The sequence below is a fragment of the Pseudomonas sp. UMAB-08 genome (assembly GCF_900095225.1).
Classification (GTDB): domain Bacteria; phylum Pseudomonadota; class Gammaproteobacteria; order Pseudomonadales; family Pseudomonadaceae; genus Aquipseudomonas.
This window is the reverse complement of sequence record NZ_LT607414.1, coordinates 492289-549959: the sequence shown is the minus strand read 5'-3', so window position 1 is coordinate 549959 and position 57671 is coordinate 492289. Positions and strand designations below refer to the sequence as shown.

Annotated in this window: 48 protein-coding genes, 1 tRNA gene and 1 pseudogene (1 of these 50 running past the window's edge); 25 read left to right on the top strand and 25 right to left on the bottom strand. The window is 57.6% G+C overall.

Annotated elements, in window-relative coordinates:
* On the top strand, positions 1–2184 hold the 3' portion of the coding sequence (treS, locus tag K0F75_RS02390; protein WP_219060153.1) for a maltose alpha-D-glucosyltransferase. The gene continues 1140 nt to the left of window position 1, outside the view; only the last 2184 of its 3324 coding nucleotides appear in the window; its start codon lies beyond the left edge, outside the window; the stop codon is at positions 2182–2184.
* Positions 2184–4412, top strand: coding sequence for a 1,4-alpha-glucan branching protein GlgB (glgB, locus tag K0F75_RS02385; RefSeq protein WP_219060152.1), 2229 nt, complete (start codon positions 2184–2186; stop codon positions 4410–4412). Before treS ends, glgB begins: the two co-directional genes overlap by 1 nt.
* A 36-nt stretch (positions 4413–4448) precedes the next feature.
* Here glgB and K0F75_RS02380 read toward each other — a convergent pair whose 3' ends face one another.
* From K0F75_RS02380 to K0F75_RS02370, 3 genes are all read right to left on the bottom strand, one after another.
* Positions 4449–6992 (bottom strand): autotransporter outer membrane beta-barrel domain-containing protein, encoded by a 2544-nt coding sequence (locus K0F75_RS02380; RefSeq protein ID WP_219060151.1) that lies wholly within the window; start codon positions 6990–6992, stop codon positions 4449–4451.
* A gap of 229 nt (positions 6993–7221) precedes the next feature.
* The gene (locus K0F75_RS02375) at positions 7222–8424 is read right to left on the bottom strand and encodes an MFS transporter (RefSeq protein WP_219060150.1); all 1203 of its coding nucleotides are present in this window, start codon (positions 8422–8424) and stop codon (positions 7222–7224) included.
* Positions 8425–8587: 163 nt separating this feature from the next.
* Positions 8588–10177 carry an ABC-F family ATPase gene (locus tag K0F75_RS02370; RefSeq protein ID WP_219060149.1) on the bottom strand — a complete coding sequence of 530 codons (1590 nt, stop codon included), beginning with the start codon at positions 10175–10177 and terminating at the stop codon, positions 8588–8590.
* A gap of 581 nt (positions 10178–10758) precedes the next feature.
* On the opposite strand from K0F75_RS02370, the gene K0F75_RS02365 reads away from it, so the two are divergent.
* The 8 genes from K0F75_RS02365 (at position 10759) to K0F75_RS02330 (ending at position 17322) form a co-directional block, all read left to right on the top strand.
* The gene (locus K0F75_RS02365) at positions 10759–11610 is read left to right on the top strand and encodes a transporter substrate-binding domain-containing protein (RefSeq protein WP_219060148.1); all 852 of its coding nucleotides are present in this window, start codon (positions 10759–10761) and stop codon (positions 11608–11610) included.
* Positions 11611–11673: 63 nt separating this feature from the next.
* Entirely contained in the window at positions 11674–12336 is a 663-nt protein-coding gene (locus K0F75_RS02360; protein WP_219060147.1) for an amino acid ABC transporter permease, read from the top strand.
* 9 nt (positions 12337–12345) lie between these two features.
* Positions 12346–13008 (top strand): amino acid ABC transporter permease, encoded by a 663-nt coding sequence (locus K0F75_RS02355; protein WP_219060146.1) that lies wholly within the window; start codon positions 12346–12348, stop codon positions 13006–13008.
* A complete protein-coding gene (locus K0F75_RS02350) occupies positions 13005–13796 on the top strand; it encodes an amino acid ABC transporter ATP-binding protein (protein ID WP_219060145.1) in 792 nt (263 codons plus the stop codon). The genes K0F75_RS02355 and K0F75_RS02350 overlap by 4 nt, the downstream gene beginning before the upstream one ends.
* A gap of 79 nt (positions 13797–13875) precedes the next feature.
* Complete coding sequence (locus tag K0F75_RS02345; protein ID WP_219060144.1) at positions 13876–14268, top strand: RidA family protein; 393 nt, start codon at positions 13876–13878, stop codon at positions 14266–14268.
* Positions 14269–14347: 79 nt separating this feature from the next.
* Positions 14348–15112 (top strand): IclR family transcriptional regulator, encoded by a 765-nt coding sequence (locus K0F75_RS02340; protein WP_219060143.1) that lies wholly within the window; start codon positions 14348–14350, stop codon positions 15110–15112.
* A 34-nt stretch (positions 15113–15146) separates the two neighbouring features.
* Positions 15147–16352, top strand: a complete 1206-nt coding sequence (locus tag K0F75_RS02335) for an amino acid deaminase (protein WP_219060142.1) — start codon at positions 15147–15149, stop codon at positions 16350–16352.
* A gap of 22 nt (positions 16353–16374) precedes the next feature.
* Positions 16375–17322, top strand: a complete 948-nt coding sequence (locus K0F75_RS02330) for a sugar kinase (protein WP_219060141.1) — start codon at positions 16375–16377, stop codon at positions 17320–17322.
* A 93-nt stretch (positions 17323–17415) separates the two neighbouring features.
* Here the strand turns inward: K0F75_RS02330 and K0F75_RS02325 are convergent, their stop codons facing one another.
* A complete protein-coding gene (locus K0F75_RS02325) occupies positions 17416–17691 on the bottom strand; it encodes a peptidylprolyl isomerase (protein WP_219060140.1) in 276 nt (91 codons plus the stop codon).
* Positions 17692–17898: 207 nt separating this feature from the next.
* On the opposite strand from K0F75_RS02325, the gene K0F75_RS02320 reads away from it, so the two are divergent.
* Positions 17899–19077, top strand: coding sequence for a PilT/PilU family type 4a pilus ATPase (locus K0F75_RS02320; RefSeq protein ID WP_219060139.1), 1179 nt, complete (start codon positions 17899–17901; stop codon positions 19075–19077).
* A 12-nt stretch (positions 19078–19089) separates the two neighbouring features.
* Here K0F75_RS02320 and K0F75_RS02315 read toward each other — a convergent pair whose 3' ends face one another.
* The 11 genes from K0F75_RS02315 to K0F75_RS02265 all read right to left on the bottom strand — a co-directional run bounded on the left by K0F75_RS02315 (position 19090) and on the right by K0F75_RS02265 (position 33441).
* Positions 19090–21045: an acetoacetate--CoA ligase gene (locus K0F75_RS02315; protein WP_219060138.1), complete on the bottom strand. Its 1956-nt coding sequence runs from the start codon at positions 21043–21045 to the stop codon at positions 19090–19092.
* 12 nt (positions 21046–21057) lie between these two features.
* A complete protein-coding gene (locus K0F75_RS02310; protein WP_219060137.1) occupies positions 21058–21828 on the bottom strand; it encodes a 3-hydroxybutyrate dehydrogenase in 771 nt (256 codons plus the stop codon).
* A 10-nt stretch (positions 21829–21838) separates the two neighbouring features.
* The gene (locus K0F75_RS02305) at positions 21839–23230 is read right to left on the bottom strand and encodes a GntP family permease (RefSeq protein WP_219060136.1); all 1392 of its coding nucleotides are present in this window, start codon (positions 23228–23230) and stop codon (positions 21839–21841) included.
* A 266-nt stretch (positions 23231–23496) separates the two neighbouring features.
* Positions 23497–24909 (bottom strand): sigma-54-dependent Fis family transcriptional regulator, encoded by a 1413-nt coding sequence (locus tag K0F75_RS02300; RefSeq protein WP_219060135.1) that lies wholly within the window; start codon positions 24907–24909, stop codon positions 23497–23499.
* Between the two features lie 2 nt (positions 24910–24911).
* Positions 24912–26540, bottom strand: coding sequence for an ABC transporter ATP-binding protein (locus K0F75_RS02295; protein WP_219060134.1), 1629 nt, complete (start codon positions 26538–26540; stop codon positions 24912–24914).
* A complete protein-coding gene (locus K0F75_RS02290) occupies positions 26518–27540 on the bottom strand; it encodes an ABC transporter permease (RefSeq protein ID WP_219060133.1) in 1023 nt (340 codons plus the stop codon). The genes K0F75_RS02295 and K0F75_RS02290 overlap by 23 nt, the downstream gene beginning before the upstream one ends.
* Positions 27540–28613, bottom strand: a complete 1074-nt coding sequence (locus K0F75_RS02285) for a microcin C ABC transporter permease YejB (protein WP_219060132.1) — start codon at positions 28611–28613, stop codon at positions 27540–27542. Before K0F75_RS02285 ends, K0F75_RS02290 begins: the two co-directional genes overlap by 1 nt.
* Positions 28614–30482 (bottom strand): extracellular solute-binding protein, encoded by a 1869-nt coding sequence (locus tag K0F75_RS02280; RefSeq protein WP_219060131.1) that lies wholly within the window; start codon positions 30480–30482, stop codon positions 28614–28616.
* 289 nt (positions 30483–30771) lie between these two features.
* On the bottom strand, positions 30772–31053 hold the full coding sequence (locus tag K0F75_RS02275; protein WP_219060130.1) for a peptidylprolyl isomerase: 282 nt from the start codon (positions 31051–31053) through the stop codon (positions 30772–30774).
* Positions 31054–31159: 106 nt separating this feature from the next.
* Entirely contained in the window at positions 31160–32041 is an 882-nt protein-coding gene (locus K0F75_RS02270; protein ID WP_219060129.1) for a triacylglycerol lipase, read from the bottom strand.
* 299 nt (positions 32042–32340) lie between these two features.
* Positions 32341–33441 (bottom strand): 3-deoxy-7-phosphoheptulonate synthase, encoded by a 1101-nt coding sequence (locus tag K0F75_RS02265; RefSeq protein WP_219060128.1) that lies wholly within the window; start codon positions 33439–33441, stop codon positions 32341–32343.
* A gap of 697 nt (positions 33442–34138) precedes the next feature.
* Here K0F75_RS02265 and K0F75_RS02260 point away from each other — a divergent pair.
* Complete coding sequence (locus K0F75_RS02260) at positions 34139–34591, top strand: GNAT family N-acetyltransferase (RefSeq protein WP_219060127.1); 453 nt, start codon at positions 34139–34141, stop codon at positions 34589–34591.
* Between the two features lie 77 nt (positions 34592–34668).
* Here the strand turns inward: K0F75_RS02260 and K0F75_RS02255 are convergent, their stop codons facing one another.
* Positions 34669–34902, bottom strand: a complete 234-nt coding sequence (locus tag K0F75_RS02255) for a DNA-binding protein (RefSeq protein ID WP_219060126.1) — start codon at positions 34900–34902, stop codon at positions 34669–34671.
* A gap of 81 nt (positions 34903–34983) precedes the next feature.
* On the opposite strand from K0F75_RS02255, the gene K0F75_RS02250 reads away from it, so the two are divergent.
* From K0F75_RS02250 to K0F75_RS02220, 7 genes and pseudogenes are all read left to right on the top strand, one after another.
* Complete coding sequence (locus tag K0F75_RS02250) at positions 34984–35349, top strand: helix-turn-helix domain-containing protein (RefSeq protein ID WP_219060125.1); 366 nt, start codon at positions 34984–34986, stop codon at positions 35347–35349.
* A 180-nt stretch (positions 35350–35529) separates the two neighbouring features.
* Entirely contained in the window at positions 35530–36174 is a 645-nt protein-coding gene (gene uvrY, locus K0F75_RS02245) for a UvrY/SirA/GacA family response regulator transcription factor (protein WP_219060124.1), read from the top strand.
* A 1-nt stretch (position 36175) separates the two neighbouring features.
* Positions 36176–37999 (top strand): excinuclease ABC subunit UvrC, encoded by a 1824-nt coding sequence (uvrC, locus tag K0F75_RS02240; RefSeq protein WP_219060366.1) that lies wholly within the window; start codon positions 36176–36178, stop codon positions 37997–37999.
* A gap of 32 nt (positions 38000–38031) precedes the next feature.
* Entirely contained in the window at positions 38032–38592 is a 561-nt protein-coding gene (gene pgsA / locus K0F75_RS02235) for a CDP-diacylglycerol--glycerol-3-phosphate 3-phosphatidyltransferase (protein ID WP_219060123.1), read from the top strand.
* Between the two features lie 63 nt (positions 38593–38655).
* Positions 38656–38731, top strand: a tRNA-Gly gene (locus K0F75_RS02230).
* A gap of 235 nt (positions 38732–38966) precedes the next feature.
* Positions 38967–40802, top strand: a complete 1836-nt coding sequence (locus K0F75_RS02225; RefSeq protein WP_219060122.1) for an integrase arm-type DNA-binding domain-containing protein — start codon at positions 38967–38969, stop codon at positions 40800–40802.
* A gap of 846 nt (positions 40803–41648) precedes the next feature.
* A pseudogene (locus tag K0F75_RS02220) lies at positions 41649–42035 on the top strand (electron transfer flavoprotein subunit alpha/FixB family protein); the annotation flags it as partial.
* Positions 42036–42115: 80 nt separating this feature from the next.
* Here K0F75_RS02220 and K0F75_RS02215 read toward each other — a convergent pair.
* A complete protein-coding gene (locus tag K0F75_RS02215; RefSeq protein WP_219060121.1) occupies positions 42116–43984 on the bottom strand; it encodes a sigma-54-dependent Fis family transcriptional regulator in 1869 nt (622 codons plus the stop codon).
* A 313-nt stretch (positions 43985–44297) separates the two neighbouring features.
* Here K0F75_RS02215 and K0F75_RS02210 point away from each other — a divergent pair, with 313 nt between their 5' ends.
* The 5 genes from K0F75_RS02210 (at position 44298) to K0F75_RS02190 (ending at position 50847) form a co-directional block, all read left to right on the top strand.
* On the top strand, positions 44298–45098 hold the full coding sequence (locus K0F75_RS02210; protein ID WP_219060120.1) for an SDR family NAD(P)-dependent oxidoreductase: 801 nt from the start codon (positions 44298–44300) through the stop codon (positions 45096–45098).
* 161 nt (positions 45099–45259) lie between these two features.
* Entirely contained in the window at positions 45260–46930 is a 1671-nt protein-coding gene (locus K0F75_RS02205; protein WP_219060119.1) for an NAD(P)/FAD-dependent oxidoreductase, read from the top strand.
* 104 nt (positions 46931–47034) lie between these two features.
* A complete protein-coding gene (gabD, locus tag K0F75_RS02200; protein ID WP_219060118.1) occupies positions 47035–48483 on the top strand; it encodes an NADP-dependent succinate-semialdehyde dehydrogenase in 1449 nt (482 codons plus the stop codon).
* A gap of 121 nt (positions 48484–48604) precedes the next feature.
* On the top strand, positions 48605–49936 hold the full coding sequence (locus K0F75_RS02195; protein ID WP_219060117.1) for a carbohydrate porin: 1332 nt from the start codon (positions 48605–48607) through the stop codon (positions 49934–49936).
* Between the two features lie 128 nt (positions 49937–50064).
* Positions 50065–50847 (top strand): (S)-acetoin forming diacetyl reductase, encoded by a 783-nt coding sequence (locus K0F75_RS02190; RefSeq protein WP_219060116.1) that lies wholly within the window; start codon positions 50065–50067, stop codon positions 50845–50847.
* A gap of 201 nt (positions 50848–51048) precedes the next feature.
* On the opposite strand, the gene K0F75_RS02185 is transcribed toward K0F75_RS02190, so the two are convergent.
* Genes K0F75_RS02185 through K0F75_RS02170 form a run of 4 tightly spaced genes read right to left on the bottom strand, consistent with a single transcriptional unit; the run spans position 51049 to position 53623 of the window.
* Positions 51049–51450: a DoxX family protein gene (locus K0F75_RS02185; protein ID WP_219060115.1), complete on the bottom strand. Its 402-nt coding sequence runs from the start codon at positions 51448–51450 to the stop codon at positions 51049–51051.
* A gap of 17 nt (positions 51451–51467) precedes the next feature.
* Positions 51468–52139: an alpha/beta hydrolase gene (locus tag K0F75_RS02180; protein ID WP_219060114.1), complete on the bottom strand. Its 672-nt coding sequence runs from the start codon at positions 52137–52139 to the stop codon at positions 51468–51470.
* Positions 52132–52974, bottom strand: coding sequence for a class III extradiol ring-cleavage dioxygenase (locus K0F75_RS02175; RefSeq protein WP_219060113.1), 843 nt, complete (start codon positions 52972–52974; stop codon positions 52132–52134). The genes K0F75_RS02180 and K0F75_RS02175 overlap by 8 nt, the downstream gene beginning before the upstream one ends.
* Before the next feature lie 19 nt (positions 52975–52993).
* Positions 52994–53623, bottom strand: a complete 630-nt coding sequence (locus K0F75_RS02170) for an NADPH-dependent F420 reductase (RefSeq protein ID WP_219060112.1) — start codon at positions 53621–53623, stop codon at positions 52994–52996.
* Between the two features lie 109 nt (positions 53624–53732).
* On the opposite strand from K0F75_RS02170, the gene K0F75_RS02165 reads away from it, so the two are divergent.
* A complete protein-coding gene (locus tag K0F75_RS02165; RefSeq protein ID WP_219060111.1) occupies positions 53733–54632 on the top strand; it encodes a LysR family transcriptional regulator in 900 nt (299 codons plus the stop codon).
* Between the two features lie 227 nt (positions 54633–54859).
* Here the strand turns inward: K0F75_RS02165 and K0F75_RS02160 are convergent, their stop codons facing one another.
* The 4 genes from K0F75_RS02160 to K0F75_RS02145 form a co-directional block, all read right to left on the bottom strand.
* Positions 54860–56266, bottom strand: a complete 1407-nt coding sequence (locus tag K0F75_RS02160; RefSeq protein ID WP_257604236.1) for an MFS transporter — start codon at positions 56264–56266, stop codon at positions 54860–54862.
* A gap of 53 nt (positions 56267–56319) precedes the next feature.
* The gene (locus K0F75_RS02155) at positions 56320–56934 is read right to left on the bottom strand and encodes a nitroreductase family protein (RefSeq protein WP_219060110.1); all 615 of its coding nucleotides are present in this window, start codon (positions 56932–56934) and stop codon (positions 56320–56322) included.
* A 72-nt stretch (positions 56935–57006) separates the two neighbouring features.
* Positions 57007–57360 carry a putative quinol monooxygenase gene (locus K0F75_RS02150; protein WP_219060364.1) on the bottom strand — a complete coding sequence of 118 codons (354 nt, stop codon included), beginning with the start codon at positions 57358–57360 and terminating at the stop codon, positions 57007–57009.
* 85 nt (positions 57361–57445) lie between these two features.
* Entirely contained in the window at positions 57446–57643 is a 198-nt protein-coding gene (locus K0F75_RS02145; protein ID WP_219060109.1) for a 4-oxalocrotonate tautomerase family protein, read from the bottom strand.
* Positions 57644–57671 lie beyond the last annotated feature (28 nt).

Sequence of the window (57671 nt, the reverse complement as noted above, 5' to 3'; positions counted from 1 at the left end):
ATGCCCGGCACGCCGACGTTGTACTACGGTGATGAAATCGGCATGGGCGATAACATTTATCTGGGCGACCGTGATGGCGTGCGCACGCCGATGCAATGGTCCATCGACCGCAACGGCGGCTTTTCCCGTGCGGACCCGGCAAGCCTGGTGCTGCCGCCGATCATGGACCCGCTGTACGGGTATCAATCGGTCAATGTCGAGACCCAGAACAACGACCCGCATTCGCTGCTGAACTGGAATCGACGGATGTTGACAGTGCGTAAGCAGCAGAAAGCATTCGGCCGTGGCACCTTGAAAATGCTTTCGCCCACCAACCGTCGAATTCTGGCCTACACCCGCGAGTACACGGGGCCGGACGGCAAGACTGAAATTATTCTGTGTGTGGCCAACGTCTCCAGCGCGGCTCAGGCGGCGGAACTTGAACTGTCGCCGTTTGCCGGCATGGTTCCGGTTGAGATGCTCGGTGGCAGCGCATTCCCACCCGTCGGCCAGCTTCCGTACCTGCTGACGTTGCCACCCTATGGCTTTTATTGGTTCCTGCTGGCGGCGGAAAACCAAATGCCGAGCTGGCACGTGGAACCGGCGATAAGCATGCCGGACTTCCCGACCCTGGTGTTGAAAAAACGCCTCGAAGAGCTACTGGACGAGCCGTTGCGCAGCACCATGGAGAAGACGTCGTTGATGCTCTATCTGCCTAAGCGCCGTTGGTTTGCGGGTAAGGACAAGCCTATCGATCAGGTGAGTATTGTTTACGCAGTACGCTTTGGCGACGCGCAGCATCCGGTGCTGTTGAGTGAAATTGAAGTCATCGCGGGCGATCATCAAGGTCGCTACCAACTGCCCTTCGGTCTATTGGCCGAAGATGACATCAGCAGCGCGTTGCCTCAGCAGTTAGCGTTGGCTCGCGTACGGCGCGGCCGTCAAGTCGGCCTGATCACGGACGCCTTTACGCTGGAGACCTTCATTCGCGCAGTCATTCAGGGCATGCAGGCCAAGACGGTACTGCCGTGCAGTGAAGGCGAGTTGCGCTTTGAGTACACCCCGGCAATGGCCGGCTTGGGTTTGAACAACGAATCCGAAGTACGTTACCTCTCGGCTGAGCAGTCCAACAGTTCCGTGGTGGTCGGTGGCAGCCTTGTCCTGAAAATGATCCGTCGTGTCAGTGCGGGCACTCACCCGGAACTGGAAATGGGCGCGTACCTGACCGCGGCCGGCTTTGGGTATATATCACCGTTGCTGGGCTCGGTCGTGCGTATTGATAAGCAAGGGCAAAGCAATTTACTGATGATTGCTCAGGGTTATCTGAGTAACCAGGGTGATGCCTGGGAATGGACCCAGAACAACCTTGAGCGGGCAGTGCGTGATGAACTGTCCCACGGCCGTTCTGAGCAGGAACAGCATTACAACGCCCTGTTGGAACTGTCGGATTTCGCTGCCTTGTTGGGGCAACGTCTTGGCGAGATGCACCAAATACTGGCAGCGCCGACCGATAATCCGGATTTCGCCGCCGAACCCACCCGTGTCAAAGACAGCCAGCAATTGGGCAGCAGCGTGGCAGCTCAGCTGGAGCGTGCCCTGCAGTTGCTCGAACAACACGCAGTCAGTCTTGAGCCCGTCGACCAAGCCCTGGTTACTGAGCTGCTGAGCAAGCGCGAGCAGGTGATGGCATACATTCAGGCGCTGGCAAAACGTTCTGTGGGTGGCTTGCGCCTGCGCGTGCACGGTGATTTACACTTGGGCCAGGTGCTGGTGGTCAAAGGTGATGCCTATTTGATTGACTTTGAGGGCGAACCCGCGCGTTCATTGACCGAACGCCGAGCCAAATACAGTCCGTTCAAGGATGTCAGTGGTGTGTTGCGATCATTCGATTACGCGGCTGCCATGGCGGTGCGTAATGCGCGAAGCGTGGACACCTCGGCTGAAGCCGCGACCGCTCGACAACGCGTGGCGCAAACCTATTTGACCGAGGCTCGTCAGGCCTTTCTCGACGGTTATCGTCGGGCGACCACTGACCTGGCCCACGGCTGGGAAGACGCGAAGGGCGAGAGCGCCACGCTGGAATTATTTACCCTGGAAAAAACTGCCTATGAAGTTGTCTACGAAGCCGAGCATCGCCCCAGCTGGTTGGCCGTACCTTTGCAAGGCTTACGTGGGCTGCTGACCTTGTCTGATGGAGAATTATAATGAATGCACCTAAGGAAAACGGCAGGGGCATATCGGGATTGCTGCCCGGGGCCGCCGATATGGATGCGTTGATCCGCGCCGAACATCATGACCCATTCTCCATGCTTGGCCCCCGTGACGATGGTGCGGGCGGGCAGTTTATTCGTGCGTACCTGCCCGACGCGTTAAGTGTGAGCGTGCTGTCGCGCGAGGGTGAGCAGGAGCTGGGGACCCTTGAAATGAGCGAGGTCCCGGGTTTTTTCGCCGGACATTTCCCTCGCGCACAGCCTTACTTATTAAAAATCAACTGGGCTGGCGGCGAGCAAATCACCGAAGACCCTTACAGCTTCGGCCCGTTGTTGGGCGAGATGGACCTGTATTTGTTTGCCGAAGGCAATCACCGGGATCTGAGCAGTTGCCTGGGTGCGCAGGTCAAGAATGTCGACGGTATCGACGGTGTGCGCTTCTCTGTATGGGCACCCAATGCGCGGCGCGCGTCGGTGGTCGGCGGCTTCAATAATTGGGACGGTCGCCGTCACCCGATGCGTTTGCGTCACCCCACAGGGGTTTGGGAAATATTCATTCCCCGGCTCAAGCCCGGTGAAGCGTACAAATATGAAATTCTGGGTGCCAATGGAATTCTGCCACTCAAGGCCGACCCTATGGCCCTGGCCACCCAGTTGCCGCCAGACACGGCGTCGGTGGTAGCGGCACCGTTGCAATTCGACTGGCAAGACAATGGCTGGATGCAATCGCGGGGCGAGCGTCACGTGGCGAGCGCGCCATTGTCGATCTATGAGTTACATGCGGGCTCCTGGCAGCTTGATCACAGCGATGAGTTTGTTGTTCGCCAATACAACTGGCACGAACTGGGCGAGCGCCTGATTCCCTATATCAAGGAGTTGGGCTTTACCCATATCGAACTGATGCCAATCATGGAGCATCCGTTTGGCGGCTCATGGGGTTATCAGCCTCTTTCGCAGTTTGCCCCGACGGCTCGTTTCGGCTCGCCAGATGACTTTGCTGCTTTCGTCAACGCTTGCCACCAGGCCGATATTGGCGTGATCCTCGATTGGGTGCCCGCGCATTTCCCGACCGATACTCACGGTTTGGCGCAATTCGATGGCACCGCTCTGTATGAGTACGGCAATCCGCAGGAAGGTTTCCACCAGGATTGGGACACGCTGATTTACAACCTGGGCCGCACAGAAGTGCATGGCTTCATGCTCGCGTCGGCATTGCATTGGCTCAAGCATTTCCATGTTGATGGCCTGCGCGTGGATGCCGTGGCCTCAATGCTTTACCGCGACTACTCACGGAAAGCGGGGGAGTGGGTGCCCAATCGCCATGGCGGTCGAGAAAATCTCGAAGCCATTGATTTTTTACGCCATCTCAACGACGTGGTAGCACTGGAGGTGCCCGGCGCGATGGTCATCGCCGAAGAGTCCACGGCCTGGCCCGGCGTCAGCCAGAGCACGCAGCAAGGGGGGTTGGGCTTTTCCTATAAATGGAACATGGGCTGGATGCACGACACCCTGCATTACATGCAGCAGGACCCTATACACCGCGCCCATCACCATGGCGAGCTGAGTTTCGGCCTGATCTACGCCTGGTCCGAGAAGTTCATCCTGCCGATTTCCCACGATGAAGTGGTGCACGGCAAGCATTCGCTCATTGATAAGATGCCCGGTGATCGTTGGCAGAAGTTTGCCAATTTGCGTGCTTATCTGGCGTTCATGTGGACGCACCCAGGCAAAAAACTGTTGTTCATGGGCTGTGAGTTTGGCCAATGGCGCGAGTGGAACCACGACGAGCAACTGGATTGGTATTTGTTGCAGTACGCTGAACACATCGGCGTGAAGAAGCTGGTGAGCGATCTCAACCGTATTTATCGCGAAGTACCGGCACTTCACGAACAGGATTGCGTGCCTCAGGGGTTTCAATGGGTCATCGGTGATGACGCGGCCAATAGCGTTTTTGCCTGGTTGCGCTGGAGCAAGGAGGGCGATCCGGTGTTGGTCGTCGCTAACCTGACGCCTGTGCCTCGCGAGGGGTATCGCATCGGCGTTCCGTTCGCCGGGTTGTGGACCGAACTGCTAAACAGCGATGCGAGCACCTATGCGGGTTCTAACGTCGGCAATGGCGGCGGTGTGCAGACCGAAGACAGTAAAAGCCATGGGATGCCGGTGTCATTGGCGCTGAACCTGCCGCCTTTGGGTGTGTTGATCCTGCGGCCAAAGCTGGATTGATGTCGCCGGGTGCTGCGGCTTGACGCGCCGCAGCACTCACCAGCTTATCCTGACCCCCATATTCCCTGCCATGCCGTTCAAAGAGTGACTGTCCAGGTTGCTGCTGTAATCCGCGCTCAGGTAGAAACTGACATCCGATGCGACTTTTGCCACCACCCCCACGCCGACATCGGCACTGGTCGACCGGTGTTGCGTCTTGATCGTGTCCGCATGGTCGAAAATAACGCTGTCCGAACCGCCAAAGTTACGCCACAGATTACCGCGCACATAGGGCTCTACGGGCATGCCCAAGAGGCTATAGCGGCCTTTGATTCTTGCCCCGACACGACCCGAGGTATACGCCTGGGAGTCGAATGAAACGTCTGAAATACCGTCATTCTGGCTGTCGAGATAGATGTGCTGGTTGATAAGTTGTGCCTGGGGTTCGATCACCCAGTGCTCGGAAACCGGGATCGGATATCCCGCTTCAAGGGACAGGCTCAAAGCATGGCCCTCTGTGTCGATTTTGATGCCTCGGTCGGATCGGCTGTAACCGTCCAGGCGAGTACCCATCGCCACCGCGTCCAGATACCAGCCCTTCGCGTCAGTCAATGTCCAATACGCCCCGAGGCTGTCACCTTCGATTCTCAGCGTGCCGGTTCGACGGTCATGAAAGCCTTCGGCAAAGCCATCGACCTGACCATTTAACTGACTATGGCCGATGAATACTCCTAGCCGTTGCACGTGTCCGTCGCGGGTCTGCATAGCGTATAGATCATGACCGACCTGATAGCCGGAGAGCGTGGCGTCCAGGCCAGGAGCGACCGTGCCGGCCCAGCTTTGCTTGAAGTCGCGGCCATATACCCGTCCCCAGCCTGCAGGCACGGCACCCGTTTCGCGAAGCAGACTTTGTTCGCCCTGGCGGTCATGGAATGTGCCCAGCGCGGCGAGCGTCAACACGGCAGCGGCGGGTGTTACCACTGCATAATTCGGGACCTCCAGGCGATACAGCGGAATTGGCGAGGCACCTGCTATCGCAACCGGCAACGCAGGGGTACCGATGGCCGCTACCGGCGCGACAGCCGCTGGCTGCGCAGTGGTGGGTGAGACGGGCTGCTCGACAGGTGAGGGCAGTGCGACTACTGCGGAGCGGAGGTACCAACTGTTTTCAGAGCCTGCGGTGACGCCGCCTTTGAACAAGTAGTACTGATAAGCGCCTGCTGACACCGAGTTTTTTAGAGAGAAGGCCGAGTTGTCACTGGTCGCGCCATTCGTCGCGTTCACTACCTGAATGCCATTCTGTTGAGTCAGACCACCGACACCACCAAGGTTGCTGACGGAGATTTGCGTCGTACCGGACAGTGTTCCTCGGTCTACTACCAGCCTGTCGCTGGGGGAGGCGTCATCAGCCAATACCGATTGCACCCATAATTGGCCGTTGTTGCCGACGTAATTGCCGTGCACGGTCAGCGTGTCGCTCGCGCTGTTGCTGCCGGTCGTCATGTCGAGGGTGCCCGCGTTATTGAGCGTGGCCAGTTGCCCACTGGTGAAAGGCCTGATGCTCCCCGCGACCGAAGTCACTGCGCTGCTGCTGTCGACATTGAACACACCCGTGCCGGTATCTGCGTCGCCCAGGATAAAGTCGCCAGCAAGGTCAACGCGCGAACCGTTGTCCAGGTTCACTGTTTCCCAGCGGGTGTAACGGGCCGGGGTGGATGAGGAGGTAGCGTCCAGGGTGAGTACGTCAATGCCAGGGCCGCCGTCTATGTTTGGTGTGGTACTGAGGGTTGCTTCATTGAGTGTCCGAAGGATTGCAGTGTCATTGCCTTCGGCCATCAATACGGCCGAGTGGATGATCCCTCCGCCGCTCCAGATGAAGGTGTCATTGCCGAAGCTGGCGCGTATTTCGCCCGTCACCTCACCGCCGCTGATCGTGATGCTGTCATCCCCTCCGCTGACACTGATGTTCCCGCCTATCGTGCCTCCGGACACGATGATGGTGTCCTTGCCAAACCCCGTCACCAGGTTCCCGACAATCCGGCCACCGGACATATCGAAGATATTGTTGTCGAGCTTCATGTCGACTCGACCAATGGTGCCCCCGGTCATTTTGGCGACATCACCATCTTCGAATGCTCCAGTGATGGTGCCCCCGGTCATGAGAAACGTATCGCGACCATCGCCTTGAGCGAGGGATTGGATCGTCCCGCCATTCATGATGAAACTGTCGATTACGCTGCCTTGGCGCACTGCGCCAGAGACCGTCCCCAGGTTGATTTCAAAGCTGTTGGCACCGTCACCTTGATCAACTGTGCCGACGATGCTGCCGGAGTTCATCACGATTCGATCCAGGCCAGGGCCAAAGGTAACGGCGCCATTGACAGTGCCTGTGCCCAGGGCAGGAAATATCAGGGTGTTACTGCCTTGAAGATCGGTCAGCGGACCGCTATTGCCACTGTCGCAGGTAAACGTGTCGTTGCCGGGGGTGGTTACCAGCGTACATGCAGCCCGCGCCTGAACACTCAAGCACATCAATAACAAGGCTGGCATTACGAAGCGGAATGCCGGCAAAGAACCGACATATGCAAATGAATAGATCATGAGCGCTCTCCCTGAGCATATGGCTCAGGGCAAGCTGAATGTTGAAAGTGCCCTTAACCGAACAATCACGGGATCAAGAGGCCTGTTTTGTGATCAGGACCCCTCAAGCACCTATGATTACTCCCTGTTGGTCATCACAGCTAAGAAGTAATAACGTTAAGCGTCAAGGCGTGTGCTGACCGACGGTACTAAAGATGAAGTGGCTTGGATGCTATCCAAACGGTTATGGTCATGACGTTGCGCGGCGAGACAGCAGCAGCGTCAGTGACAGGCCGGCCACCGACAGCACCGCTGCAACGAAGAAAATCCACGCATAACCCAGCCCCAGGACGACGCTGCCCATGACCGGCCCGGCAATGGCCAGCGCCAGGTCGAAGAACACCGCATACGCACTCAAACCCGCGCCCCGACTGGACGTCGGTACCTGTTTGATCGCCTCGACTCCCAGCGCCGGATAGACTAGCGACAGGCCGACACCGGTCAGTCCCGCACCGATCAGCGCGACTGCGGTCGTGGGTGAGATCCACAGCAATACCAGACCGAGGGTTTCGATGGCCATACAGGCCATGGCCGCATTGAAGCCGCCAAATCGGTTGATTGCGTTGATAAAGACCAGCCGCGACAGGATGAAACAAACGCCGAAGACCGTCAGGCAGTACGCCGCGCCATGCCAGCCCCGGCTTAGGTAGAACAGCGTGATAAACGTGGTGAGGGTGCCGTAGCCAATGGAGGCCAGGGTCAGGGTCAGGCCGAAGGGAGCAACCCGGCCAAACACCGACCAAAAAGGCAGGCGTTCGCCATGGATCACGGGTACTGACGGTTTGTTGCGGATCAGCACCAGCGCCAGCAACGAAACAACAGACAAGGCAATCCCCAGGCTGGCAAAGCCCAGGCTGTCGACCATCACCACGCCAACCGGCGCGCCGATGGCGATAGCACCGTAGGACGCGATGCCGTTCCAGGAAATCGCCCGGGCAGTGTGTCCCATGCCGACCTGGCCGATGCACCAACTGATTGTGCCCACGCCGATCAGTCCTTGTGCCACGCCAAGACACACACGGCCGATGATCAGTATTGTCAGGCTCGCCATGGGCTGGCTGTCGAGCAGTGTCGCTAGCAAGGTCAGCAGGCCACTGACGGCAATGCCTGACAGGCCATAAACAATCGCGCGTTTGGTGCCGATACTGTCTGCAACACGCCCGGCCAAGGGCCGACTGAGCAGCGTCGACAAGTACTGTGAACCGATGGTCACCCCGGCAATGACCGCGCTGAAACCCAATTGATCGTGGACGTAACCCGGTATCACGGCAATCGGCAGACCGATACACAGAAAGGCAATGAAGGTATAGAACACGATGGAGACGATCTGCAGAGTGATCGACATAGAGCTGGATGGTTGAGTCTGGAGGTGCGGAGGTTGTACGGCAGACATGGGGCTCGTTCGCTGGCAGGCGGGTGGAGAACGCCATCATCGCCTGAGCAGGCGGTAAAAGGAAGCAGGCTAACGATTGTCTGATGCTCATGATGCTCATGATCCTCAGAACGAAAAAGCCCCGTCACATGGACAGGGCTTCTCTCACAGCGTTGACGCTAAATCAGAACACGACGCCTTGACTACGCAGGTAGTCATCGTAGGTGCCGCTGAAGTCGATAACACCGCTTGGGCTCAGCTCGATGATGCGCGTAGCCAGCGACGATACGAACTCACGGTCATGGCTGACGAAGATCAGCGTGCCGGGATAGTTTTCCAGGGCCAGGTTCAGCGCCTCGATGGATTCCATGTCCAAGTGGTTGGTCGGTTCGTCCATGATCAGTACGTTCGGCTTTTGCAGGATCAGCTTGCCGAACAGCATACGACCTTGTTCACCACCGGAAATCACTTTCACCGACTTGAGGATATCGTCGGCGGAGAACAGCATGCGGCCCAGTGTGCCGCGAACTACTTGCTCGCCACCTTGGGTCCAGCGGCCCATCCATTCAAACAGATTGGCCTCATCTTCGAAGTCAGACGCGTGATCCTGAGCGTAGTAGCCCAGCTCGGCAGCGTCGGTCCACTTGACCGTACCGGCATCGGGCGACAGCTCATTGACCAGCGTGCGCAGCAGGGTGGTTTTACCGATACCGTTCGGGCCGATGATTGCTACGCGCTCGCCGGCTTCAACGGTGAAGCTGAAGTCCTTGAACAGAGGCTTGCCATCGAAACCTTTAGCCATGCGCTCAACAATGACCGCCTGACGGTGCAGCTTTTTGTTCTGTTCGAAACGAATGAACGGGCTGACCCGGCTTGAAGGTTTGACCTCGGCCAGATGGATCTTGTCGATCTGCTTGGCGCGGGAGCTGGCCTGCTTGGATTTCGAGGCGTTGGCCGAGAAGCGGCTGACGAACGATTGCAGTTCGTTGATCTGAGCTTTCTTCTTGGCGTTGTCCGACAGCAATTGCTCGCGGGACTGGGTCGCCACGGTCATGTACTCGTCGTAGTTGCCCGGGAACAGACGCAGCTCGCCGTAATCAAGGTCGGCCATGTGCGTGCAGACACTGTTCAGGAAGTGCCTATCGTGGGAAATGATGATCATGAGGCTGCTGCGCTGGGTCAGAATGTTTTCCAGCCAGCGGATGGTGTTGATGTCCAGGTGGTTGGTCGGTTCGTCGAGCAACAGTACTTCTGGATTGGAGAACAATGCCTGCGCCAGCAACACGCGCAGTTTCCAGCCCGGCGACACTTCGCTCATCGGACCGTTGTGTTGTTCAATACCGATACCCAGGCCCAGCAGCAGCTCGCCGGCGCGGGATTCGGCGGTGTAGCCGTCCATTTCAGCGAACTCGGTTTCCAGTTCAGCCACGGCCATGCCGTCAGCTTCGGTCATTTCCGGCAGCGAGTAGATGCGGTCGCGCTCGGCCTTGACCTTCCACAGCTCTTCGTGACCCATGATCACGGTATCGATCACGGTGAATTCTTCGTAGGCGAACTGGTCCTGACGCAACTTGCCCAGACGCACGTTCGGCTCCAGCATCACCTGCCCACCCGAAGGCTCCAGATCATCGCCGAGGATCTTCATAAAGGTCGACTTGCCGCAACCGTTGGCACCGATAAGGCCATAACGGTTACCGCCAGCAAACTTGACCGAGACATTCTCGAACAAGGGTTTGGCGCCGAATTGCATGGTGATGTTAGCTGTGGAGATCAAAAGTGTGTCCTGCAGGTTGCAAAGGCATAGAGGCTCGAAGGCCCGGCACAATGGCGTTGGGCAACCGCCCAAAACAGCCAGAAAGCGCACGGGCTAAAGAAGGTTGAGCGCAGAAGGCGCAACCCAAAATCAGTCAGTGCGGCTTTAAAGGGGCGCAATAGTAACACTTGGCGCGGGGAAGGGCAGCCGGAGAGTGCTGAGCGGAGTGTCGGGAAGCGGTAAAGCCCCTGCAATAGCAGGCGCGCAGGTCGAATTGCAGGTATTTGCAGACATACCTGAGCAGTTGGCTTTGCGACTTGCCCGGCGTTTGAACGGTCCCGCGAATAAATGCGCACCCTTCTGAAACATCCCCGCTCTCCATTGGGGCCTTGTTACCCACCCTCGTGGCGAACGGTAGCGGGCGCTTGTTTCAGGCTGTTGCTTCTGAAAAACATTCCCTTTGCGCCACCTCGTTGATCCAGAACACTTTTCTTCGTGCTTATTTTCCTGCTGTTCTCTGTGGCACACTTTCTGCTGTCTATTCCGTTGTTACATACACCATTCCGCTATAGCGGAATTAACATCACGGCGGAGTTCATGTCATGCATAGCGGACCTTCCTTTTTTAAAGCGTGTGCGTTTGTTCTTGCGGCCACGGCCACGTTGATTAACCCGGTGCAGGCGGCAGACGCCAGCAAGCTCGACAGCGTGTTGAAACGTGGCCATCTGGTTGTGGGTACAGGCAGCACCAATGCGCCTTGGCATTTCCAGGGTGCGGACGGGAAGTTGCAGGGTTTTGATATTGATATCGCACGGATGGTGGCCAAGGGCTTGTTCAATGACCCGAGCAAGGTCGAGTTCGTGGTGCAGTCGTCCGATGCGCGGATTCCCAACCTGCTGACCGACAAGGTCGACATGAGCTGCCAGTTCATCACGGTCACCGCCAGTCGTGCTCAACAAGTGGCGTTCACCCTGCCGTACTACCGTGAAGGCGTGGGGCTGTTGCTGCCGGCCAACAGCAAGTACAAGGAAATCGATGATTTGAAAGCTGCGGGTGACGGTGTGACCGTGGCCGTGTTGCAGAACGTGTATGCCGAGGAACTGGTGCATCAGGCATTGCCAAAAGCCAAAGTCGATCAGTACGACAGCGTGGATCTGATGTACCAGGCAATCAACTCGGGTCGTGCCGATACCGCTGCCACCGATCAGTCCTCGGTGAAATACCTGATCGTGCAGAACCCGGGGCGTTATCGCACCCCGGCCTTCGCCTGGAGTCCGCAGACCTACGCCTGTGCTGTTAAACGTGGCGATCAGGACTGGCTGAACTTCGTCAATACCGTGCTCCATGAGGCGATGACTGGCGTCGAGTTCCCGACCTATGCCGCATCGTTCAAGCAATGGTTCGGTGTGGACTTGCCAACCCCGGCAATCGGCTTCCCGATGGAATTCAAGTAACACGTCTCTGAAACTGATGGGTAGGGCGGGCTGTTGTGCCGCCCGATCCAGGTACTGCTGACCATGAACTATCAGTTGAATTTTGCAGCGGTCTGGCGTGATTTTCCGAACTTGCTGGCAGGACTGGGGTTGGGCCTGGAGTTGGCGCTGGTCTCGATTGCGATTGGCTGTGTGATCGGCCTGATGGCGGCGTTCGCGCTGCTGTCGAAACACCGTGCGCTGCGGGTTATTGCCTCGGTGTACGTGACCGTAATCCGCAATACGCCGATTCTGGTGCTGATCCTGTTGATCTACTTTGCGCTGCCGAGTGTGGGCATCCGCATGGACAAACTGGCCTCGTTCATCGTGACCCTGTCGCTATACGCCGGGGCCTACCTGACCGAAGTGTTCCGTGCCGGGTTGCTGAGTATTCACAAGGGACTGCGCGAGGCTGGATTGGCCATAGGCCTGGGCGAGTGGCAGGTCCGCGCGTACATCATCGTGCCGGTGATGATTCGCAATGTGTTGCCGGCGCTGTCCAACAACTTCATCTCGCTGTTCAAGGACACCTCGCTGGCGGCGGCGATTGCCGTGCCGGAACTGACGTATTACGCCCGCAAGATCAATGTCGAAAGCTACCGGGTGATCGAAACCTGGATGGTCACCACGGCGCTGTATGTCGCGGCCTGTTACCTCATTGCCATGCTCCTGCGCTACCTCGAACAGCGCTTGGCTATCCGTCGCTAGGAGTTTGATATGTACGAATCCCATAGCTGGCTGCAAGAATTATGGATTGCCCGCGAAACGTTGTGGTTGGGGTTTTTGACCAGTATTGAGTGCTCCGCACTGGCGATTATCTGCGGGACCCTGATCGGCATGCTGGCAGGCTTGGTGTTGACCTACGGCAAACTCTGGGGCCGCCTGCCATTCCGGGTCTATGTCGACCTGATTCGCGGCACGCCGGTGTTTGTGCTGGTGTTGGCGTGTTTTTATATGGCCCCGGCGCTGGGCTGGCAGATCAGCGCATTTCAAGCCGGTGCCCTGGGGCTGACGCTGTTTTGCGGCTCCCACGTGGCAGAAATTGTGCGCGGCGCCTTGCAAGCCATTCCGCATGGCCAGCTTGAAGCGGGCAAGGCCATCGGGCTGACGTTCAGGCAGTCGTTGGGCTACGTATTGTTGCCTCAAGCGTTGCGGCAGATTCTGCCGACCTGGGTCAATTCCTCCACCGAGATCGTCAAAGCCTCGACGCTGCTGTCGGTCATCGGCGTGGCCGAATTGCTGCTCAGTACGCAACAGGTGATCGCCCGGACCTTCATGACCCTGGAGTTCTATCTGTTCGCCGGGTTTCTGTTCTTCATCATCAACTACGCCATCGAGCTTCTTGGACGGCAAATCGAAAAACGGGTGGCCTTGCCATGACACAGACTCAAACGGCTACTGCCGCCCCGGCTTTGCTGAGCATCGAAGGGCTGCACAAATCCTACGGCGCTGTTGAGGTGCTCAAGGGCGTCGATCTAAGCATGCAGCGCGGCAACGTCGTGACCTTGATCGGTTCCAGTGGTTCGGGAAAAACCACGTTGCTGCGTTGCGTCAATCTGCTGGAAGAGTTTCAGGGCGGGCATATCCGTCTTGATGGTCAGGACATTGGTTACAGCGATATCAATGGCAAGCGTGTTCGTCACCCGGAAAAAGTCATCGCACAGCACCGGGCCATGACCGGCATGGCGTTTCAGCAGTTCAACCTGTTTCCGCACTTGAGTGCCCTGCAAAACGTCACCTTGGGCTTGTTGAAAGTGAAAAAGCTGCCCAAGGATCAGGCCGTGGCACTGGCAGAGAAATGGCTGGAGCGCGTCGGTCTGCTCGACCGGCGCAATCACTTTCCGGGGCAGTTGTCCGGCGGTCAGCAACAGCGTGTGGCGATTGCCCGTGCCATTGCCATGAACCCGAGCCTGATGTTGTTTGACGAAGTGACCTCCGCGCTGGACCCAGAACTGGTGGGTGAAGTGCTGAGTGTGATCAAGGGCCTGGCCGAAGAAGGCATGACCATGCTGCTGGTCACCCATGAAATGCGTTTTGCTTACGAGGTGTCCGACCAGATCGTTTTCATGAATCAGGGCCGCATCGAAGAGCAGGGGCCACCCAAGGAACTGTTCGAACGGCCGAAGTCGGCGCGTTTGGGAGAATTCCTGAAAAGCATCCGGTTCTGATGACCGGAGGCCGTTATCCCGTAAGGCGATGACATCTATCCATGTACATCCACTTTTTTAGAAACAACAGGAGATACCCATGAGCATTACTCGTATTGGCACTGGTGCAGTTGGCGCGGGTGGCCAACCTCTGCCTTTCGCCCGCGCAGTCGAAGCCGATGGCTGGCTGCATGTGTCCGGTCAGGTGGCGATGGAAAATGGCGAGATCATCAGCGGTGGGATTGTCGAGCAAACCCACAAAACCATGCAGAACCTGATCGCCATCCTCACCGAGGCCGGTTATGGCCTGGAAGATGTCGTGCGCGCAGGCGTTTGGCTGGAGGATCCGCGGGACTTCTGGAGCTTTAACAAGGTGTTCGCCGAATACTTCGTCAGCCAGCACGCCCCGGCCCGGGCCTGTGTGCAGGCCAACATGATGGTCGACTGCAAGGTCGAGATTGATTGCATCGCTTATAAGAAACCCACGGCCTGAGTGGTCTCCACGCGATCATTCCCGCTCGGCGCATGGGAATGATTAAACTGCTCAGCACATTTCAAGGGGTAGCGTGAACATGACCGAAGACACGATCAAACGCCGGGCCAGAGGGCTGGATCGGGCGTTTGATATCCTGGATTTTCTCAAGGAAAAAGGCACGCCGCTGCGCCCTAATGAAATCGCCAGCGGCATCGGCAGCCCGAAATCGACAGTCTACGAGTTGGTCAGCTCGCTGCTGGAACGGCGGATTCTGGAAACAGTCGGCAAAGAAGGGCATGTCTATCTGGGCCGACAACTGTATTTTCTGGGGCAGGCCCACCTGCGGCACTTCGACTTCACCCGTGAGGCTGAGGTGTCCTTGGCCGAGATCGTCAGTCAGACCCATGAAACCGCGCAAATGTGCCTGCTCAACGGGCGCAAATATACGGTGGCACTGATGAAGGAAGGTCAGCGCCATTTTCGGATTTCTTCCGACATTGGCGAGAATGCACCGATCCCGTGGACTGCCTCCGGGCGCTTGCTGCTCAGCCATTTGAGCGATCAGCAGATCATCGACTTGATCGATCCCGAGGACTACATCCTGCCGGACGGCGAGCGCCTGCCGCTGGACACGTTTCTGCGGGAAATCCGCAAGGCTGGCGAAGAGGGCTTCTTTTCCTTCGACAGTGTGGCCGACACCTTTACCCATTGTTTCGCGGCACCGGTCAAGGACGAGCGCGGTATCTGCGTCGCCACCCTGTGCATCGTCGCGCCGCGTGCCGACGCCAAGAACAATTACAGCGACTATCGCCGGGTGCTGATCGACAGTGCCAACGGCCTTGCGCGCAGAGTCAACGAATAGTGCGGCAAGAACCGCGCTGATCAGGAGAACAGCCATGAGCACTGCAGCAGTAGAAAAGGGCGCCGCCGCGCCGGGCGATAGTCTGGTTCGAGACGTCAGTTTGCCCGCGCTGGTGATCCACCGCCAGGCGCTGGAACACAACATTCGCTGGATGCAGACCTTTGTCAGCAACAGCGGCGCTGAGCTGGCGCCCCATGGCAAGACCAGCATGGTACCGGCACTGTTTCGCCGCCAGCTCGAAGAAGGCGCGTGGGGCATCACCTTGGCGACCGCAGTGCAGACCCGCGCCGCTTACGCCCATGGTGTGCGTCGGGTGTTGATGGCCAATCAGCTGGTCGGCACGCCCAACATGGCGCTGATTGCCGACTTGCTCGATGACTCGATGTTCGAGTTCTACTGCATGGTCGATCACCCGGATAACGTGGCAGCGTTGGGCGAGTATTTCGGCGGCCGGGGTCTGCGCCTGAACGTGATGATCGAGTACGGTGTGCCGGGTGGTCGTTGCGGCTGCCGCACCGAGCAGCAAGTGCTCGCCCTGGCTGATGCCATTGCTGCACAACCAGCGCTGGCCTTGACCGGTATTGAAGGCTACGAAGGCGTGATCCATGGCGATCAGGCCGTGGTCGATATCAAAGCGTTCGCCGCCTCGTTGGTGCGTCTGGCCGTCGAACTCCAGGACAAGGGTGCTTTTGCACTGGGTCGGCCGATTGTCACGGCGTCCGGCTCAGCCTGGTATGACTTGATCGCCGAAGCTTTCGATGCTCAGGCCGTGCGCGAGCGCTTTCTCAGCGTGCTGCGCCCCGGCAGTTACGTTGTGCACGACCACGGCATCTATAAAGACGCGCAATGCTGCGTGCTCGACCGTCGCAGCGAGTTGAGCGAAGGCCTGCGGCCGGCGCTGGAAGTCTGGGCGCACGTGCAGTCGCTGCCAGAGCCCGGTTTTGCGGTGATCGCCATGGGTAAGCGCGACGTTGCCTACGATGCCGGATTGCCCAACCCATTGCTGCGTTACAAAGCGGGCGCGTTGTCTGCGCAAGGTGATGATGTCAGTGCCTGCAAGGTCACCGCAGTGATGGATCAGCACGCATTCATGACCGTCGCCCCAGGCTGTGAGCTGCACATTGGCGACATCATCGCTTTTGGCACGTCCCATCCTTGTCTGACATTCGACAAGTGGCGTTCGGTCTGTCTGGTGGACGAGAACCTGCTGGTCATTGAAACCATGAGTACCTGTTTCTAAACCGAGGAGCCCCCCAAACCTGATGAGCGAATTGATCAGTCACCATCATCCGCGTGTCGCCTTGATCGGCGAATGCATGATCGAACTGCAACAGCACGCAAATGGCAGCCTGCAGCAGAGTTTCGGTGGCGATACCCTGAATACGGCGGTGTACCTGGCGCGCATGCTCGGCGGCGCCGGGCAGGTGGACTACGTCACGGCGCTGGGCGATGACAGCTTCAGCGATGCAATGTGCAAAGACTGGGCGCAAGAGCGGATCGGCCTGAGCAAGGTCCAGCGCTTGCCGGGGCGCCTGCCGGGTCTGTACTGCATTCAGACCGATGCCCATGGTGAACGACGTTTTCTGTATTGGCGCAATGAAGCGGCGGTGCGCGATTGCTTCACCACCCCGGCGGCGGCGCCGATTCTGGCGGCGCTGCCTGATTACGACGTGTTGTATTTCAGTGGCATCACCTTGGCGGTGTTGGGCGAGCAGGGCCGTGCGCGTTTGTTGTCGGTACTGGTCGAGGCGCGCGCGCGCGGGGCCAGGGTCGCCTTCGACAACAATTACCGGCCGCGCCTCTGGGACAGCGTCGAACAGGCTCGCACTGCTTATTTGATGTGTTTGCCGCAGGTTGATCTGGCGCTGTTGACCGAGGATGACGAGCGGGCGTTGTTTGGTTACGCGGACACCGAGCAGTTATTGGCAGCGTACCGGCAGATGGGCGTCAGCGAAGTGGTAGTCAAACGCGGTGCGGAGAGTTGCCTCGTCGAGACCCAAGGCGAGCGCTTCGACATTCCTGCACGCCCGGTAACGCGGGTGATCGACACCACGGCGGCAGGGGATTCATTCAGCGCCGCCTACCTGGCTCAACGCCTCAAAGGTGCAAGCCCACGGGAAGCGGCTGAAGCGGGGCACCGATTGGCGAGTCTGGTGATTCAGCATCCAGGAGCACTGATTCCCAAAAGTGTGATGCCGGTGTTTGAGTAGCCGCGGTGTAATGCCATTCGCGAATGAGTTCGTTCTCACAGAAAATCGAAAGCTCCTGTGGAAGCGAAAGCGTCGGCTCAGGCGCAGCCCTGCTCAATCTCGATAAAACACCTGGACCAGGTGATAACCGAATTTGCTTTTTACCGGCCCATGCACGACGCGTAGCGGCTTTTTGAAGATGATCTGATCGATGATGCCGACCATTTGTCCTGGGCGAACTTCACCCAGGTCGCCGCCGCGCTTGCCAGAGGGGCAGGTCGAATATTTTTTGGCCAACACGTCGAACGCTTCGCCTTTGGCAATACGCTGCTTGAGTTGTTCGGCTTCTTCGGCGGTTTTCACCAGAATATGGCGGGCGAGAGCTTTCATGTCGCAGGGCAGTCCTGGAAAAATCGGTGGCTATTATGCCTGTCCTTGGCGCCAATTGATCATTTCCTCAGACTTGTCCGCCAGAACACCCATATCGATTTGCGCCGGAAGCGTTATCAATTCAAGCTAGGGTCCATCAGACAGGTACACAAGCTGCCTCAACTCCCTGCAAGCTTTCATTTACCCTATTTCGTGCGGATGCTGCTCATGGATTTCCCGGCACTGTTGAAAATTCTGGCCAGCCAGGACGGATCGGACCTTTACCTGTCGACCGGCGCACCTCCCTGCGCCAAATTCAATGGCGTGCTCAGACCCCTGAGCACCGAAGCCTTGAAGGGTGGAGAGGTAGCGATAGTCGCCGCCAGCATCATGGACTCGGAGCAAAAGATTGAGTTCGAACGTGAGCTGGAAATGAACCTGGCGGTGTCGCTGGCCGGGATCGGACGTTTTCGGATCAACATTTTCAAGCAGCGCAACGAAGTCTCGCTCGTGGCGCGTAACATCAAGCTGGATATTCCCCGCTTCGAAGATTTGCACCTGCCGCCGATCCTCCTCGATGTCGTGATGGAAAAGCACGGTCTGGTCCTGTTCGTCGGTGCCACGGGTTCGGGTAAGTCCACGTCGCTGGCGGCTTTGATTGACTACCGTAATCGCAATAGCAGTGGCCACATCATCACGATTGAAGACCCGGTGGAATATATCCATCGGCACAAAAAGTCGATCATCAATCAGCGTGAAGTGGGAGTGGATACACGCAGTTTTCACGCAGCGTTGAAGAACACCTTGCGTCAGGCGCCGGATGTGATTCTGATCGGTGAAATCCGTGACCGCGAAACCATGGAACATGCCCTGGCCTTTGCCGACACCGGTCACTTGGCTATTTCGACCTTGCACGCCAACAACGCCAACCAGGCGCTGGACCGGATCATCAACTTCTTCCCGGAAGAGCGTCGCCAGCAGCTGTTGCATGATTTGGGTAACAACCTCAAAGCATTCGTTTCCCAGCGGCTGGTCAAAACCCTGGATGGCAAGCGACGGGCCGCTGTCGAAGTGATGCTGGGCACGCCGACCATTCGCGACTTCATCCAGCGCAATGAGCTGGGCGAGCTCAAAGGCATCATGGAAAAGTCGATCAACCTTGGCATGCAAACGTTCGACAGCGCGTTGTTCGATCTGGTGATTGAGGGCGTCATCAGTGAAGAGGAAGCCCTGACGAATGCCGACTCCATGAATAACGTGCGTCTGCGCCTCAAACTGCACCGCGAAAATGGCCCTCCGACGCAGATAACCTCAGCCCCGGCGGCGCCCGAACCGGCCGCCGAAGTGGATGTTGCAAACTGGGGGTTGGTGGATGAAAGGGACGACGGTGGTCCGCGTCGTGGCTGATCGACTGGCGAGCTAGCTGTTTAGCTCGTCTCGATTCCGAAACTGCTCCAGCGCGTGTGGATTGGCCAGCGCATCGGTATTCTTCACCGGCTGGCCATGTACCACATTGCGCACCGCCAGCTCGACGATCTTGCCGCTGATGGTGCGAGGGATGTCAGTGACAGCGACAATTTTCGCGGGGACATGACGTGGGGTGGTGTTAGCGCGGATCACCTGGCGGATCTCCTGCTCCAGCTCTGGCGTCAAGTGCAGCCCGTCCTGCAGGCGGACGAACAGCACCACCCGCACATCGTCTTTCCAGCGCTGGCCAATAGCGATGCTCTCCAGCACCTGCTCGACTTTTTCCACCTGGCGGTAAATTTCTGCGGTGCCTATGCGCACGCCGCCGGGGTTGAGCACGGCGTCCGAACGCCCGTGAATGATCATGCTTCCACGCTCGGTTTCTTCGGCATAGTCGCCATGCGCCCAGACGCCGGGGAACTGGGTGAAATAGGTCGCCAAGAGTTTTTCGTGCTGTGGGTCGTTCCAGAAACCGATGGGGATCGCCGGAAAATGCCGGGTGCAGACCAGTTCACCTTTCTCGCCAATCACCCGTTGTCCATCGTCATTCCAGACCTCTACCGCCATGCCCAGGCTTTTGCACTGCATTTCGCCACGATACACGGGCAATACCGGGTTACCGATGACGAAGCAGGACACGATGTCGGTGCCGCCGGAAATCGACGACAGACACAGGTCTTCTTTGATTTCGCGGTAAACGTAATCGTAACTGCTCGCCGCCAGCGGTGAGCCCGTGGACAGCAGGGTTTTGAGTCGCGTCAGGCGATGGGTTAAACGGGGCTGGATCGCGTGCCTTTCCAGTTCCGCGAGGTATTTGGCACTGGTGCCGAATACGCTGATGTTTTCATCGTCTATCAAGTCCATCAGCCGCTGCGGACCAGGGTAAAACGGCGAGCCGTCGTAAAGGACGACCGTCGCCCCCAACGCCAGGCCAGAGACCAGCCAGTTCCACATCATCCAGCCGCAGGTGGTGTAGTAGAACAGGCAATCGTCACGTCCCAGATCGGCGTGCAGGCCTTGTTCTTTGACGTGCTGCAACAGCACGCCGCCCGCGCTGTGGATGATGCATTTGGGCACGCCGGTGGTGCCGCTCGAATAAAGAATATACAGCGGGTGGGCAAAAGGCACCGCAACGAAGTAGGGCTCGCCACCGATGGAGTAGAAGTCATTCCATAGCGCCACGTTGGCCGGTGTCTGGAAATCCTCCACTCGGGCTTCCGGGAGAGCGTAGGGCACGATGATCAGTTGTTGCAGAGAGGGCAGTCTTTCGAGAATCTCATTGACCTTGGCGGTCTGGTCAATGGACTTGCCAGCGTAGTGATAGCCCGCACAGGTGAGCAGGACTTTCGGTTCGATCTGACCGAAGCGATCGATTACGCCCTGGGTGCCGAAGTCTGGAGATGAACAGGACCAGATCGCCCCAAGACTGGTGGTGGCGAGCATGGCAACCAATGTCTGCCAGGTATTGGGCATACAGGCCGCCACGCGGTCGCCCACACCAACACCCACAGCCCGCAAGCTCTGTTGCAAGCCAGCGACATGCGCGGCCAGTTCGGCGTAGGTCAACTGCATCCGCTGGCCATCTTCACTCACGGAGATCACTGCGGGGTAATCGTCGCGACGGCGCAGCAAGTGTTCGGCGAAATTCAGCGTTGCGCCCGGAAACCACTGGGCGCTGGGCATCCGCGGGCCTTCGATAAGCACAGCGCTGGGCGACGCGTGGAATTCAATGCCGAACACATCGACAATCGCCTGCCAAAAATTTTCGCGCTGGTCGATACTCCACGGGTGCAGTGCCGAGTAATCATGCAGCTCAAGGCCGTGGCGCTGATTGATGAAACGCCGAAAGGCGTCCATGCGCGTGGCACCCATTCGCTGCGCGCTCGGGGTCCAAAGTGCTTCAGTCATGGTCCGCTCCGTTTACTGCGCCAACCAGCCGCCATCGATGTTCCACGCGGCACCACGCACCTGGCTCCCGGCCGCACTGCAGAGGAACAGCACCAGTTCGCCCAATTGCGGCGGCGTGACGAACTCCAGCGAAGGCTGTTTCTCCGCCAGCAAATCATGTTTGGCTTTTTCCAGGTCGCCATCAACGGCGCCGCGGGCGTCGATTTGTTGCTGCACCAGCGGCGTCAGAACCCAGCCGGGGCAAATCGCGTTGCAGGTGATATGGCTGGCAGCGGTTTCCAGCCCGACCACTTTGGTCAAGCCGATCACCCCATGCTTGGCGGCGACATAGGCTGCCTTGCCGGTTGAGCCCACCAAGCCATGCACTGACGCGATGTTGACGATACGCCCCCATCCCTTGGTGCGCATTCCCGGCAGGCACAGGCGGGTGCTGTGGAACACGGATGACAGGTTGATCGCGATGATCGAGTCCCAGCGCTCCACCGGGAACTCTTCCACCGGGGCCACATACTGGATACCCGCGTTGTTGATCAGAATATCGACGCCACCGAACTCGCGCTCGGCGTAGGCGATCATGTCGGCGATCTGTGCGGGGTCACTGACATCCGCTGGATGGTGGCCGACCTTGCCGCCAAACTGTCTGACCTCGGCCAGTACGGTTGTGGCATCGCCGAAGCCGTTGAGTATCAGGTTGGCGCCCGCTTTGGCCAGGCTCAGGGCGATGCCCAGGCCGATGCCGCTGGTGGAGCCGGTGACCAGTGCGGTTTTTCCTTGAAGACTCATGTGCAATTCCTCAAACGATGCCGGTGGCGTAGAAAGTGCCGATCACAACGAAGACCGCCAATGTTTTGATAATCGTGATGCTGAATATGTCTCGATAGGCCTCGCGGTGGGTCAGGCCGGTGACCGCCAGCAAGGTAATCACTGCGCCGTTGTGCGGCAGGGTGTCCATGCCGCCGCTGGCCATGGAGGCCACGCGGTGCAGCACTTCCAGCGGGATGTTGGCCGCGTGGGCCGCTGCGATAAAGCTGTCGGACATGGCCGCTAATGCGATGCTCATGCCACCCGATGCCGAACCGGTGATGCCCGCCAGTAACGTCACGGTGATGGCTTCATTGACCAACGGGTTGGGAATGCTTTTCAGCCAATCGGCGAGTACCAGGAACCCGGGCAGGGAGGCAATCACCGCACCAAAGCCGTATTCCGACGCCGTGTTCATCGCAGCGAGCAGTGCACCGCTGACGGCACTTCTGCTGCCTTCGGCCAGCTTGCCGCGAATGGCGTTAAAGCCGAACGCCAACACCGCCAGAATGCCGATCAGCAGGGCCGCTTCAACTGCCCAGATCGCGGTCAGTTTGGCGATTTCGGTTTGCACCGGTGTCGCCATGCCTGGCAGGCTGAGGGTGTGGGTCTTGCCATACCACTGTGGGATCCAGCGGGTAAACAGCAGGTTCATGATGCCTACCAGCAAGAGTGGCGACAGCGCGATCCATGGGTTGGGCAGTTTGATGTTCTCGGCGGTTTCCGGCTCGTTGCGCAGTTCGGTGCCGTAGCCTTCGCCAGCGCGCTGAGCCTTGTTACGTTGGCGCTGCAAATACAGCATGCCGGTGCAGAACACGAACAGCGTGCCGACCAATCCCAGCCACGGTGCAGCCCAGGCGGTGGTATTGAAGAAGGTCGTGGGGATGATGTTCTGGATCTGTGGGGTGCCGGGCAGGGCGTCCATGGTGAAGGAAAACGCACCCAGGGCGATGGTGGCTGGAATCAAGCGTTTGGGAATGTCGCTCTGGCGGAACATCTCGGCAGCAAACGGATACACCGCGAACACCACCACGAACAGGGAAACACCGCCGTAGGTGAGCAGGGCGCAGACCAGTACGATCACCAACATGGCCTGTCGTGTGCCCAGCAACCGGATGGCTGCGGCGACGATGGAGCGGGAGAATCCCGACAGCTCAATCAACTTGCCGAACACGGCGCCGAGCAGAAAGACGGGGAAGTAGAGTTTGACGAAGCCGACCATTTTTTCCATGAACACCCCGCTAAACGCAGGGGCTACGGCCGAAGGATCGGTCAACAACACCGCGCCAAGGGCGGCAATGGGGGCGAAGAGGATAACGCTATAGCCACGGTATGCAGCGAGCATCAACAGCCCGAGGGCCGCTAAGGCGATGATTACACTCATTGAGTGTCTCCTGTTGTTATTGTTTTTTTGGCTGCGGTTGAACCGCGCTGCATGAGGTATAGCTAGTTTCGTGCCATTACGCTAAGTGTATGAATTTATTGGTTATTTATTTTTTCTGGAAATAAGAGCGCTTTTTTTGTCTCTTAACAGAGACATCGCGGGCAAGCGCGCTCCTACACTGATGGTGTTTTCCATGTAGGAGCGGGCTTGCCCGCGATGAGGATCATCTATGAAATGCACGTCTCCATAAAGAGACTAAAATCTCTTTAAAGAGACTCTACAATCCCCAGCGCTGTCATTTTTTTGTACAGCGTAGAACGTCCTAGTCCAAGCTGCTTGGCCGCTTCAATGACATTTCCCTTACAGCGCGACAGTGTCGATTCAATCAATTGCCGATCACATCGCTCACGGGCAGCGCTGAACGTTTCTAATTCAGCAGGGCCTTGAGGTATCGCGGGTGTGCTCACTGGAACAAGGGTGCCGATGGCGGCCCGAATCTCGTTGGCATCGAGGATCAGGTCGTCGCTCAGTAAGGCGGCGCGCTCCAGGACGTTTTGCAGTTCGCGGATATTGCCTGGCCAGGCATGTTGGCCGAGCAGGGTGAGGGCCTCGTGGTCCAGTTCGTGCTGGCTGCGCAGTTCCTCCAGAATGGCTTCGCTGAGCGCGGGCAGGTCGTCCAGGCGATCTCGCAGCGGTGGAACCTTGATGGGCAGGACGCTCAGGCGGTAATACAGGTCGGCGCGAAACTCGCCACGCTTGATTGCCGCTTCAAGGTCGGTCGAGGTCGCCGCGATCAGACGGATATCGCTCTGAATCACCTCATTCGAGCCGACCGGTTCGTATTCCTTTTCTTGCAGTACCCGCAGCAATTTGCTTTGCAGGGGCAATGGCATGTCCCCGATTTCATCGAGAAACAGCGTGCCGCCTTGAGCTATCTTCAGCTTGCCGGGCCGACCTTTCCGGTCAGCACCGGTAAACGCGCCGGGTGCGGTGCCGAAGAACTCGGCTTCCAGCAGGGTTTCCGGAATGGCTGCGCTGTTGATGCTGACGAAGGCTTTGTGTGCCCTGGGTGAAGCGCTGTGGATTGCATGCGCCAACAGTTCTTTGCCGGTGCCGGTTTCGCCCAGCAACAAAATAGGTGATTCGGTGCTCGCGCTGCGTCGCGCCCGGCGTTTGACTTCCAGGCTGGCTGCGCTGGTGCCGATAAAGTGGGCGAAGCTGTATTTGGCCTGTCGCGCCCGCAGTAAAGAACGGGTGGACGCCAGTTCTTCTTGCATGCTCAGGTAGCGTTTGAGCAGGGGCGACAGGGCGTGCAGTTCGTCAAACAGGGCAAAGCCGATTGCGCCGATGACCGCGCCGGCATCGTCATGGATCGGCAAGCGCATCACCACCAACGGGTCCTTGGCCGTGTCCATCATGTCCAGGAGGATTGGCCGGCCGTTGTTGACCACCTCGCGCAACAGGCTGCCCGGAATCACGCTTTCACAGGGCTGCCCCACCGCCAGGCTGGCGTCTTGCAGCCCAAAGCGTCGGGCATAACGCTCGTTGATCCAGACGATGCGTGCTTCTTTATCGACGATGACCGTGCCTTCGCTGGACTGCTCGATAATCTCGAACAACGAACGAATCGCCAGCCGCCGTACTCGCGTGTAATCCTTGAGGCTGTCACTGTCTTTCATGGTCAAGCGAACTCCGGATGAGCCGCTGCCAGCAACTCCTTGGTGTACGGGTGTTGCGGCGAATCGAACACATCATGGCTGGCGCCATGCTCAACGACTTTGCCGTCCTTGATCACGATCAGGTCGTGAGCAAGGGCTCTAACCACCGCCAGGTCGTGACTGATGAACAGGTAGGTCAGGCCGTGTTTTTCCTGGAGCTGACGCAGCAGCGCGACGACTTGTTTCTGTACGGTGCGGTCAAGCGCAGAGGTCGGTTCGTCGAGCAGAATCAGGGCCGGCTTGAGCACCAGGGCGCGGGCGATGGCGATGCGCTGGCGCTGCCCGCCGGAAAATTCATGCGGGTAGCGATGACGGCTTTGCGGGTCAAGGCCGACCTCTTCAAGTACCCGAATCACTTCAGCTTCGCACTGCGCTGGACTGAGTTCGCTGTGAACTTCGAGGCCTTCGCTGATGATCTGTTCAACCGACATGCGTGGGCTCAGGCTGCCGTAGGGGTCCTGGAATACCACTTGCATCTGCTTGCGCCAAGGCCGCATCTGCTTGTGGTTCAAGCCGTCCAGCGCGTGCCCCTGAAAGCGGATGCTGCCGCGCGACTCGACCAGCCGCAGGATCGCCTGGCCCAACGTGGACTTGCCCGAGCCCGACTCACCGACGATGCCCAGGGTCTTGCCGCGCTGGATGCTAAGGCTGATGTCGTCGACGGCCTTGAGGTATTCCTTATGGCGACCAAAAATGCCGCCAGCCATGGAAAACCACACGCTCAAGTTGTCGACCTGCAGCACCTTCTCACGGCTATCCCGTGGCAGAGGTTCGCCGGCAGGCTCAGCATCGAGCAACAGTCGGCTGTAAGGATGTTGTGGATGTTTGAACAGCAGATGGCAGTTGGACTGCTCGACGATTTCACCCGCGCGCATCACGCACACGCGCTGGGCGATGCTGTGCACCAGATTGAGGTCATGGCTGATCAGCAACAGCGACATGTTCAGGCGTTGTTGCAGTTCCTTGAGCAGCAGCAGAATCTTGCGTTGCACCGTCACATCAAGGGCCGTGGTTGGCTCGTCGGCAATCAGCAGTTCAGGCTCGCAGGCCAGTGCCATGGCGATCATCACCCGCTGCCGTTGGCCGCCGGACAGTTGATGCGGGTAGGCTTTTAGGCGCTTTTGTGGATGCTGGATGCCCACCAGTTCCAGCAGTTCGAGAATTCGCCATTGGGCTGCTTTGCCGCTAAGGCCCTTGTGCAGCAGCAACGTTTCGCCGATCTGTTTGGACACCGTGTGCAAAGGGTTGAGCGAGGTCATCGGCTCCTGGAAAATCATGGCAATGCGGTTGCCGCGGAGTTCGCGCAGGGCTTTGTCATCGGCACCGATCAACTGCTGGCCGCGATAACGGATACTCCCCGTGGTCTGCGTGCCGCTTTTGGGCAGCAGTTGCAGGATCGAGTGGGCGGTCACCGACTTGCCCGAGCCCGATTCACCCACCAGCGCCAGACACTCACCGATCGGGATATCCAGGCTCAGGTTGTTGACCACGGTCTGCCCATTGAAGGCGACAGTCAGGTCGCGAATTTCAATCAGGTTGTCGGACGTTGCAGACAGAGTGTCTGACATTTCAAGACCTCGGGTCGAAGGCATCACGTAACGCTTCGCCAATAAAAACCAGTAGGGACAGGATGAGCGCCAGGGTGAAGAACGCCGTCAGGCCGAGCCAGGGGGCTTGTAGGTTCTGCTTGCCCTGGCCGATCAGTTCGCCCAAAGAGGCACTGCCCGCAGGCATGCCGAACCCGAGAAAATCCAGCGCGGTCAGGGTTGAGATCGCCCCGGTCAGAATAAACGGCAGGTAACTCAAGGTGGCGTTCATGGCGTTGGGCAGGATATGGCGCATGATCACCTTGCTGTCATCCAGGCCCAGCGCTCGGGCTGCCTTGACGTATTCCAGGTTGCGCCCGCGCAGAAATTCGGCGCGCACGACATCCACCAGGGTCAGCCAGGAGAAGAGCGCCATGATCCCCAGGAGCCACCAGAAATTCGGTTCGACAAACCCCGACAGAATGATCAGCAGATAAAGCACCGGCAGGCCGGACCAGACTTCCAGTAAGCGCTGGCCGATCAAATCAACCCAGCCTCCGTAATAGCCTTGCAGCGCACCAGCCGCAATGCCAATCAGCGTGCTAATCAAGGTCAGGGCCAAGGCAAACAGGATCGACACTCGCGCCCCGAAAATCACCCGTGCCAGCACGTCGCGCGACTGGTCGTCGGTGCCCAGCCAGTTGGTGGTGGTCGGTGGGCTGGGCGCTGGACGGGTCAGCTCATAGTTGGGTGTGTCGTCGCTAAAAGGGATGGGCGGGAACAGCATCCAGCCACCGTCCTTGGCGATTAACGTGCGCACGTAATCGCTTCGGTAATCCGGCTGGAAGGGCAGTTGTCCGCCGAATTCCTGCTCGGTGTAGCGTTTGAACGCCGGGAAATACAACGAATGCTGGTAACTGAGTACCAGCGGTTTGTCGTTGGCGATCAATTCGCCGCCCAGGGTCAGGAGGAACAGCCCGACGAATAGCCATAGTGCCCACCAGCCTCGACGGTTATGGCGAAAGCGATCGAAGCGGCGGCGGCCTAGTGGGGAAAGTCTGAACATCAGGCGTTCCTCGCACTGAAATCGATTCGAGGGTCGACCAGCGTGTAGCAGACATCGCCGATCAGTTTTATCACGAGGCCGAACAGGGTAAAGATGAACAACGAGCCGAACACCACTGGATAGTCCCGCGACACAGCCGCTTCGTAGCTCATGCGGCCCAGGCCATCGAGGGAGAAGATCACTTCGATCAACAGCGAACCGGCGAAAAATACGCTGATGAATGCTTGAGGAATGCCCGCTACCACCAGCAACATGGCGTTGCGGAACACATGGCCGTACAGCACGCGACGCTCGCTTAACCCCTTGGCCCGCGCCGTGACCACGTATTGACGCGTGACTTCGTTGAGAAACGAGTTTTTGGTCAGGATGGTCAGTGTGGCAAAACCGCCGATCACCAAGGACGCCACAGGCAGTACCAGATGCCAGAAGTAATCGGCGATCTTGCCCACCGTCGACAATTGCTGAAAGTTTTCCGACACCAGGCCGCGCACCGGGAACCAGTTCAATGAAGTGCCACCGGCAAATACCACTACCAGCAACATGGCAAACAGAAAGGCCGGCATGGCATAGCCGATGATGATGGCGGTGCTGCTCCAGATATCGAAGTGGCTGCCATGTTTGACGGCTTTGCGGATGCCCAGCGGAATCGAGATCAGGTAGGTGATCAGCGTCGCCCACAGCCCGAGAGATATCGAGACGGGCATCTTCTGCAGGATCAGGTCTGTCACTTTGGCGCCGCGAAAGAAGCTGTTGCCAAAATCCAGTTGGGCGTAGTTCTTGAGCATCAGCCAGAGACGTTCGTGGAGCGGTTTGTCAAAGCCATACTGGTGTTCAATTTCCTTGATCAGCTTGGGATCAAGGCCGCGACTGGCGCGTGAAGCATTGCTGCCGCCGACCGACTCTGCCGCCGCGCCACCGACTGCAGTGCTGGCGCCGCCGATGCCTTGCAGTCGGGCAATCGCCTGTTCTACCGGACCGCCAGGTGCAGCCTGAACGATAAAAAAATTGACCAGCAGGATGCACAGCAGCGTGGGGATGATCAGTAGCAACCGTCGCAGCAGATAACCGAGCATTCAATTCACCTCCGCTGGGTTGGCCGAAGCACCGCGCTTGGCCGCGAATTGCTCGTTTGTCAGCGCAGCCGGGCTGATTTCCCACCAGGTCTCGACGGCTTCACCGTTGCTCGCCTGCACGGCTGGAATGCCAAAACGGTTCCACCAGACGGTGGCCGAGCCAGGCGGGTAATAGTTGGGAATCCAGTAGTAACCCCATTGCAACACCCGGTCCAGGGCGTGGGCGTAGTTGACCATGGTCGATTTTTTATCGGCCTTGACCAAATTACTGATCAGGCTGTCGACAGCGGGGTCCTGTAACACCATGTAGTTGCTCGAGCCTGGGTCCTTGGCGCCTTTGGAGCCGAAGCAGTTATATAACTCCGCTCCGGGCGAGGACGACACCGGATAGCCGCTGACGATCATGTCGTAATCCCGGGCCATAACTCGATTGAGGTACTGCGCAGCGTCGATGCGGCGAATGTCGAACGTAACCCCGATTTGCGCCAGGTTGCGCTTGTAAGGCAGTAGCAGTCGCTCGAACCCGGCCTGGCCATTGAGGAAAGTGAAACTCAGTGGTTCGCCAGCAGCGTTGACCAACTTGTCGCCCTGGGGCATCCAGCCCGCTTCTTCCAGCAGCCCTAGAGCCTTTAACTGCTTGTCGCGGATGAACCCTGAGCCATCGGTTTTCGACGCCTGGAATACCTGGGTGAATACCTCGCCCGGAACCTGGCCGCGCAATGGCTCGAGAATCTTCAACTCTTCAGCACTGGCGGCGTGATCAGCAGCCAGCGGTCCATTAGAGAAGTAGCTGCTCTGACGCACATACACGTTGTGCATCATCTGCCGGTTGCTCCACTCGAAATCCCAGAGCATGGACAACGCTTCGCGTACCCGGCGGTCTTGAAACATGGGCCGTTGCAGATTGAAAACAAACCCCTGCGAACTCTGTATGGCGCCTTTGGCCAACTGCGCCTTTTGCAAGCGACCATCGCTCAGGGCTGGGCTGTCATAACCGATGGAGTAGCTGGTTGCCGAGTACTCACGGTTGTAATCGTAGGCGCCGCCGCGCAGCACTTGGCGGGCAACGTCGATGTCGCCAAAGTATTCGACGCTGAACTGATCGAAGTTATAGAAACCGCGGCTGACCGGCAGGTCCTTGCCCCACCAGTTCGGGTCGCGTTCGAACGTGATGCTACGTCCGGCATCGACTTTGCTCACTTTATAGGGACCGCTGCCCAACGGAATTTCAAAACCGCCACCGTTCGCGAAGTCGCGGGTTTTCCACCAATGCTCGGGGAAAACCGGCAGTGAGGCCAGATCCAACGGCAGGGTGCGGTTATCATTGTTTTTGAAGTCGAAGCGGATCTGTGTCGGCGACTCGACCTCGACGTTCTTCACTTCTTCGAACTGAGTGCGGTATTGCAGGCTGCCCTGGGTCATCAGCAGATTGAAGGTGTAACGCACATCTTCAGCGGTTATCGGCGTGTCATCAGCGAAACGTGCGTTGGGATTGAGGAAGAAACGCAAGGACAAGCCGTCTTCACTGCGCTCCATCTGCTGCGCGACCAAACCGTAAACCGTGTAGGGCTCGTCCAGCGAGCGCACCGCGAGCGGGGAATAGAGCAGGCCGCTGAGCTGCGAGACGCCGGTGCCCTTGTCGATATAGGGCAGCAAGTGGTCGAACTGGCCAATTTCCTGCGCCGAACGACGCATGCTGCCACCTTTGGGGGCATCAGGGTTGACGTAGTCGAAGTGGGTGAATGTGGCTGGATATTTGGGCTGCTCGCCATAGACAGTCAGGGCATGCTGGGGGGCTGCGGACACGTATTGAAAGCCTGAAATCAAGGCTAGCGCTGCGAAAATCAGTGATGAAAAAACAAAACGCATTGCTCGATCCTGACTGACGTTCGCAAGCGAATGTCAGGGTTAAGGGTAAAAAACCAAGGCCTTGAAGAAACCTGCTGGGTCACAGGCTGCATTGTGTCTGAATGCCGAGAGTGAATAGCCGCGCGGTAACGATGTCACTGACATATGAAGTTGCACAATCTGTTTTTTTGCCCGGTGGCATGAATGGCTTGAATGACCCAGGCCATTGGGGAGTGCTGGAGAGGAGGGAGCACACATAAAAACGGCCCGTCAGGCAGACGGGCCGTTTGAGGCGATCAGCGGCGGACTATCAGTCCTGGCGGCTGGTCACTTCCAGCAAGTGATAACCGAACTGGGTTTTCACGGGGCCTTGTACGACGTTGACTGGCGCGCTGAACACGACAGTGTCGAATTCCTTAACCATCTGGCCTGGACCGAACGAGCCCAGATCGCCGCCTTGACGGCTGGACGGGCAGCTCGAATTGGCTTTGGCGACTTCGGCGAAATCAGCGCCGGCTTCGATTTGGGTTTTCAGTTCGTTGCACTTTTCTTCGCTGGCAACAAGGATGTGGCGGGCAGTGGCTTTAGCCATGGGAACGTACTCCTGTCAAAAAAAGGAAGAGCCTACCGGATTAAGGAAGGCATTTCTCGCGAAAGTTCCTTCCAGCGTCCCAGCGGTCAGCTTCGCTTTGGATGTTTTATAAACCTTCGCTTTTAAGCCGCATGGCGTGTTCCACATAGAGCTTGATCGGGTCGACGCCTTTTCGCACTGCGCCTGCAGTTTGATTCACCGTGTCCAGGTGATCCATCGCATAGTCCGAGCGGATCACCTTGCCCAAGTGCGAGCTGTAACGGCCGACGAAGCCGTCATTTTGCTCTTTCTCGTTCTGGAATAATTGTGCATAGCTGCGACACGCCAAGTGCAGCGGGTCCACGATGTTATGCCCTTCTTCGAATAGCGTTCCTTTGATGACCCCGCTCCAGGAGTAATAACGCACACCGTCCACCTGCTCAGCGCCTTCACCTCCCCAGATTGCGGGCAGGCCTTGCGGGTATTTTTGGTTGAATGAGGCGACGCCTTCTGTGGTCAATGCGTCAAGCGCCTGTAGGGTGTCTTGCGGCAGTTGGGGATTACCGCTGAGCAAGGCCAAAAAGTGCGCAAACCCTGCGGTCAGGGTGGCAGCAACTTTTTCCGGTAGTGCTCCAGGCGTAAAAGCTTTACGCAGCTGGTCCGCCAGCTCCGAGCCATGATTGGCGCCGCTGACAGACGTTACCGAGGCGATGTGTTCTGGATGGGTCGCAGCGGCATAACGCGCCGCCAGCGGGCCTTGGCTGTGGGCAATCAGATTGACTTTCTGTGAGCCGGTTTGCTCCAGGATGTGGGCGATCTGTACGAGCAGTTGCTCACCACGGACTTCGTTGCTGTGGGCGCCGGACAGGGAGGGTACGTACACCCGGGCGCCGGCGTTTTCCAGCGCTTCTTTGATGCCATGAAAAATGGTGATGTTGCCGATCCGCTCGAAGCCGAGCAGGCCGTGGACCAGCAGTATGGGGAATTTTGTTGTCGCGTGAGCGTTCATCGTTGACCTGTGTGTTTGCCTGGAATGTGCAAACCACATTAGCTGCAGATGGGCCGTCGCAATGGCCCTGGATTTTGCCTCGGTAGTGCCGGCGACACAGGCGCTTGATTCAGTGGTTGAGGGCCAGTCCGGCAGACTGCGTGGCGTGCAGCGGCATGCACGTCCACCGGGTCTTGTTTCGGAGAGCGACCGGGAGGGTTCCCGACAACCTGTGCCGGGATAACCGCGCGATCCAGATGCTTTTTATGGCTGAAAAAAAGCAGGTCGGCTACGGGCTGCCAGCCGATTTCCTGCTCCGGTCAACATGTGCTCGCTGCCTGACGCCGTAAGGCGGTCGCCGCGTCGCGCAATAACTGCTCGGTACCGTCCCAGCCCAGGCAACCATCTGTGACCGAAACTCCGTAACGCAAGGTTTCGCTCAGTGGTTGGCACCCTTCAAACAGATGGCTTTCCAGCATCATGCCGATCAACGACCGGTCGCCCTGCAAGCGCTGCTCAAGCACATCGTTGAATACTTCAGGCTGACGCAACGGGTCTTTGCCACTGTTGGCGTGGCTGCAATCGACCATGATTCGCGTCGGGATGCCGACCTTTTCCAGGCTGGTGCGTACGCTCGCAATGCTTTGACTGTCGTAGTTGGTCCCGCGATGACCGCCGCGCAAGACCATGTGCGTGTCCGGGTTGCCCTGGGTTTCAATGATCGCTGGATGACCGTGTCGATCAATGCCGAAATGCCGATGCGCATGCGCCGCTGAACGCATGGCGTCGGTAGCAATCGCGACTCCGCCATCCGTGCCGTTCTTGAAGCCGACAGGCATTGCCAAACCACTGGCCATTTCTCGATGGATCTGTGATTCGGTGGTCCTTGCGCCTATGGCCACCCAACTGAGCAGATCGTCGAAGTAACCGGCTACCATGGGCTGCAGGGTTTCGGTGGCGATGGGCAGGCCCATACGCAGCATGTCGCGCATCAGTTCGCGGGACAGTGCCAGGCCACCGGCCATGTCGTCACTGCCATCAAGCTGCGGATCGTAGGCCAATCCTTTCCAGCCAACCGTGGTGCGTGGTTTTTCGACGTAGGCACGCATCACCAGCATCAGTTGATCGTCGACCTCGGCGGACAGCTTCGCCAGACGTTCGGCGTATTCGAGGGCAGAGCGCGGATCGTGGATCGAGCAAGGGCCGACGATCACTAACAGACGGGAGTCTTCACCGTCGAGAATCGCACGGGCCGCTTGGCGATGGGCTGCAACCTGATGGCTAAGGGCAATGTCGAGGGGCAACTGGTGTTTGAGTTGCAGGGTGCTGGGTAGACGCTGTGGGGCAGGGACGCTGTCGATCAGGGTCACACTGTGGGGCAACAGGTCAGAAAGGGGTTTTACGGCGACGGATGAGTTCATGTTCTGGCTTCCTGGGCGGGCGCGGGGGATTTCCGCACTCGACGCCCTATTGGGGTGTTCGACAATTGGCCGCACTGGCCTTTAGTGCTGTCTTGCCACCTGAAAGTGACCGGTCGGAGGCGGCAGGCTGTCCCGAGCGGAGGCTGCTAAATCGCCAGATGAAGCTGATGTCGTTGCGGTAATAAGTGGCGTAGTTCATGTCGTGTTCCTTGATTCGATTCAATGGGGTTGCAATTCAGTACAAGCAGATGTTTCTGGTGGCCCGAAAAAACAAAACCCCCGGTCGGGTAGCCGGCCGGGGGTAGAGAATTCTCTGGTTGGAGGCCCTTTTAGTGTGGGCGCCGTATGGGTATCAGGCGCGCCAGTGGCTAAACCAATACCCAAAATAAGAGTTGACCTGCTGGGAGACTGCGCATTGTACATTCCACGCAGCCACTGCCGTTACCGGGCGTTGGACGCTGGTAAAATTGCAGTTCGGCGATTGGATGTGCGACATGGCGGCTCTCCAGTAGGTACAGTGAGCTTACTGTAGACAGGGCTTTGGGTTCAATGGGGTATTTCCATCGGGTCTCAAAACACTACGTCTTTTGCGTGCTGCCAGTGCTGGCGGAGATCTGTCACGGATAGCCAATCGGGATTTGCAAGGCTGATCAGCCAGGGCTGTGCCTGTGGTTGATTGAAGCGCTAGGGGGTAGGGATGACTGTGAAGCTTCGCAAGGCCACCGCTGCCGATCTGAGTTTTGCTCGTGAGCTGACGAGGGTGAATATGCGTGAGTATTACGCCGAATATGCTCGGGTTTGGCAGGGGCAGTCGTTTGATGATGAGTGGGAGGCACGCCAGAGCTTCATCATCAACAAGGCAGACAAGCCTGTCGGCTTTCTCAGTTTCAGCCTGGAGCCGCACTATTTGTATCTGCGCGATGTGCAGTTGTGCGAACCCTACCGAGGCGAGGGCATCGGGGGGTGGGTGATGGGGCAGATAACGTCGATGGCTTACGCGTTAGGGGCCAGGAGCATCCGGCTGAAAGTGTTTAAAAGTAATCCAGCGGTGCAATTGTATCGACGGCAGGGCTACGAGGTTGTCGGGCAAGAGAAGGCGTTGTTCTGGATGGAGCGTATATTAGAGGGCTCAGCTGTTTGCCGAGAGTAATCGACCACGCTTCGTCTAGACTGTTTCAACAGGTACATCAACCAAGGTACTGTGAGGCGATGCATCGTTTGCGGGCGTTAGTCGAGCGCCAATGCGGGACCCAACACTTTGTCGGTGGGTATGCTGCCGATTTTCATTCCCAGCAAAACTGCTACTTTGTGAGCTTCTCCGCGCCGACCTTTTTTGCGCCCTGCAAGTACTTGATAGGTAGTGGCCGGGTCAATGCTGTTTTCCCGAGCGAACTCCTGAACAGATTTACCTTGTTGTTCAAGCCAGGCCTTGGCTTGTGCAGCGGTGCGTATTCCGGGCATAGTTCAAAACCGTTCAAATTAGTTTAACTTAGCTCGATTCTACCATTCGTAAGGATGGGGTCAACAGGATTATGCATTCAAATGAGTGGAATAGGTTCCAGGCTACGAAAAGAAAGAGAACGCCTAGGGCTGTCTCAACGAGCTTTTGGTGAAATAGGTGGTGTAGAAGCGAATGCTCAGGGAAAGTATGAAAGCGGCGACCGCGCCCCAAAGGCGGATTATCTGGCGGCTGTAGCAGCCAGAGGCGTGGACGTTTTGTTTGTACTCACCGGCACCCATACCCCGACGCCTGTCGATAACCTGAGCCAGACGGAAGAAAAAATACTGGGAAGTTTCAGAACCTTGCATAAAGAAGACCAGGACGCCATCAGGCGACTGACCACGACCATGGCTGAGCTGTCTGCGTCATACGCAACCAACAATAAGGCAACGTCAGAGGAGGGGTAAGCGGGCTTGTCTTTTAAGGTTTTCAGAAAAAAATCAAATATATGAATACGTTAGTGGTAGCGTGTGTAACACGCTGTCCACGCATCGACTTTGCACCAATACCGAGCTTCGGGCTAGGTCTTGCGCGCCGTTTTTGCTAAGGTCACAGCCTTTGTTATGACCGTTTTGTGAGGTGTCTGCTTGATTAGGGTGCTAGTAGTCGATGACCATGATCTCGTTCGAACAGGCATTACACGGATGTTGGCCGATATCGATGGCTTGCAGGTAGTCGGGGAGGCTGATTCAGGTGAAGAGTCCCTGAAACAAGCGCGTGAGCTAAAACCCGATGTTGTGTTGATGGACGTCAAGATGCCTGGCATAGGCGGTCTGGAAGCAACCCGCAAGTTGCTGCGCAGTCATCCCGACATTAAAGTTGTGGCTGTGACGGTGTGTGAAGATGACCCATTCCCGACCCGGCTGTTGCAAGCAGGCGCGGCAGGTTACATGACCAAGGGTGCAGGCCTTGCTGAAATGGTTCAGGCCATCCGGCTTGTTTTTGCCGGGCAGCGCTACATCAGCCCGCAGATCGCCCAGCAACTCGCGCTCAAGTCTTTTCAGCCGCAAAGTAATAATTCGCCGTTCGACCTGCTGTCGGAGCGCGAAATTCAGATTGCCCTGATGATCGTGGGTTGCCAGAAAGTCCAGGCTATCTCCGATAAACTGTGCCTGTCGCCCAAAACCGTGAACACCTACCGTTACCGTATCTTTGAAAAGCTCTCGATCAGCAGCGATGTCGAACTGGCCTTGTTGGCGGTACGTCACGGCATGGTCGATGCCAGTCTCTGAAATGACCCAACCGTTCGATCCAGGCGCATTTCTTTCAACCTGCAGTGGCCGTCCCGGCGTGTATCGCATGTTCGATGCCGAGGCACGTCTGCTGTATGTCGGCAAAGCCAAGAATCTGAAAAAGCGGCTTGCCAGCTATTTCCGCAAGACGGGGCACGCGCCCAAAACCGGTGCGCTGGTCGCTCGAATCGCACAGATCGAAACCACCATCACCGCCAATGAGACTGAAGCCCTGCTGTTGGAGCAGACACTCATCAAGGAGTGGCGGCCGCCTTACAACATCCTGCTGCGCGACGATAAGTCTTATCCCTACGTCTATCTGTCGGACAGTGATTACCCCCGGCTGAGTATCCATCGCGGCGCAAAGAAGCCCAAAGGTCGATACTTCGGTCCGTATCCAAGCGCCGGTGCTATTCGGGAAAGTCTGAGTCTGCTGCAAAAAACCTTTCTGGTTCGTCAATGCGAAGACAGCTATTTCAAGAATCGCACCCGTCCGTGTTTGCAGTACCAGATCAAGCGTTGCAAGGGGCCCTGTGTCGGCCTGGTCGAGCCTGAGGTATATGCCCAGGACGTGCGGCACTCGATCATGTTTCTCGAGGGACGCAGCAACGCGCTGACTGACGAGCTTAATGCCGCCATGGAAAAAGCCGCCATGACCCTGGATTTTGAACGTGCCGCCGAACTGCGTGATCAGATCTCGCTTTTGCGCCGTGTCCAGGATCAACAGAGCATGGACGGCGGAACCGGCGACGTAGATGTGGTCGCGGCGTTCGTCAATCCGGGTGGCGCCTGTGTTCACTTGATCAGCGTGCGCGGTGGGCGCGTGTTGGGCAGCAAGAGCTTTTTTCCTCAGGTGGGTATCGAGGAGGAAGTGGGCGAAGTCATGGCAGCATTCCTGGCTCAGTATTTCCTGGGGGGGCATGACCGTGAGCTGCCGAGCGAAGTTATCGTCAACGTGGTTCATGAGGACTTTCCGACCTTGATCGACGCGATTGAAGCGTTGCGAGGGCATGAAATGACCATCAGTCATCGGGTCCGGGGTACGCGGGCGCGCTGGCAACAATTGGCCGTGACCAATGCCGAGCAGGCATTGTCGGCACGCCTGGCCAACCGTCAGCACGTGACAGCTCGTTTTGACGCGCTGGCCAAGGTATTGAACCTCGACGAATCACCACAGCGCCTTGAGTGTTACGACATCAGTCACTCCAGCGGTGAGGCGACGGTCGCTTCCTGCGTGGTCTTCGGTCCAGAAGGGCCGATAAAGTCGGATTATCGGCGCTACAACATCGAAGGCGTCACGGCTGGCGACGATTATGCAGCCATGCACCAGGCCCTGACTCGTCGCTTCAGCAAGCTCAAAGAGGGAGAGGGCAAGTTGCCCGATATCCTGTTGGTAGATGGCGGCAAGGGGCAGTTATCCATGGCCCGCGATGTACTGAACGAACTGGCGGTGCCCGATTTGATCCTGTTGGGCGTTGCCAAAGGTGCCACACGCAAGGCAGGATTCGAGACGCTGTACCTCAACGACGCTGCGCATGAGTTCACCTTGCCTGGCGATTCTCCGGCATTGCACTTGATCCAGCAGATCCGTGACGAAGCTCACCGCTTCGCCATCACCGGGCATCGCGCGCGACGCGGGAAGACACGGCGCACCTCGACTCTTGAGGGCGTGGCCGGTGTCGGCCCGACTCGGCGCCGCGACCTGCTCAAACACTTCGGTGGATTGCAGGAATTGTCCCGCGCCAGCGTTGAAGAAATAGCCAAAGCACCCGGAATTAGTAAAAAGCTCGCAGAGTCGATTTATGCAAACCTGCACAGCGAGTAGAATGCTCGCTCACCTCGTAGCCAGTTGTGCCGATGAATATCCCTAATCTGATCACCGTATTACGTGTCCTGCTGATTCCGATCTTCATTCTGCTGTTTTACCTGCCTTATTCATGGAGCTACATGGCAGCCAGTACGGTCTTCGCGATCGCTGCGGCTACGGATTGGCTCGATGGCTATCTGGCGCGTCGCCTTGAACAAAGCACGCCCTTTGGTGCCTTTCTCGACCCTGTGGCCGACAAGCTGATGGTGGCCGTGGCGCTGGTGTTGCTGGTTCAGGAACACGCCAATCTATGGCTGACACTGCCAGCGGCGGTCATCATCGGCCGCGAGATCGTGATTTCCGCATTGCGTGAGTGGATGGCCGAGATAGGTGCTCGGGCACACGTCGCCGTTTCCAATCTGGGTAAATGGAAGACTGCCGCGCAGATGCTTGCACTGGTGATTTTGCTGGCTAACCCGCCTGCCTTCACCTTTTGGGTGGTAGTCGGCTACACGCTGCTGCTGATTGCTGCCGGGCTGACTTTATGGTCGATGTTGCAATATTTGCGTGCAGCCTGGCCGCACCTCAAAACCTCAGCGGAAAAAAAATAAGTTTTTGAATCAAAGGGTTGACGTATCAATTTGAATCTATAGAATAGTGGCCTTCACCAAGATGCGGGAATAGCTCAGTTGGTAGAGCACGACCTTGCCAAGGTCGGGGTCGCGAGTTCGAGTCTCGTTTCCCGCTCCAAATATTGCGCTGCAGAGTTCCACTGAATTCTGTAAGCGATTGAAATCAGGGCCTTTAGGCCCTTTTTTCGTTCCGGCGGGAACCACTGAACTCCAGCTCCATCCAGTGCTTTTAAGTCCCGATTTAAGTCCCGAATGAGGATCTTGGATTTGGATATGCACTGAATCGGTTTTTTGCTGGAGCAGCTTGGATAGCGAGACGAGCATCTGGCCCTGACTCTGTTCAGGAGCTCGCAATGGCACTCTCGGATACTACCGTTCGGCAAGCCCGAATCACCGGCAATGACTACACGATAGGCGACACGGATGGGCTTGCGCTCAACGTGACGGCCCGCGGCGGAAAAATCTGGCGTTTCAGATACTACTGGGCGGGGGTGCAAAAGCGCATGTCTCTGGGTAGTTATCCGCAAATCAGCCTCAAAGAAGCTCGTGCGCGACGTGATGAGGCGCGTGCCTTGGTCGCCCAAGGGATCAATCCCTATGAGCACCGTAAACAGCAGCGTCGTGATGTTCATTTTGCGGCAGAGCACACCTTCGAGGCCGTGTTCAATCAGTGGGTGGAGTTCCGTAGGCTGAGCCTGAAGGAAGGACGCCAGAGCACGCTCTCGCAGATCTTGAGAATCTTCAATAAAGATGTCCTGCCCACCCTGGGCGGGCGGTCCATCTACGATATCAATCGTCACGATCTGCTGGATTTATTGAGCAGGATCGAACAGCGCAAGGCCTTAACGACCGCCGAAAAATGCCGGACCTGGTTCAACCAATTGTTCCGCTATGCGCTGGTGAAGATCGGGGGGCTGGAACACAACCCAGCTTCGGACCTTGATGTGGTCGCGCTCCCCAAGCCTCCTGTTACGCACAATCCATTTCTTCGTATGGACGAGCTTCCGGTATTGATGGCTGCTCTTCGAAACTACGGTGGCGCCAGCCAAACTCGGCTTGGCCTTCGGTTGTTGTTGCTGACCGGTGTCCGTACGGGCGAGTTACGGTTGGCAACACCCGATCAGTTCGATCTGGAGAAGCGCTTGTGGGTCATACCAGCGGAAGTGGTGAAACAACTCCAGCTAGCGATGCGGAAACCTGGGAAACAGGCCCAAAATCTACCGCCCTACATCGTCCCGCTGTCGGTTCAGGCGCTTGAGATAGTGCGGTATATGCTTGATCAGGTTGTCCCCGCGCAACGTTACTTATTTGCGCATCGAAGCGACCTTAGCAAGCGCATCAGCGAGAACACTCTGAATGGCGCGTTACGTCGGATGGGGTACGCTGATCAACTCACCGGTCATGGGATGAGGGCGACGATCTCGACGGCGCTGAACGAGATCGGGTACCCGAAGGTGTGGATAGATGCTCAACTTTCTCATGCGGATCCGGACAAGGTTAGTGCGGCCTACAATCACGCGGAATATGTCGAGCAGCGCCGGACCATGATGCAGGACTGGGCGAATCGTCTGGATCTTTGGGGGCAGGGCCAGCTGAAATCGGCAAGCTCTCCTCTGACTATTCGTTTAGAGGGCGCAGCTTCGCTGCCGTTACTGGAAAACGCGAAGGGAAATGCCGTTCTGTACAGCAGCTTTCCACCGGCGACCGCCCCAGCGGCGATGCTGGACAGTGGCGAGAATGCCCCCATGGGGTCCAGCCGATTGCCTGTCGTGGCCGCTCCGACACGGACTGAAAAAGCTCACAACTCTCACATGTCTGACATCCAGTCTGAACGCGCGGAAATGTTGGCCACGTTTGAGGCTTCGAGTAACTTGCCGTTGCTGGTTTTCGCCAGACTGGCCGGCAAATCCCGTGATCAGATCAATCGCGATATTAAGGCTCGGCGCCTGCTGTCTCTGAGCCTGGGGAATCGCGGTCAGCGCATTCCCGATTGGCAGCTTGATCCATTGCGGTACAAATTGGTTCTCGCGGTGCTGATGCAGTCTCCAGATGCGGATTCATGGAAGCTTTATCGCACTCTTTGTAAACCTCATGAGAGACTAAAAGGTCGTTCGCCAATTGATGTACTCACTCTGGAGAACTTCGACATTACTGCACGGATCGTTTGCACTGCCTTAGGCTCACTCTGAGGTGCTGTCTTCGAGCGGTGACAACGGATGTTGCCGCTTGCTTAAGTGCATCTGGCACGAGCTACTTCTGAATGCGTGGAATTCACGAGTTACATGAAATGTTGAAGAGGGGCGGAGAGAGGCTTCTATTGCGCAGAATGACACCATTTGGCAATATCTCGCCCCCGCACTCTCTTGTCAGCTCTCCATCCCTCTCATTTGGGGGCTGCGTCCTAGATAGGGTGGGTAACCCGGCCTCGCGCCGGGTTTTTTATTCGCCCGGCAGGCATAGCTGACGGATAAATTTTGAACATTCAGCGACCCTATGTATGGGGTGCTAGGGGTCGAGTGTTCGAATCACTCCGTCCCGACCATATTTTTCAATGACTTAGCTCAACTCTAGCCAGTTGGGCTTTTTTATTGTCGGGAGATTTTCGGGGCTTCTCGATTTTTCATGTCTGCCTCCGCTTCTGTGAGTTCACGCCGCTTTTGGCCCTTTTTCGCGCTGCCTTTGGCACCAATCCTGTCTGATATTTCTCTTCCTTTCTCAGTTTTTTCGCATGTCAGATAGCCTTGCAAAACGGCCTGTTTCCGGGCGATTAGGGCGTTTATCCTCACCCGCTCCGCGACGCTAAACCCTGGAAGTTCAGTTCCGACTCTTCGTTCTTAAAGGTCACCATCCCAAATCAGCGAAACCGGCTGTACGTCACGCGTGCCGCGCCTTTGAAGACAAACGGAAGCAGCGAAAGCATCTTTAGGTCGGACTTCCGATTGTGCGCTAGGGAAACGGAACAGGGCGCGGGGAGGGCGCCTCCAGGCCCTGTCTGGTTGGTCAACCGATCTTGTATATTTACGGTGTCACTGATTGATACTGGCAAGTCCACGTTAGTGGGCTAAGAGATGACCAAGTCGGGTCGTCCAGAACTGGCGGATGCCAAAACCGTCGTTTCCGGCGGTCGTGGCATGCAGAACGGCGAGAACTTCAAACACCTGTACGCCTTGGCCGACAAGCTGGGCGCTGTTGTGGGTGCTTCGCGCGCCGCAGTCGACGCAGGTTTCGTACCGAACGACATGCAGGTCGGTCAGACCGGCAAAATCGTTGCGCCACAGCTGTACATCGCGGTCGGTATTTCCGGGGCGATCCAGCATTTGGCCGGTATGAAAGACTCCAAAGTGATCGTTGCGATCAACAAAGACGAAGAAGCGCCGATCTTCCAGGTGGCTGATTACGGCCTGGTGGCTGACTTGTTCTAGGCGGTGCCGCAATTGCAACAATTGATCTGAAACGTGAAGCGATGAGGCCAGGCGCTATGTTCGTAGCGTCTGGCGTACGGTCAGTTGTAGGAGCCTTTGCCTGGCATTTTGATCCCGTGCAGGTTCACTTTGCGATAGAGGGTGGCACGAGAAATCCCCATCTCTTGTGCCGCCAGTATGGGTTTCCACCGATTGCGCACCAGCGTGTCGATCAACGCCTGACGTTCCGGGCTGCCGGACACCGTTTCCTGACCCTTTGCCGGGGCACTAATGCCGAGGGTAGCAGGTAAGTCTTCCACACCAATGACGTGGCTTGTACAGACTGCGCACGCGTAGCGCAGCACGTGATGCAACTGACGCATATTGCCTGGCCAGCTGTAGTTCAAGAGCATTTCCAGCGCCGCTTCGCTCAGTTCGAGCCGCTCTCCCGAACGCTGGCACTCTTCATCCAGCAGCTTGTTGATCAGCGCGAGCTTGTCTTTGCGCGCACGTAGCGGCGGTATGTCGAAGCGCGCTCCACTCAAACGGAAATACAGATCTTCGCGAAAGCTCCCAGTTTCTACCAGCGTAGAAATATCACGGTGGCTGGCGCAAATGACTTGGATGTCGATGGACTGCGGCCGGGCACCGCCCAACGGGGCCACCTCACCCTCACTCAGGACTCTGAGCAGGCGTGTTTGCAACATCAGCGGCATATCCCCGATTTCATCCAGGAACAGCGTGCCACCGTCGGCTTGCTGCAGCAGGCCGCGCATGCCTTTGTTGGATGCGCCGGTGAACGCGCCGGCGGCATATCCGAACAGTTCACTCTCAATGAGGTTCTCGGGTATTGCCGCGCAGTTCACTGCAACGAAAGGCTTGTCACATCGCTTGCTCGCCGCATGCAGTTGCAAGGCGAAGTGTTCTTTGCCCGCTCCGGTCTCGCCGTGAATCAGAACCGGCAGCCCGCGGTCCTTGACGCGCACGGCGAGCGCCAACGCTTGAGCAACCTTGGGATCGAGTGCTGAAGCCGCATTGCCAGCCATAGGCACACGGGTGGGTCTTCTTGGCACCTTGAGGCGCACATGCAGACCCATCGACGGCAAGTAGTGGATGCTGTCATCACCGGCGGCCGGTAGCCGCGCTGATGCGAAGGCTTCGTCGATATGAGTGGGGGTCCGGCCACAGCGCTGCAACAGCAGGCGTCGCGCGGGGGGGTTGAGCGCTTCGATGCGGCCATCACGGTCCCAGGCGAACAGGTACTGAGGCTGGCTGTCGACGTAGCCGGGCAGGGGATGGGCCCGTAACACCCACAGGTCCTGGGTGCTGTACATGAAGTAGGCATTTTCAAGGTCGCTGGCACTTTGGATAACCATCTGCCGAATCAGATGCTGGCTGCGCCGGTCATCCGGAGCGCGCACCGAAGATACGTCCAACACCGCCAGGATCTCTCCATTGGGTGAAAATATCGGTGCCGCCGAGCAGGTATTGCCGATGAACGCCGCGCGGAAATGATCATGCTTGTGCACGGTGACCGGCAGTTTGTCGATCAATACAGCGCTGACAGCTGTCGTACCTTCTTCCTTTTCCGACCAGCAGGTGCCGACGTCCATGCCGGAACGGCGGTACTCGCCGCGCAGGGTCGATTCGATCCGGTAGTCGACGGTGCAACCCAGCGTATCGGTGAGCATCACACAGTAATCGGCGTCTCGTACGCGGCTGTGCAGTCGCGACATCTCATCACCGGCCAAGTGCAGGAAATCGTCGACACGCTGGCGGTGTTCATTGATTTGGTGAGCCTCCAGAACCCTGGGGCCCTGCAATGACCCAGGGTCGAGTTTGTAATGCTGTATCGAGCGTCGCCAGGAATCGAGGATGATATTCGGCACCGGCAAGGTCGGGGCATTTCCAGCCGTGCGTAACACGCGATTCACATGTTCGACATGAACCTTAGACAAACCAGAGGACATGGTACCTCCGAAGATTGGATCTTATTTTTCTGTGAGGCTCATTAAAGGCGCGATGGCCGTCCCCTTCAAGCTGAATCGGTCAGCCGGTCCCGGTGAGACATAACATCTCAGCATTCGCAAGGGGACGTGAGGAGGGAGAGCCATTATGTCTTGGTCCCTCCCGCTGTTCTGTCCTCTCACTTAAGTACTCAACCGCTCTGTTACGGACCTTTCAGCCTGTTATTCCGGTATTGGCATTCGACTTGCTCTGACTGTCTCAGTGGGCCGCATGAGACGGCCGTATCTCAATAACAATAATGAACAGAGGCATCACATGAGCGAATCCAAAGCTGTCGATTTCTCCCTTATAGGTAAAGTTGCTCTGGTGACAGGTGCTGGACGTGGTATCGGGCAGGGCATTGCGTTAAGTCTGGCCCAGGCAGGCGCTGACCTGGTGCTCGCGGATTATGATATTGGCATCGCCGAAGAGGCCGCCGCGAACGTTCGCGCCCTGGGTCGTCGAGCTGTCGCCCTGCAAGTCGATGTCAGCAAGGCCGAGAGCGTCGCAAGCATGATTGAACAGGTCAGACAGGCATTTGGCCGTCTCGATGTGGCAGTCAACAACGCCGGTGTGGTCAGCCTCGGCAGGGTCGATGAATTACCGGTCAGCGAATGGGACCGGATCATGAACATCAACGCTCGCGGCGTATTCCTGTGCTGTCAGGCTGAACTCAAGCTGATGCGCGAGCATAAATTCGGGCGAATCATCAACCTGGCCTCGATTGCCGGTAAAGTCGGTTTCCCGGATCTGTCCCATTACAGCGCTTCCAAATTTGCAGTGATCGGCTTTACCAACGCCTTTGCCAAGGAAGTTGCCCGCGAAGGCATCACTGTCAACGCGCTCTGCCCAGGGGTAGTCGGCACCGGTATGTGGCGTGGTGGTGAAGGGCTTTCTGCACGCTGGGCCCTACCTGGGGAAACGGAAGTACAGTCCTGGGAGCGGCACCAGTCCAGCCTCCTGCCCCAAGGGGAAGCCCAAACTGTCGAAGACATGGGCCAACTGGCGGTTTACCTGGCCTGCGCGCCGCATGTCACTGGACAGGCGATAGCCGTCGATGGCGGCTTCTCGCTCTAGTTGAGCTAGCGGGAATGTACTAACCCGCTCACCCCCAATGTTGATAACCACTTTCCCTGGACGCTTAGTTAAGGGAGGCGGATGCGGCTTGCTTGCAGCTTTCAAAAACGCGCTGCCGTTATTGAAGTCTGCGGGCGCAATGACCGAAACAGGAGAACATAATGACAACTACAGTTCTGGCCAAACGTTCCGTTGGCACCGACATCATTAACTACGACGCCATAGTGATTGGCGCGGGCTTTGGGGGCATTTATATGCTCAAGAAGTTGCGCGATGAACTCGGTTTGAACGTTCGCGCCTTTGATAAGGCAGGCGGTATCGGCGGCACTTGGTATTGGAACCGATACCCGGGTGCGTTATCTGACAGTGAGTCTTTTGTCTATTGCTTCTCTTGGGATCGAGAGCTGTGCCAGGAGTGGGATATCACCACTCGCTATCTGACCCAACCGCAAATCTTGTCCTACCTGAACCACGCAGTTGATCGACATGACCTGCGCCGGGATATCCAACTGGAGACAGCAATCACCTCTGCTGTGTTCGACGAGCAAAGCAGTCGCTGGCTGGTCACCACCGATGACGGGCATCAATACAGCGCCAAGTATCTCGTCACGGCGCTGGGCCTGCTTTCAGCGACTAACGTTCCGAAGATCAATGGCCTTGATCAATTCAAGGGCCCTATGTACCACACGGCCAACTGGCCTGCCGATGCTGTGCTGAAGGGCAAGCGGGTAGGCGTCATCGGTACCGGCTCGACCGGTTGCCAAGTCATCACGGCCATCGCGCCAACGGTCGACCACTTGACTGTGTTCCAGCGTTCCGCGCAATACACCGTGCCAGTGGGTAATGGCCCGCTTAGCCCCGAATTTGTCGATGACATCAAGCGCAACTACGACGCCATCTGGAAAGAAGTGCGCTCCTCGCGGTTGGCGTTCGGTTTCCAGGAAAGCGACATTCCAACCATGAGTGTCGACGCTGCCGAGCGAAAAGCCATATTTCAGCGCGCCTGGGACGGTGGTGGCGGTTTTCGCTACATGTTCCAAACCTTTAATGACATCGCCACCAGCGAAGAAGCGAACCTCGCTGCCCAGGACTTTGTGCGGGGAAAAATTGCCGAAATCGTCAATGACCCAGAAACCGCACGCAAGTTGATGCCCCGCGACCTTTACGCAAAACGGCCTCTGTGTGACAGCGGCTACTACGCCACTTTCAACCGGGACAACGTGTCGCTGGTCGACGTTAAGGCCAACCCTATCGAGGAAATCACCGCCAAGGGCATTCGCACCTCGGACGGGGTGGAACACGAGCTGGATGTACTGGTCTTTGCCACCGGCTTCGATGCCGTGGATGGCAACTACAAGCGCATTGATATTCGCGGGCGCGACAATGTCTCGATAAACGATCACTGGGCCGACGGACCCTCCAGCTATATGTCGGTCGCCACCGCCAACTTCCCCAATATGTTCATGATCCTCGGTCCCAACGGTCCTTTCACCAACCTGCCGCCCACCATTGAAACCGAAGTGGAGTGGGTGTCCGAGCTGATTACCTTCATGGAAGAAAACGAGTTGGCATGCGTGGAACCCGATCCGCAAAGCGAACATGAATGGGGCGTGACCTGCCAGGAAATCGCCGATCAGACGCTGTTCGCCAAGACCGACTCTTGGATCTTCGGCGCCAATATCCCCGGCAAGAGCAACAAGGTTTACTTCTACATGGGCGGCTTGGGCGCATTCAGCGAACAACTGACGGCGGTAAAAAACGATGAATACCGCGGCTTCAAGTTCAAGGCCGTGAGTGTAGCGGACAAGCAAACGCAAAAAGCACTGCACTGATCGACAACCGCGAGACTGGCAAAAACGGTTGCACTCGCCTGCTGCGCCAGTGGCCAGGCGAGTGTTGAACGGGCGCAATTGCGCCGCACAAAGGAGAACCTGCAGTGATATTGAACAACCCTGAACTTTTGCGCCAACAAGCCTATATCGACGGTGAATGGCTGGCTGCCGACAACGACACCACCATCACCGTGGTCAACCCGTCGACCCATGTCACCATCGGCCAGGTCCCTCGCATGGGTAAGGCCGAGACCCGTCGTGCCATCGAGGCTGCCGAGCGCGCACTGCCCGCCTGGCGTGAGCTATCGGCGAAGGAGCGCGCCAACACGTTGCGCCGCTGGTACAACCTGATCATCGAGAATCAGCACGATCTGGCCCACATCATGACCCTGGAGCAGGGCAAGCCATTGCCCGAGGCGCTGGGAGAAATCACTTTCGGCGCGTCCTACATCGAGTGGTATGCGGAGGAGGCCAAGCGTGTTTACGGCGATCTGATCCCGGGTGCCGTGGACAAGCGTCTACTGGTCATCAAGCAACCCGTGGGTGTTTGCGCAGCCATCACCCCATGGAACTTCCCTAGCGCGATGATCACCCGCAAAGCCGGACCCGCGTTGGCGGCCGGTTGCACCATGGTCATCAAGCCGGCCTCTCAAACTCCATTTTCGGCATTGGCGTTGGTGTACCTGGCCGAGCAGGCGGGCATTCCAAAAGGAGTACTGTCGGTGGTGACCGGCGTGGCAGCGGAGATTGCAGAAGAGCTCACAAGCAACCCGGCCGTGCGCAAGATTTCTTTTACCGGTTCCACCGAAATCGGTCGCCAGATCATGGAAAAGTGCGCCCACGACATCAAGAAAGTCTCTCTCGAACTAGGCGGTAATGCGCCGTTCATTGTCTTTGAAGATGCCGATCTCGATGCTGCGGTGGAGGGCGCGCTGGCCTCCAAGTTCCGTAATGCCGGGCAAACGTGCGTCTGCGCTAACCGCTTGTACGTCCACGACAAGGTGTACGACACCTTCGTCGACAAACTCTCATCCGCGGTGGGTGCGCTGAAGATCGGCGACGGCTTTGCCGACGGGATCACTCTGGGTCCGCTGATCGATGGCAAGGCTGTTGCCAAGGTGCGCGAGCATATCGAAGACGCGTTGGCCAAGGGCGCGAAGGTCATCAAGGGTGGCGCGGTGCATTCCCTTGGCGGCAACTTCTTCGAACCCACCATCCTGATCGATGTGCCTGACCATGCTCGGGTATCCAAGGAAGAAACCTTCGGCCCGCTGGCGCCGGTCTTCCGCTTCTTTGATGACGCTGAGGTCATCGCCAAAGCCAACGACACGGAGTTCGGTCTCGCGGCGTACTTCTACACCGCGAACCTGGGCAGGGTGTTCCGCGTCGGTGAAGCCCTGGAATACGGCATTGTCGGGGTTAACACCGGAATCATAAGCTCCGAGGCTGCGCCCTTTGGCGGTATCAAGGCGTCCGGTGTCGGCCGGGAAGGTTCCAAGTACGGTCTCGAGGACTACCTCGAAATCAAGTACCTGTGTCTGGCGGGCATCTAACCGGCAGTTAACCCGCCACTGTCCATTTTTCAATGAATCGCTTTCTCCGTGACCGCAACGGCATTGCCCTGCGGTCCAGTTAACGCTGTGTCGTAAAACATAAAAACAAGGATAAATCGACATGTACATCTCTTGGAAACTGCCGTTGGGGCTTGGGCTTCTTTCGTGCATTGCTTTACCCGTATCCGCCGCTGACCCTTCATCGCAGTGGGGGTCGGGAGATTGGGGAGGGGTACGCAGCGAGTTACTGGAACAGGGTGTGGACGTCATCGTCGGGTACACCGGTGAAGCGGCCACCAATGTCCATGGCGGCTACAACCATGACCGCACCGCACGCTACACGGCGCAGTGGGCCCTGGGGACGCACCTGGATCTGCAAAAACTGCTGGGCTGGAATGACGCAGAGTTCCAGTTATTGGTGACCGAGCGTAACGGCAACAACCTCTCTAACGATCGGGTTGCTGATCCACGTACGGGCCAGCTCAGTTCCGTTCAGGAAGTGTGGGGCCGGGGACAAACCTGGCGCCTGACCCAGATGTGGTATCGACAAAAGTTTTTCGACGGCGCACTGGACCTCAAGCTGGGGCGCCTGGGGGTCAACGAAGACTTCAACAGTTTCCCTTGTGACTTCCAGAGCCTGTCGTTCTGCAGTGCACCCATCGGCAACGTCGCCGGTGATGTCTGGTACAGCGGTCCCGTCAGCCAGTGGGGAGGGCGGGTTCGTTACAACATCGATGAACAGTGGGCGGTGCAGGTCGGGGTGTACGAGCAAAACCCTTCGAACCTGGAGACCGGCAACGGCTTCAAACTCAGCGGCAGCGGTACCAAAGGCGCGCTGGTGCCCGTAGAGGTGATCTGGAAACCGACGCTGGGTAGCGAAGCGCTGCCGGGGGAATACCGGTTGGGCTACTACCACAGCAGCGCCAGCGCCAATGATGTGTTTGACGATGTTAACGGCGATCCGCAAGGGTTGAGTGGCCAGGCGCCCAAATCCCGCAGCAGCAAACATGGCGCGTGGATCATGGGCCAGCAGCAACTCACCTCCCATCACGGTGATACGTCACGTGGCTTGAGCGTTTTTGCCAGCGTGACCGTCCACGACAAGGCCACCAGCGGCATCGAGAGTTTCCAGAACATCGGCGCGGTCTACAAAGGCCCGTTCGATGCCCGGCCTAAGGATGACATCGGCCTGGGTGTCGCTCGGCTACTGGTCAACGATGCCGTGACCAAACGCCAACGCCAGATCAATGAAAGCACGGGCATTGACGACTACGACAACCCGCAATACGTCCCCGTCCAGCACAGTGAATACAACATTGAGCTCAACTATGGCGTTCATGTCACCGACTGGTTGACCGTGCGCCCGAACGTGCAGTACGTCCGTAATCCAGGCGGCGTTTACGAAGTGGATAACGCTCTGGTCGCAGGCGTGAAGCTCCAGGCGAGCTTCTAAGCGTTTGACTCATTAGCCCGTCTGCTAACGCGGCGTTTTTATACGCAATTGAACATTGTAGCGTCGGTGTCAGAGCAGTAAGTACTCGCTGTCTAATTTCCCCATAACGATTGAGAAGGAAAACTAAAATGAGTAAATCCCAGGGAAAAGTTGCTTTTGTTACCGGTGCAGGTCAAGGGATCGGTGAGGCCATTGCGTTGCGATTGGCGTCAGATGGTTTTGCGGTGGCCTGTGCTGATATGAATATTGAAACCGCACGTCATGTTGCTGAAAGAATCAAAAAAGAGGGCGGGAGAGCCTTGGCGATAAAAGTTGATGTGGCCGATCGCGATGATGTCTTCAGCGCCGTGCAGGAAGCGGTGGATGGTCTGGGCGATCTACACGTTGTCATCAATAATGCGGGTATTGCGCCTATTGCTCCCATTGAATCTATTACGCCAGAGATTTACAGGAGAACGTTTGATATCAATGTGGGTGGTGTTTTATGGGGTATACAGGCCGCTGTAAATGCATTCAAAACGTTGGGGCACGGTGGCAAAATCATCAGTGCCTCCTCGCAGGCAGGTCATGTCGGGAATCCAGACTTGGCTGTGTATGGTGGGACTAAATTTGCAGTGCGTGGTATCACCCAAACGGCGGCCAGGGAGTTGGCCCACCTCGGCATTACGGTGAATGCATATTGCCCTGGTATTGTGAATACACCCATGATGCGCAAGGTTGCCCAAGATGTGGCGGACAATGCTAATCAAAGCGTTGAGTGGGGAATGGAGCAATTTGCCCAGCATATTGCGTTAAAGAGACTTTCTCAGCCGGAGGATGTTGCTGGCTGTGTTTCATTCTTGTCCGGCCCTGATTCTGACTATATGACAGGTCAGGCCGTAATTATTGATGGTGGAATGGTATTTAATTAAGTCTTGACTAGCCGCTGTGCACTACCGAAGAAAAATAAGCCCCGGGCAGGCGTCGCCAATCAATCAAGCTGATTGACGACGCCGTGTCCAGGTCTGAAGCGTTGACGGTGGGCTGACGTGAACCGTTACGCTTGCCTGAACGCAAACTGCCAACGCCCTGGAGCTTCCCAGTGCGTCGGCAGGCTTTGAGTTTGCAGGTGCTTACGCTTTGTTGGATGCCTTTGCCGCAAAGGCGCCATCACCCAGCAACGCTACAACCAGTGCCGTTACGGACAGGTAGACAGGATATTCCCAGCCGCCATTGGCGTTGGTGAAGCTCCAGCCATTGCCGAAGTGGACGGTCGCGGCAACGAACAGTTGAACCACTGCCAGAGCGGCTACCCAGCGCGCATAGATACCCAGCACCAGCATCAAACCGCCGATGACTTCAAAGGCCATGACCGGGTAGGCCAGGAAGCCTGGGAAACCAATGGATTCAAAAAAGCCTGCGGTACCTGCCGGGGTAAACACCAGCACTTTGGTAAGGCCGTGGGCAATGAACATGATGCCGAGAGCCAAGCGCATTACGAAGGCGGCGTATGGAGCGGTACGTGAGTCGATCATGGTGCAGTTCCTTTTGTTTATTTGGAAAGTGACAACGTGTTGGTCAGCCATTGCGAAAAATCGGCCAGTTCTTCAGCGACAATCTCGTGGGCCATGTCGTAGAAATGTGTTTCGTGGACGACGCCGATTCGATCCAGCCAGGCGTCCGCCTCTTTCGCCCAATCCACCGGCAGGACGTTGTCCTGATGACCGTGGGCGATGAAGGCAGAGACCGACTTGAGCCGATCGGCTGAAGCGATCCGGGGATCAAGTTCGCGCAGCATCCGGCCACTCAATATCGCGAAACCTGCAACCAGCTCGGGCTCGGTGACCCCAAGGCTTGCACTCATGATGCCGCCTTGGCTGAAGCCGGCGATCACGGTCGGCAGCTTGGGCTGCGCCTCTATGAAGCGCTGCAAGAGTTGCCGGCTGGATTCCGCCTGCTCTTGATTGAACGAAGGGCCGCTGCTGGTGAAGTTCACCTGATACCAAGCGAAGCCTTGTGGGCCAACCTGCAACGGACCGCGGAGCAGAATCACTTCCAGCTCCTCGGGCAGCGATGCGGCCAATGACGCGAGATTCGCTTCATTTGAACCGACGCCATGCAGCAGAAGCAGGCGACCCTTGGGCGCCGAAGTACGGCTCCCTTTGCGGAAAAACAGGCCCGTTTGCGGCTCGCGAGCGGCTTCGGAAAAAGAGGTATCACGCATGATCTGTAACGCCTTGGCTTGGTTGAGTGGAGTCGAATCCACCAGGGTTGTTCGAAGAAAACAGGTAGCTGTCCATCGCCAGTACGCCGTAGCTCACGCCGCCTTCCAGGACACGAGTCTCATAGTGTTCGCCGGCCGCGCCGAGGGCGATGAGCAGCGGTAAAAAATGCTCATCAGTCGGGTGGGCACGTTCGGCTGAAGGTGCGTGCTGCTTATAGTCCAGCAGGAAATCGGTGTTGCCCGCCTGCAGGGTTTGGGCTGTCCAGGCCGCAAACTCTTTCACGTAATCGGCCCCATGGCGGGCCGCACCCCGAAACTCATACAAGTTATGGGTCAGGCTTCCGGAAGCCACGATCAGCACATTCATATCCCGCAGTGGCTTGAGGGCCTGGCCCAATTTCCAGGCCTGGTGGGTATCGAGGCTGGCAGGCATCGATACCTGAACGACTGGAACGTCTGCCTCAGGGGCCAGATGCAGCAGCGGCACCCAAGCGCCGTGGTCCAGACCTCGGCGGGCGTCAAGCCGGGACTTCCATCCCGCATTCTGCAGCAGATCCACGATATGAGCGGCCAAGGCTGGAGCACCGGGTGCTGGGTAGCGCAACTGGTACAACGCGTCGGGAAAACCACCGAAATCGTGAATGGTTTCAGGAGCGGTGCTCGCTGTAACGCTGATTTCGCCACGCGTCATCCAATGCGGGGAGAGGATGACGATGGCATCAGGTCGCGGCAGTTCGCGACCGAGCTCGGCCAGACCTTGACCCGCCAGACCAGGCTCGATGGCAAACATCGGAGCACCATGAGACACAAACAACAGGGGGAACGAAGTGTTCATGGTGAATACTCCTCAATGATTACTTGTTAAGCCAGACAGGGGCGATGGACGTGCCCAGACCTGCGCCGTAGCCGAGGTAGATATTCAAGCCTGCCAATGGCTCCAGATAACGGGCATTGATCAGTGCACCCGCGTCAACCGTGTTCCAACCCAGGCTTTGTGCCAAGGCGGTCGCGGTCTGTTTGGCCCGCTCGCTGTCGCTGGCGACAAACACACTGCCGCGCTGGTCATTGGCGAATGTAGGGCCGTCGGCAAGCACTTGGGCGAAAAGGGTGTTGAACGCTTTAACGACATGGGCTTGAGGCACTGCTTTGGCAATTTCCTCGCCCGCGCTGGTGATGTGCCCAATGGTCAGCGACATGTAGTCGGCGCTCAATGGGTTGGTGATGTCGATAACCACCTTGCCCTGCAGGTTGCCCAAGCTTTGCAGCGCTTTGGCGGCATCTTCGTAGGCGGTTGCAACGACAACGACGTCGCTGTCACCCAGGGCCTCGGCAGCCGGATAGGCGCTGACATTGTCAAACTGAGCGGCCAGGGCTTTGGCCTTGTCGATGTCGCGGCCCGTGATACGAACGATATGGCCAACGCTGGACAGCTGTTTTGCGAACGCCGAACCCATGTTGCCGGTACCCACTACTGTGATTTTCATAGCGATCTCATTTGCATTGATGTGCGTTTCGATAGGCTCAGTTTATAGGTTGAGATATTGAGATAAATAAGGCCAAATGCGACTAACCGTTCCACTTATCGAGACAATGATGGACAGAGCGCTGGAGATGCAGGTCTTCTGCACCGTGGTCGATAAAGGCAGCTTTGTCGGTGCGGCCGAGCCCCTTGGAATGTCCAAGGCGGCCATCTCGCGCTATGTGAGCGGCCTTGAAGAACGACTCGGTGCGCGGCTTCTGCACCGCACGACCCGACGTCTTTCACTGACGGAGGAGGGGCGCCAGTTTTACCACCAGGCGCGTGAAGTCCTGGCGCTCATGGATCAGGCCGAGGAGGCCGTATCGTCCACAGCACCGGAACCCAGTGGCGTTTTGAGGGTGAATGCACCGGTCAGTTTCGGTGTGCTGCACTTGGCGCCGCTATGGGGCGACTTCATGAAGGCCTACCCCAACGTTGAGTTGGACATCAGCTTGAACGACCGGCTGGTGGATCTTGTGGAGGAGGGGTTCGATGCGGCTGTTCGCATTGCCCGCATGGAAAACTCGTCCTTGGTAGGGCGCCGTTTGGCGGGCACGCGGATGTGCTTGTGTGCCTCGCCCGACTATCTGGCGAGCCACCCTCAAGTGCGCACCTTGGCGGATCTGGCACAGCACGGGGTGATTGCCTACACCCACTTCGCCAGCGGCAATGAATGGCAGTTCCAGGGCCCTGACGGCAGCGAAAGTGTGCGCACCCGCTCTATTGTTCGCTGCAACAATGGCGATACCTGCCGCAGTATTGCCTTGGCGGGTGGCGGTATTGCCTTGCAGCCCAGCTTCATGGTGGCCGAGGATTTGCGGGCGGGGGACCTGGTGGAGATTTTGCCTGAGTACCAGTCGGTCGAACTGGGCATCTACGTGGTCTATCCCACACGCAAGCACTTGGCGACCAAGGTCCGGGTGCTGATCAATTTTCTGGCTGAGCGATTTGCCCACCCTCAATGGGAGCAATAGTGGGCATTTCGCCGGGCACAGTCTGACTCAGCCCTTATCCAGAAAGCCCCGCAGGTCGCTGGCGAACTTTTCCGTGTTCTTCAATGCCAGGAGTGAACGTCTTCGCCGAGCAGCGAGAGAAGCGATTGGTTGTTCAGTGGGTGGTTCAAAGTAACGTCTCATTCAGTTGAAGAAATGGCGCAGTTGATTCAGGGCGCGAGGGGGCGCCTCTTCACCCATGCCGGCGCTTATTGACGTTGATCAGAGGCTGCGTACAGGTTTACGGCGATGCAGAGTGCCAAAACCAGCGCTGAAAACAGCATTGCGGTGGATAGCCCGGCGGAAAAAGCGGCCTTATCCGAATGGGCGATCATCGTGCCGAAGACCGCGACGCCTATCACTCCGCCCAGTTGCCGCGCGGAGGCCATCAGGCCGGAGGCGATGCCCGCGTCGTGCTGCGTGACCGAGGACAGCATCGAGTTGGTGATGGACGGTACTGACATGGCGCTGCCAATACCCACCAGCATCAGCGCACCATTGAGCAACCAGAGCGAGGTGTTGGAAGTGGTTTGCGAAAGGGCGATGAACCCGACGACCTGAACCGTGAAACCCGTCGTGATAATGCGAGTGGCACTGAACCGTTTGGCGAACCTTGACGAGAGCATCGTTGAAAGTGTCAGCACCGCCGTCAGCGGGATGAATGACAACCCCGTTTTGAACGCGTCGTAGTGCAGGAATGTTTGAAAGTAAATGCTGAAAACAAAGACCGTTCCATAAAATGTCAAATTGATCGCAGCTCCTGCGAGCGCCATGCTCCCCAGCACTTTGTTTTTGGCCAGGCGAGCGGGCAGCATCGGATGTTTTACCCGACGTTCAATCAGAATAAATGCCACCGCACAGAACACGGCAATTGCCATCGCGGTGAGTGTTTCGCTTACCCAGCCTTTTGCACTGGATTCGGTCAAGCCATAGGTCAGTGATGCCAGGCAAATCGCAACACTGATTTGCCCTGGAATATCGACATGCTTATCAACCCGAGGAGAGGCGGGGGCGTAGCGCAGGATCAGCCCGACAGCCAGCAGGCCGATCGGAATATTAAGCAGAAATACGCTTCGCCAGCCGAAGTACTCGATCATCAGGCCACCGATCACGGGACCGGCCGCCAGTGCGATACCCCCACAGGCGCCCCAAAGCGCAACAGCGGCACGACGTGCGTCGGGGTCATGAAATGACACGCGGATCAAGGTGAGTGATGTTGGTATCAGGAAGGCCGCGCCGATGCCCTGGACGACGCGCATGGTGATCAGCATGGTCATGCTGTCGGCGAGAGCGCAGCCAACGGAGGCGAGGGTAAAGATAGCGAAACCGGCGGCAAAGACGGATTTTGCCCCCCATTTGTCGCCCCACGCACCTCCCAGGATAAGCAAGGCAGAAAAAGGCAGCGCATAGCTGTTAATGACCCACTGCAGGCCCGTGAGGTCGGTGCCAAACGCGCTCTTAAGGGCGCCAAGGCCGACGTTCACGACGCTGACATCTAGTTGAACGACTAGAAACCCCAGACAGGCAGCGGTCAGAATCGCGCGTAACGAAGAGGGTGATTTGAATAGAGTGGTCACTGCTTCACAGCCCCAGGCATGTCGTGGTTGTGAGTCCATCAGCCACCGCCAGCGAAGTCAGGGCGTGCCTGGCTATCGCTGGCAGCATTCGCTTACACGAACTGCAGAACGTCTTTAACGGCTTTACGAGGCTTTTGCGGCCAGTTGGCCGAGCCAGGATAGCCAACGGTGATCAACATGACGGGAATCTCAGTCGCGGAGAGACCAAATGCCTGCGCCACTGCCGACTGGTCGAACCCGATCATTGGCGTCGAAACAAGGCCTTGGCCCTTGGCGGCGAGCATCAGGGTCATGGCGGCCAGTGAGCCTGAGCGGATCGCTTCGTCGCGTTGTAACTGCGGGTTTTCCTGGTACATGCCTTGAGCAGCGCCCACCCACATGTCGTAGATCGCCTGGTCAATGATGCCGGCATCCAGCGTCGGCTTCAGGGCTGAAGGCAGGGTTTCATGAGGATTGAGGGTGCCGCAGACAATAAAGGTCACGGCTGCATCCATGACCTTCTGTTGACCGTAGGCCAATGGTAGCAACCGCGCCTTTGCTTCGGTGCTGCGGACTGCCAGGAACTTCCAGTTTTGAAGGTTGAAGGCGGAGGGGGCGTGCGTAGCCAGATCGATCAGGTCGGTGACCTGTTGATCCGTCAGCTGGCGTTCAGTGTCGTAGCTGTTGGCGGAAATTCGGGACTTAATAATGTCAGCAATACCGGACATGGTGATCTCTGTGTGGGAAAGGGGATGCGCGCAGTCCCGGTTGTTGCCGTCGAGCCTGCGCTGTCAATGAACTTAGCGGCTGAAGCCGTCGAACGGGGTCATGTACACCGCCCCGAACGGGTCCAGGCGTTTGCGGACTTCGACATCTGGTGTGCCATAGACCACCAGACTGGTCACGGTGCACAGTTCGAGGAAGCGCTTGCCGAAAGGCGCAAAGGTGGTGTCTACGTGGCTGACGACGGCATCGGTTTTATAGCGTTCAAGGATGTGAACGGTGCTGTTGTCTTCGTTGACGCTGTATTCGTAAACCAGCGTGTCGGGCTCGGTGCTGGTGGCTGCCACGATGTTCGCGATCAGCGCCTTGAACTCTGGAAACTCTTCGGGTTTCACAGCGAGGGAGAACAGGCAGGAGATATGTGGGTGCATGGATAACGCTTCCGTCAGAGGCTTCATAAGAAGCCTGTTGAGGATGCATCGCTGGCCCAGCCGATGCATTCGGTGCTGATGGGGGTCAGGATTTCTCGGGCGCGTTCCCGAACAGTTTGCCGGCGCCAGCCCAGTCAGAAGCAGCTACGTCTTCAAAAATGACGTAGATATAGCTGGCATCGGTACCGGTGTGCTTAACGATGCTTTCGGTGATGTCTGCGGCAACAGCGGCTTTTTGCGCGTGTTCTTTACCTTCGAACCAGCTCACACGTACGACGGGCATGATGGTGTCCTCTTGGGGCATTGATCTG

Coding starts and splice junctions, on each gene's coding strand:
- K0F75_RS02165 (WP_219060111.1), top strand. CDS start 53,733: ATGGACAGAGCGCTGGAGATGCAGGTCTTCTGCACCGTGGTCGATAAA.
- K0F75_RS02170 (WP_219060112.1), bottom strand. CDS start 53,623: ATGAAAATCACAGTAGTGGGTACCGGCAACATGGGTTCGGCGTTCGCA.
- K0F75_RS02185 (WP_219060115.1), bottom strand. CDS start 51,450: ATGATCGACTCACGTACCGCTCCATACGCCGCCTTCGTAATGCGCTTG.
- K0F75_RS02280 (WP_219060131.1), bottom strand. CDS start 30,482: ATGCGTTTTGTTTTTTCATCACTGATTTTCGCAGCGCTAGCCTTGATT.
- K0F75_RS02160 (WP_257604236.1), bottom strand. CDS start 56,266: ATGGACTCACAACCACGACATGCCTGGGGCTGTGAAGCAGTGACCACT.
- K0F75_RS02365 (WP_219060148.1), top strand. CDS start 10,759: ATGCATAGCGGACCTTCCTTTTTTAAAGCGTGTGCGTTTGTTCTTGCG.
- K0F75_RS02190 (WP_219060116.1), top strand. CDS start 50,065: ATGAGTAAATCCCAGGGAAAAGTTGCTTTTGTTACCGGTGCAGGTCAA.
- glgB (WP_219060152.1), top strand. CDS start 2,184: ATGAATGCACCTAAGGAAAACGGCAGGGGCATATCGGGATTGCTGCCC.
- pgsA (WP_219060123.1), top strand. CDS start 38,032: ATGAATATCCCTAATCTGATCACCGTATTACGTGTCCTGCTGATTCCG.
- K0F75_RS02290 (WP_219060133.1), bottom strand. CDS start 27,540: ATGTTCAGACTTTCCCCACTAGGCCGCCGCCGCTTCGATCGCTTTCGC.
- K0F75_RS02175 (WP_219060113.1), bottom strand. CDS start 52,974: ATGAACACTTCGTTCCCCCTGTTGTTTGTGTCTCATGGTGCTCCGATG.
- K0F75_RS02150 (WP_219060364.1), bottom strand. CDS start 57,360: ATGCACCCACATATCTCCTGCCTGTTCTCCCTCGCTGTGAAACCCGAA.
- K0F75_RS02350 (WP_219060145.1), top strand. CDS start 13,005: ATGACACAGACTCAAACGGCTACTGCCGCCCCGGCTTTGCTGAGCATC.
- K0F75_RS02180 (WP_219060114.1), bottom strand. CDS start 52,139: ATGCGTGATACCTCTTTTTCCGAAGCCGCTCGCGAGCCGCAAACGGGC.
- K0F75_RS02225 (WP_219060122.1), top strand. CDS start 38,967: ATGGCACTCTCGGATACTACCGTTCGGCAAGCCCGAATCACCGGCAAT.
- K0F75_RS02275 (WP_219060130.1), bottom strand. CDS start 31,053: ATGGCTAAAGCCACTGCCCGCCACATCCTTGTTGCCAGCGAAGAAAAG.
- K0F75_RS02330 (WP_219060141.1), top strand. CDS start 16,375: ATGAGCGAATTGATCAGTCACCATCATCCGCGTGTCGCCTTGATCGGC.
- K0F75_RS02270 (WP_219060129.1), bottom strand. CDS start 32,041: ATGAACGCTCACGCGACAACAAAATTCCCCATACTGCTGGTCCACGGC.
- K0F75_RS02250 (WP_219060125.1), top strand. CDS start 34,984: ATGAGTGGAATAGGTTCCAGGCTACGAAAAGAAAGAGAACGCCTAGGG.
- K0F75_RS02345 (WP_219060144.1), top strand. CDS start 13,876: ATGAGCATTACTCGTATTGGCACTGGTGCAGTTGGCGCGGGTGGCCAA.
- K0F75_RS02215 (WP_219060121.1), bottom strand. CDS start 43,984: ATGTCCTCTGGTTTGTCTAAGGTTCATGTCGAACATGTGAATCGCGTG.
- K0F75_RS02310 (WP_219060137.1), bottom strand. CDS start 21,828: ATGAGTCTTCAAGGAAAAACCGCACTGGTCACCGGCTCCACCAGCGGC.
- K0F75_RS02295 (WP_219060134.1), bottom strand. CDS start 26,540: ATGCCTTCGACCCGAGGTCTTGAAATGTCAGACACTCTGTCTGCAACG.
- K0F75_RS02265 (WP_219060128.1), bottom strand. CDS start 33,441: ATGAACTCATCCGTCGCCGTAAAACCCCTTTCTGACCTGTTGCCCCAC.
- K0F75_RS02195 (WP_219060117.1), top strand. CDS start 48,605: ATGTACATCTCTTGGAAACTGCCGTTGGGGCTTGGGCTTCTTTCGTGC.
- K0F75_RS02205 (WP_219060119.1), top strand. CDS start 45,260: ATGACAACTACAGTTCTGGCCAAACGTTCCGTTGGCACCGACATCATT.
- uvrC (WP_219060366.1), top strand. CDS start 36,176: ATGACCCAACCGTTCGATCCAGGCGCATTTCTTTCAACCTGCAGTGGC.
- K0F75_RS02300 (WP_219060135.1), bottom strand. CDS start 24,909: ATGAAAGACAGTGACAGCCTCAAGGATTACACGCGAGTACGGCGGCTG.
- K0F75_RS02355 (WP_219060146.1), top strand. CDS start 12,346: ATGTACGAATCCCATAGCTGGCTGCAAGAATTATGGATTGCCCGCGAA.
- K0F75_RS02320 (WP_219060139.1), top strand. CDS start 17,899: ATGGATTTCCCGGCACTGTTGAAAATTCTGGCCAGCCAGGACGGATCG.
- K0F75_RS02305 (WP_219060136.1), bottom strand. CDS start 23,230: ATGAGTGTAATCATCGCCTTAGCGGCCCTCGGGCTGTTGATGCTCGCT.
- K0F75_RS02380 (WP_219060151.1), bottom strand. CDS start 6,992: ATGATCTATTCATTTGCATATGTCGGTTCTTTGCCGGCATTCCGCTTC.
- K0F75_RS02325 (WP_219060140.1), bottom strand. CDS start 17,691: ATGAAAGCTCTCGCCCGCCATATTCTGGTGAAAACCGCCGAAGAAGCC.
- K0F75_RS02285 (WP_219060132.1), bottom strand. CDS start 28,613: ATGCTCGGTTATCTGCTGCGACGGTTGCTACTGATCATCCCCACGCTG.
- K0F75_RS02210 (WP_219060120.1), top strand. CDS start 44,298: ATGAGCGAATCCAAAGCTGTCGATTTCTCCCTTATAGGTAAAGTTGCT.
- K0F75_RS02360 (WP_219060147.1), top strand. CDS start 11,674: ATGAACTATCAGTTGAATTTTGCAGCGGTCTGGCGTGATTTTCCGAAC.
- K0F75_RS02145 (WP_219060109.1), bottom strand. CDS start 57,643: ATGCCCGTCGTACGTGTGAGCTGGTTCGAAGGTAAAGAACACGCGCAA.
- K0F75_RS02335 (WP_219060142.1), top strand. CDS start 15,147: ATGAGCACTGCAGCAGTAGAAAAGGGCGCCGCCGCGCCGGGCGATAGT.
- K0F75_RS02340 (WP_219060143.1), top strand. CDS start 14,348: ATGACCGAAGACACGATCAAACGCCGGGCCAGAGGGCTGGATCGGGCG.
- K0F75_RS02315 (WP_219060138.1), bottom strand. CDS start 21,045: ATGACTGAAGCACTTTGGACCCCGAGCGCGCAGCGAATGGGTGCCACG.
- K0F75_RS02260 (WP_219060127.1), top strand. CDS start 34,139: ATGACTGTGAAGCTTCGCAAGGCCACCGCTGCCGATCTGAGTTTTGCT.
- K0F75_RS02375 (WP_219060150.1), bottom strand. CDS start 8,424: ATGTCTGCCGTACAACCTCCGCACCTCCAGACTCAACCATCCAGCTCT.
- K0F75_RS02255 (WP_219060126.1), bottom strand. CDS start 34,902: ATGCCCGGAATACGCACCGCTGCACAAGCCAAGGCCTGGCTTGAACAA.
- K0F75_RS02155 (WP_219060110.1), bottom strand. CDS start 56,934: ATGTCCGGTATTGCTGACATTATTAAGTCCCGAATTTCCGCCAACAGC.